At 69.0% G+C, this 57671-nt stretch carries 44 protein-coding genes and 2 pseudogenes (1 of these 46 running past the window's edge); 18 read left to right on the plus strand and 28 right to left on the minus strand.

What is annotated here, in order from left to right:
• The 16 genes and pseudogenes from AB0E94_RS30715 to AB0E94_RS30790 all read right to left on the minus strand — a co-directional run.
• Positions 1–959 (minus strand): IS701 family transposase (locus tag AB0E94_RS30715; protein ID WP_360333452.1); only part of this gene is annotated, 959 nt, incomplete at its 3' end.
• A 356-nt stretch (positions 960–1315) separates the two neighbouring features.
• Positions 1316–1531 (minus strand): annotated as a pseudogene (locus tag AB0E94_RS30720) (cobalamin biosynthesis protein CobW); the annotation flags it as partial.
• Positions 1532–1548: 17 nt separating this feature from the next.
• The gene (locus AB0E94_RS30725; protein ID WP_360333199.1) at positions 1549–3642 is read right to left on the minus strand and encodes a beta-galactosidase; all 2094 of its coding nucleotides are present in this window, start codon (positions 3640–3642) and stop codon (positions 1549–1551) included.
• 18 nt (positions 3643–3660) lie between these two features.
• Positions 3661–4476, minus strand: a complete 816-nt coding sequence (locus tag AB0E94_RS30730; protein WP_360333202.1) for a carbohydrate ABC transporter permease — start codon at positions 4474–4476, stop codon at positions 3661–3663.
• 113 nt (positions 4477–4589) lie between these two features.
• Positions 4590–5471, minus strand: coding sequence for a sugar ABC transporter permease (locus AB0E94_RS30735; protein WP_360333205.1), 882 nt, complete (start codon positions 5469–5471; stop codon positions 4590–4592).
• 58 nt (positions 5472–5529) lie between these two features.
• Complete coding sequence (locus AB0E94_RS30740; RefSeq protein WP_360333208.1) at positions 5530–6897, minus strand: extracellular solute-binding protein; 1368 nt, start codon at positions 6895–6897, stop codon at positions 5530–5532.
• Between the two features lie 92 nt (positions 6898–6989).
• Entirely contained in the window at positions 6990–7985 is a 996-nt protein-coding gene (locus AB0E94_RS30745; RefSeq protein WP_360333211.1) for a LacI family DNA-binding transcriptional regulator, read from the minus strand.
• A gap of 200 nt (positions 7986–8185) precedes the next feature.
• Positions 8186–9076: a fumarylacetoacetate hydrolase family protein gene (locus AB0E94_RS30750; RefSeq protein WP_360333214.1), complete on the minus strand. Its 891-nt coding sequence runs from the start codon at positions 9074–9076 to the stop codon at positions 8186–8188.
• Complete coding sequence (locus tag AB0E94_RS30755; RefSeq protein WP_360333217.1) at positions 9073–10248, minus strand: FAD-dependent monooxygenase; 1176 nt, start codon at positions 10246–10248, stop codon at positions 9073–9075. Before AB0E94_RS30755 ends, AB0E94_RS30750 begins: the two co-directional genes overlap by 4 nt.
• Positions 10245–11294 (minus strand): cupin domain-containing protein, encoded by a 1050-nt coding sequence (locus tag AB0E94_RS30760; protein ID WP_360333220.1) that lies wholly within the window; start codon positions 11292–11294, stop codon positions 10245–10247. The genes AB0E94_RS30755 and AB0E94_RS30760 overlap by 4 nt, the downstream gene beginning before the upstream one ends.
• 113 nt (positions 11295–11407) lie before the next feature.
• Entirely contained in the window at positions 11408–12307 is a 900-nt protein-coding gene (locus AB0E94_RS30765; protein WP_360333223.1) for a MarR family winged helix-turn-helix transcriptional regulator, read from the minus strand.
• 269 nt (positions 12308–12576) lie between these two features.
• Positions 12577–13371: an IclR family transcriptional regulator gene (locus tag AB0E94_RS30770; protein ID WP_360333226.1), complete on the minus strand. Its 795-nt coding sequence runs from the start codon at positions 13369–13371 to the stop codon at positions 12577–12579.
• 24 nt (positions 13372–13395) lie between these two features.
• Positions 13396–15021 carry a bifunctional 3-(3-hydroxy-phenyl)propionate/3-hydroxycinnamic acid hydroxylase gene (locus AB0E94_RS30775; protein WP_360333229.1) on the minus strand — a complete coding sequence of 542 codons (1626 nt, stop codon included), beginning with the start codon at positions 15019–15021 and terminating at the stop codon, positions 13396–13398.
• Position 15022: 1 nt separating this feature from the next.
• On the minus strand, positions 15023–15517 hold the full coding sequence (locus AB0E94_RS30780; RefSeq protein ID WP_360333231.1) for a VOC family protein: 495 nt from the start codon (positions 15515–15517) through the stop codon (positions 15023–15025).
• 15 nt (positions 15518–15532) lie between these two features.
• Positions 15533–16120 carry a hypothetical protein gene (locus AB0E94_RS30785; protein WP_360333234.1) on the minus strand — a complete coding sequence of 196 codons (588 nt, stop codon included), beginning with the start codon at positions 16118–16120 and terminating at the stop codon, positions 15533–15535.
• Positions 16121–16139: 19 nt separating this feature from the next.
• A complete protein-coding gene (locus AB0E94_RS30790; RefSeq protein ID WP_360333237.1) occupies positions 16140–16886 on the minus strand; it encodes an SDR family NAD(P)-dependent oxidoreductase in 747 nt (248 codons plus the stop codon).
• Between the two features lie 103 nt (positions 16887–16989).
• Here AB0E94_RS30790 and AB0E94_RS30795 point away from each other — a divergent pair, with 103 nt between their 5' ends.
• The 8 genes from AB0E94_RS30795 to AB0E94_RS30830 are packed head-to-tail and all read left to right on the plus strand — an operon-like array spanning position 16990 to position 26239.
• Positions 16990–18564: an ATP-binding cassette domain-containing protein gene (locus tag AB0E94_RS30795; RefSeq protein ID WP_360333240.1), complete on the plus strand. Its 1575-nt coding sequence runs from the start codon at positions 16990–16992 to the stop codon at positions 18562–18564.
• Between the two features lie 35 nt (positions 18565–18599).
• Positions 18600–19736, plus strand: coding sequence for an ABC transporter substrate-binding protein (locus AB0E94_RS30800; RefSeq protein WP_360333243.1), 1137 nt, complete (start codon positions 18600–18602; stop codon positions 19734–19736).
• A gap of 12 nt (positions 19737–19748) precedes the next feature.
• The gene (locus AB0E94_RS30805; protein WP_360333245.1) at positions 19749–20612 is read left to right on the plus strand and encodes a branched-chain amino acid ABC transporter permease; all 864 of its coding nucleotides are present in this window, start codon (positions 19749–19751) and stop codon (positions 20610–20612) included.
• Positions 20609–21610: a branched-chain amino acid ABC transporter permease gene (locus AB0E94_RS30810; protein ID WP_360333248.1), complete on the plus strand. Its 1002-nt coding sequence runs from the start codon at positions 20609–20611 to the stop codon at positions 21608–21610. The genes AB0E94_RS30805 and AB0E94_RS30810 overlap by 4 nt, the downstream gene beginning before the upstream one ends.
• Positions 21607–22404, plus strand: a complete 798-nt coding sequence (locus AB0E94_RS30815; RefSeq protein WP_360333251.1) for an SDR family oxidoreductase — start codon at positions 21607–21609, stop codon at positions 22402–22404. Before AB0E94_RS30810 ends, AB0E94_RS30815 begins: the two co-directional genes overlap by 4 nt.
• A gap of 10 nt (positions 22405–22414) precedes the next feature.
• Positions 22415–23254: a fumarylacetoacetate hydrolase family protein gene (locus AB0E94_RS30820; protein WP_360333254.1), complete on the plus strand. Its 840-nt coding sequence runs from the start codon at positions 22415–22417 to the stop codon at positions 23252–23254.
• A complete protein-coding gene (locus AB0E94_RS30825) occupies positions 23251–24714 on the plus strand; it encodes an aldehyde dehydrogenase family protein (protein ID WP_360333257.1) in 1464 nt (487 codons plus the stop codon). Before AB0E94_RS30820 ends, AB0E94_RS30825 begins: the two co-directional genes overlap by 4 nt.
• Positions 24715–24739: 25 nt before the next feature.
• Positions 24740–26239, plus strand: coding sequence for a carotenoid oxygenase family protein (locus AB0E94_RS30830; protein WP_360333260.1), 1500 nt, complete (start codon positions 24740–24742; stop codon positions 26237–26239).
• 276 nt (positions 26240–26515) lie between these two features.
• On the opposite strand, the gene AB0E94_RS30835 is transcribed toward AB0E94_RS30830, so the two are convergent.
• Positions 26516–27223 carry a DsbA family protein gene (locus tag AB0E94_RS30835; protein WP_360333263.1) on the minus strand — a complete coding sequence of 236 codons (708 nt, stop codon included), beginning with the start codon at positions 27221–27223 and terminating at the stop codon, positions 26516–26518.
• A 49-nt stretch (positions 27224–27272) separates the two neighbouring features.
• Positions 27273–28211 (minus strand): cyclase family protein, encoded by a 939-nt coding sequence (locus AB0E94_RS30840; protein ID WP_360333265.1) that lies wholly within the window; start codon positions 28209–28211, stop codon positions 27273–27275.
• A 210-nt stretch (positions 28212–28421) separates the two neighbouring features.
• Between AB0E94_RS30840 and AB0E94_RS30845 the strand changes: the two genes are divergently transcribed.
• Entirely contained in the window at positions 28422–29000 is a 579-nt protein-coding gene (locus tag AB0E94_RS30845; RefSeq protein WP_360333268.1) for a TetR/AcrR family transcriptional regulator, read from the plus strand.
• A gap of 194 nt (positions 29001–29194) precedes the next feature.
• Here AB0E94_RS30845 and AB0E94_RS30850 read toward each other — a convergent pair whose 3' ends face one another.
• From AB0E94_RS30850 to AB0E94_RS30885, 8 genes are all read right to left on the minus strand, one after another.
• A complete protein-coding gene (locus tag AB0E94_RS30850) occupies positions 29195–31066 on the minus strand; it encodes a beta-L-arabinofuranosidase domain-containing protein (protein ID WP_360333271.1) in 1872 nt (623 codons plus the stop codon).
• A gap of 68 nt (positions 31067–31134) precedes the next feature.
• The gene (locus AB0E94_RS30855) at positions 31135–33234 is read right to left on the minus strand and encodes an alpha-galactosidase (RefSeq protein ID WP_360333274.1); all 2100 of its coding nucleotides are present in this window, start codon (positions 33232–33234) and stop codon (positions 31135–31137) included.
• Complete coding sequence (locus AB0E94_RS30860; protein ID WP_360333276.1) at positions 33231–33890, minus strand: ThuA domain-containing protein; 660 nt, start codon at positions 33888–33890, stop codon at positions 33231–33233. Before AB0E94_RS30860 ends, AB0E94_RS30855 begins: the two co-directional genes overlap by 4 nt.
• Positions 33887–35374: a glycoside hydrolase family 43 protein gene (locus tag AB0E94_RS30865; RefSeq protein ID WP_360333279.1), complete on the minus strand. Its 1488-nt coding sequence runs from the start codon at positions 35372–35374 to the stop codon at positions 33887–33889. The genes AB0E94_RS30860 and AB0E94_RS30865 overlap by 4 nt, the downstream gene beginning before the upstream one ends.
• Positions 35371–36369, minus strand: coding sequence for a hydroxyacid dehydrogenase (locus AB0E94_RS30870; RefSeq protein WP_360333282.1), 999 nt, complete (start codon positions 36367–36369; stop codon positions 35371–35373). Before AB0E94_RS30870 ends, AB0E94_RS30865 begins: the two co-directional genes overlap by 4 nt.
• Positions 36366–37211: a carbohydrate ABC transporter permease gene (locus AB0E94_RS30875; RefSeq protein ID WP_360333285.1), complete on the minus strand. Its 846-nt coding sequence runs from the start codon at positions 37209–37211 to the stop codon at positions 36366–36368. Before AB0E94_RS30875 ends, AB0E94_RS30870 begins: the two co-directional genes overlap by 4 nt.
• Entirely contained in the window at positions 37208–38161 is a 954-nt protein-coding gene (locus AB0E94_RS30880; RefSeq protein ID WP_360333288.1) for a sugar ABC transporter permease, read from the minus strand. Before AB0E94_RS30880 ends, AB0E94_RS30875 begins: the two co-directional genes overlap by 4 nt.
• Positions 38158–39501, minus strand: a complete 1344-nt coding sequence (locus tag AB0E94_RS30885; RefSeq protein ID WP_360333291.1) for a hypothetical protein — start codon at positions 39499–39501, stop codon at positions 38158–38160. The genes AB0E94_RS30880 and AB0E94_RS30885 overlap by 4 nt, the downstream gene beginning before the upstream one ends.
• 216 nt (positions 39502–39717) lie before the next feature.
• On the opposite strand from AB0E94_RS30885, the gene AB0E94_RS30890 reads away from it, so the two are divergent.
• A complete protein-coding gene (locus AB0E94_RS30890; protein ID WP_360333294.1) occupies positions 39718–40764 on the plus strand; it encodes a LacI family DNA-binding transcriptional regulator in 1047 nt (348 codons plus the stop codon).
• On the opposite strand, the gene AB0E94_RS30895 is transcribed toward AB0E94_RS30890, so the two are convergent.
• The gene (locus AB0E94_RS30895) at positions 40733–41797 is read right to left on the minus strand and encodes a LacI family DNA-binding transcriptional regulator (protein ID WP_360333296.1); all 1065 of its coding nucleotides are present in this window, start codon (positions 41795–41797) and stop codon (positions 40733–40735) included. The genes AB0E94_RS30890 and AB0E94_RS30895 overlap by 32 nt on opposite strands.
• Positions 41798–41938: 141 nt before the next feature.
• On the opposite strand from AB0E94_RS30895, the gene AB0E94_RS30900 reads away from it, so the two are divergent.
• Positions 41939–44752: a hypothetical protein gene (locus AB0E94_RS30900; RefSeq protein ID WP_360333299.1), complete on the plus strand. Its 2814-nt coding sequence runs from the start codon at positions 41939–41941 to the stop codon at positions 44750–44752.
• 788 nt (positions 44753–45540) lie between these two features.
• On the opposite strand, the pseudogene AB0E94_RS30905 reads toward AB0E94_RS30900, so the two are convergent.
• Positions 45541–45780: pseudogene (locus AB0E94_RS30905) on the minus strand (ISKra4 family transposase); the annotation flags it as partial.
• A gap of 396 nt (positions 45781–46176) precedes the next feature.
• Here AB0E94_RS30905 and AB0E94_RS30910 point away from each other — a divergent pair.
• The 7 genes from AB0E94_RS30910 to AB0E94_RS30940 all read left to right on the plus strand — a co-directional run.
• Positions 46177–47730, plus strand: coding sequence for an alginate lyase family protein (locus AB0E94_RS30910; protein ID WP_360333301.1), 1554 nt, complete (start codon positions 46177–46179; stop codon positions 47728–47730).
• A 57-nt stretch (positions 47731–47787) separates the two neighbouring features.
• On the plus strand, positions 47788–47961 hold the full coding sequence (locus AB0E94_RS30915) for a hypothetical protein (protein WP_360333304.1): 174 nt from the start codon (positions 47788–47790) through the stop codon (positions 47959–47961).
• A gap of 125 nt (positions 47962–48086) precedes the next feature.
• A complete protein-coding gene (locus tag AB0E94_RS30920; protein ID WP_360333306.1) occupies positions 48087–49805 on the plus strand; it encodes a sigma-70 family RNA polymerase sigma factor in 1719 nt (572 codons plus the stop codon).
• Between the two features lie 51 nt (positions 49806–49856).
• Positions 49857–51293, plus strand: a complete 1437-nt coding sequence (locus AB0E94_RS30925) for a leucine-rich repeat protein (protein WP_360333309.1) — start codon at positions 49857–49859, stop codon at positions 51291–51293.
• A 135-nt stretch (positions 51294–51428) separates the two neighbouring features.
• The gene (locus AB0E94_RS30930) at positions 51429–53831 is read left to right on the plus strand and encodes a glycoside hydrolase family 3 C-terminal domain-containing protein (protein WP_360333312.1); all 2403 of its coding nucleotides are present in this window, start codon (positions 51429–51431) and stop codon (positions 53829–53831) included.
• A gap of 260 nt (positions 53832–54091) precedes the next feature.
• Positions 54092–55384, plus strand: a complete 1293-nt coding sequence (locus AB0E94_RS30935) for an MFS transporter (RefSeq protein WP_360333315.1) — start codon at positions 54092–54094, stop codon at positions 55382–55384.
• Positions 55385–55398: 14 nt separating this feature from the next.
• On the plus strand, positions 55399–57671 hold the 5' portion of the coding sequence (locus AB0E94_RS30940) for a glycoside hydrolase family 78 protein (RefSeq protein WP_360333318.1). 208 nt of this gene lie beyond the right edge of the window; the window shows 2273 of its 2481 coding nt (coding positions 1–2273); its start codon is at positions 55399–55401; the stop codon falls past the right edge of the window.

The raw sequence follows: 57671 nt of genomic DNA on the forward strand, positions 1-57671 counted from the left end.
ACCTCGTTCTTTGCGGTCTGGAAGCACTCCTCGATTGCCCAGCGAGTGCCGGCGACCCGGATGAGCTGCTCGTCTGTGGTGTCGGCGGGGCCGTAACACAGGTAGTAGGCCAGTTCGGTGGGGTCGGTGATGCTGCGACGGATCAGTAACCACCGGGCGAAGCCGTGTTCAGCGGTGCCGGTGTCGGGCAGGGTGGCGACGGCCCAGTCGTAGAGCCGGGGACCTTTGACTCCGTCACCGCAGCTGCGGCGTTTCCATGCCGGGTCTGGCGCTCGGGCAGCAAGGACATCGGCGCGGGAGCTTCCGGCAGTGGTAGGGATCTTCTGGTTACAGGCGACAGCGAGGACGTAGCCAACGTGGCGGCGTTGGAGGGCGGCGCGGAACTTGCTGTCCTTGCCGTATGCCTCGTCCGCGGTGACCCAGTGCGCTGGAATGCCGGCGTCCAAGGCGCGGTTCAGCATGGCCAGGCCCTGGGCGGGCTTGGTCAGGAACTTCACCTTCTCGTCGATGCCAGCCTCGGCACGCCGTGCAGGACTATCGATCCAGCGTTGGGGCAGGTAGAGCTCCCGGTCGATCAGGGCTCGTCCTTTGCTGCTTGCGTAGGCGAGGAACACGCCGAGCTGGCAGTTCTCGATTCGTCCGGCGGTGCCAGAGTACTGCCGCTGGACCCCGGCGGACTTGACGCCCTTCTTCAGGAATCCGGTCTCGTCGACGATCAACACGCCGCCGTCGTCGCTGAGGTGTTCGGTTACGTAGTCGCGCAGATCATCGCGGACGGCGTCGGCGTCCCAATCGGCGCGGTTGAGCAGGCGCTGCATGCCGTCGGGGGTTGCGTCGCCGGCGGCTTCGGCGATCGTCCAGCCATTCTTGTCGGCCAGCGGCGACAGCAGGCCGAGCAGGTAACTCCGTGCCCGACGGCGTGGCTCGACGCGTCCGAACCTTCTTGCGAGGCGGGCCATTACGTCGTCCAGGCCTGCCAACCAACCCGAGACAAGATCCACTGACACAAGTCGCGGAGTCTACATAGTACGATCGGCGTCGAGGCGGCGCCGCCATCAATACCGGGCGCGAACCAGCCACTACCTGCGCAGACTCCGGACCTGAAAGTGCGGCTGGAGTACTAGGGCACCGCACGGTAGGGGCCGTGCCGGTGTTCCGGGACGGCAGGGATGAGCCCGGCGGCCTGGCCGGCGGGCCCGATCAACAGCCGCCTGAGCCGCCGATGAGCACGACGGTCTGCCCCGGGTCGACGGCCAGGTTCACGTCGTCGACGATCAGCCGGGCACCCAGCTGTATCGACAGACCCGGCCCGCCGGAACGGGTCCGGCAGTCCCCGCCAGTGCTGCTCGCCTCGCGACAGTTCGTCGTCGGTGAGCAGGCACCCGTCGAGAATGCGGTGCAGGCGCACGGGGTCCACGTCGATGCCGGTGAACGACAGGTGGTGGTGCCGGTCGCCGTAGTACGGGTCCCAGTCCAGGGCCGCGGCGAGCCGGCGTTCGGCGTCGACCTCATACCATTGCTCATCAGGCAGCTGATCCAGCCTGCGGCTCAGCTCTGTGCCACCAGGACGCGTACGTCCCACGGCCCCAGCGTGACGGCCTCGCCCAAGCTCAGGGACTCGCCCGAGAGTACGTCGTCCAGGTCGGCGGGCGCCGGGATGCTCACCCGCTCCCACGACCAGTTGTGGATGAAGTGCAGCCTGCGCCCGCCGGCGGAGGTACCGGTGTGCACCGTCACCGTCGCGGGCAGGCCGGCCCAGCCGTGCCGGGGTTGCGGGGCGAGCCAGGCGGCCAGTGCCTGCGCGAGCGCGCGATTGGGCACCGTTCCGACGGTGGTGACCCTGCCCTGGCCGTGCGCCGCTGTGGTGATCGCCGGCCAGCGGCCGAAGTGCGGGTGGTCGTACTCGGCCAGGACATCGGCCCCGGCGGCGGTCAGCCCGTCCACCCAGCGGGTGCCGGCGGCCGACGGCGGAATGTCGAACGGGCTGTCCGGCCGGCCGGTGATCCCGACCTGTGCGATGAGATTGCTGAACTCGTCATACCAGACGCCGGCCGCAGCGGTCAGGCGCGCGGGCGCCCGTTCCGCCCGGGCCCGCGCCTCGTGGTCGGCGTAGCCGGTGCGGGGCCCGAGCACCAGATGACCGCCTTGCGCGGCGTATTCGCCGAGCCAGTCGAGCATCGCGTCGTCGGTCAGGTAAAGGCCTGGTACGACCAGGACCGGGTGTTCGGCGGCGGCCGTCGCCGGCGCCATTGCGGCCAGCCGGTGGGCGTGACTGATCCGCACCTGGCGGCGGGCGTCGACCGCGCCGCGATAGAACGGGTCGACCATCCCGTGGTACGCCCGCTCGTCGGGGCCGCCGTCCGGGCCGGCCAGCGGTGGGTACTTCTGCATCAGCCATTTGCTCGGCATCGAGTACACCAGGGTGAGGTCCGCATCCGGAGTCACGCCGGCGACGAGGTCACCGGCCCGTTCGAGCTCCGCCCCGAGGCGGGCGATCTCGGCGTACGCGCGGCCCGGTTCGCCGCTGTGCGGCAGCACGCCACCCCAGTAGGTCTCGGCGCCGAACAGCAGGGTGTGCCACTGCCAGTACTCGACCATGCGGGCGCCCCGGGACACCAGGGCCCAGGCGGCCTGGCGCCACTGGCCGTCGTACGCGGGCCGGCTGTCCCAGGGGAAGCCGATGTGCGTTGCGTTGGTCTCGGTGACCAGGAACGGTTCCTGCCGGGACGAGTACATCCGGTCTGCGCTGTGCAGGAGCGCCCACGTGCCGTTCGTGGTCCAGGACTGCGGCAAGTCCCGATCGTCGGGAAAGCGTAGCCCGTCCTGCATCGTGTAGTACGGGTTGCCCGCGGTGATGTCGAGCTGATCGGTGAGCTGGTCGTCGTCGACGGCCGGGCGCTCGTATGAGAGGCAGGTGGTCACGAACTGATCGGGTCGCGCGTATTCCCGGACGATGCCGGCCTGCCACCCGATGAACTCTGCGGTCAGTGTGGCCTGGAACCGCCGCCACGCCACGTCGTACTGCGGCTGGACGTTGCCGTCCGGGGTCCACAGGTCGGCCCAGGTGGACAACCGGTGTGACCAGTAGACCAGGCCCCACTCGCGGTTGAGGGTATCGACGTCGCCGTACGTGGCCCGCAGGTGATCGACGAACCGCTGGAAGGTGCCGTGGTTGTGCAGCAGTTCGTTGCCGGGCTCGTTGTCCACCTGGAAGCCGATGATCGCGGGATGCCCGGCGTACCGCGAGACGATCCGCCGGATGACACGTTCGGCATGGAACCGGAAGCCGGGATGGGTGAAGTCCACCTCCTGCCGGGCGCCCCAGGGAATGCGCTGCCCGGTGCGGCGTTCGCCGGCGATCTCCGGATGGAGCCGGGCCAGCCACGGCGGCACGGCGTACGTCGGCGTGCCCAGGATGACGCCGATGCCGCGCGCGTGGGCGCCGTCCAGCACCGGAAGCAACCACTCCAGGTCGAACCGGCCGTCCTCCGGCTCCCAGGTGGACCAGACCGACTCACCGACGCGGATCACGCTGAAGTGGGCGGCGACCATGAGGTCGAGGTCGGCCTCGAGGCGGTCGGCCGGCTGATACTCGTGGTAGTACGCCGCTCCGAAGAGCACCCGGGCCGGCAGCTGTGGCATGGACACGTGACTCCTTTGCTATTCCTTGACGCCGCCGGCGGTCAGGCCGGACTGCCAGTACCGCTGCAACAGGACGAAGGCCGCGATCAGCGGGATTACCGACAGCAGCGATCCGGTGACCACCAGTGCGAGTAGCTGGCCGGTCGAGCCGCTGCCGCCGACCGACTGCGACGACCAGGCCGACAGCCCGACGGTGATCGGATACAGGCTCGGATCGTTCAGCATGATCAGCGGCAGGAAGTAGTTGTTCCAGGTGGCGACGAGCGTGAACAGTAGAACGGTCACCAGCCCGGGCGCGAGCAGGCGGAGCACCACCTGGAAGAAGATCCGTAGTTCACCCGCGCCGTCCAAGCGGGCGGTCTCCAGGATGCTGTCGTGGATGGAGCTTTCCGCGTACACCCGCATCAGGTAGAGCCCGAACGGGCTGACGATCGACGGGAGGATGATCGCCCACGGCGTGTTCACCAGGCCGACCTTGCTGAACAGCAGGTACGTCGGAATCGCCAGCGCCGTGGTCGGCACCATGATCGACCCGAGTACGAGGTTGAACAGCGCGCCATTGCCCCGGAAGCGGAACTTCGCGAACCCGTATCCCCCCATGGCGCAGAGCAGGGCCGCCACGCCGGCGCTGACGAGGGAGTAGACCAGCGTGTTCACCAGCCACCGTGCATAGACGCCGTCGTCGTACGTGAAGGTCTCGTGGATGTTGGTGAGCAGGTTGAAGTCCCCGCCGAGCCAGAGCCCGAACGTGGCGAACAGGTCGCCGGTGGACTTGGTGGCGGCGATGACGAGCCAGAACAGTGGCAGGAGGAAGTACACCAGCAGGGCGATCATGCCTAGTGTGAGCAGGTTGCTGCGGCGGGCGTCGAGCGATACCGGCCGGCGCGCCGGCGATCGCCGCCCGGCGCCGGGCGTTGCGGGTCCGGGACGGTTTGCAGTGCCGATGCTCATGGCTGAGGTCTCCTGCGGCTGGTGAGGAAGAGGACCGTGTACGAGGTCACGACGATGACCAGCCCGAGCAGGAACGACACGGCGGCGGCATAGTTGATCTCCTGGCCGGTGAAGGCGAGCGTGTAGGCGTAGAGGTTCGGCGTGTAGGCGCTGTCGATCACGCTGGGTGCCAGGCGCTGTAGCAGTTGCGGCTCGGCGAAGAGCTGGAAGCTGCCGATCACCGAGAAGATCAGGCAGAGCAGGAGCGCCGGCCTGATCGCCGGGATCTTGATGCTCCAGGCGGTACGGAACGCGCCGGCACCGTCGACCGCCGCCGCCTCGTACAGGTCCTTCGGTACGGCACGGAGCGCCGCGTACAGAATGATCATGTTGTAGCCGGTGAATTCCCAGGTGACGACGTTGGCCATCGACCCGAGGATGACGCCGGGGCTGAGGAAGTCCGGCACGGAGGTGCCGAGCTCACCGGCGAGCTGAGCGAACGGGCCGAACTCGCGGCCGTACAGGTAACCCCACATCAGGGTCGCGACCACACTGGGCACGGCGTACGGGACGAAGATTCCCAGCCGGAAGACCTTGGCCGCGCGTAGCAGCCCGCTGTCGATGGCCAGCGCCGCGATCAGCGCGATGCCGAGCATGATCGGTACCTGGAACGCGAAGAACACGCCGACCCGGACGATGCCGGCGACCAGCCGGTCGTCGGCGAGGGCGCGGACGTAGTTGTCGAGGCCGACGAAGGTGACACCGCCGACGAGTTGCTCCCGGAACAGGCTGAGGTACGCAGCGTAGGCGAGCGGCACCAGGAACAGGGCGAGGAAGATGAGCAGGAACGGGGTGACGAAGAGGTACCCGGCAGTCCCGCGAAGGCGTGTGCTGGTCATGGGGGTCCTTTCGGCCGGTCCGGTCCCGGGGAGGGGCCGCCCGGGACCGGACGGGTCTCTACTGGGTGGCGACCTGGAAGCCCTGGTTCTTGGCGTAATCGGTGACGCGCTGCTGCCAGGCGTCGAGTGAGGCGCCCACGTCCGTCTTGTCGGCGAAGGATTTGCCCACGGTCTCGTCCCAGTCGGTGACGGCCTGGTCGAGGAAGGGCGGCCACTCGAACTGCGGGTTCACCGTGGCGTTGATGTCGGCGAACACCTTGTTCACGTCCTGCCCGCCGTAGAAAGCCGGCTTCTGCCCGGTGAACGACGGGTCGGCGAGCAGCGCCTTGGTCGCGGGGAAGAAGAACTGCTCGGTGGTGAACATCTTCGTCGACTCGGCGTCGGTGTTGAGGAACTCGGCGAACTTCGCCGCGGCGATGGGATTCGCAGTGCCCTTGACCACGGCGCTGGTCGACCCGCCCCAGTTGCCGGAAGCCGGCTTGGTGGCATCCCACTGCGGCAGCGGAGCGGCCCGCCATTTGCCCGCGGTGCTCGCCGCGCTGCCGGTCAGGAACACCGGTCCCCAACCGGCGGTCAGCCAGGTGGCGTATTTGCCGCGGGCGAGACCCTGGAACCAGCCGTCGGTGAAGTCCGGGTCGGTGGAGACGGCGCCGTCCTGGATGAGCTTCTGCCAGTAGGCGCCGACCTTCTTGGAGGTCGCGTCGTTCACTGAAACGGTGACGGCGTCCGGCGCGGTGACCGTGAACGGTTTGGCACCGGCCTGCCAGAGCAGGCCCATCCAGACCCCGTTCTGGTTGGACGCCAGGTTGGTCAGGTAGACGTCTGGATCGGCGGCGTGCAGCTTCGCGGCGGCCGCGGCGAACTCGTCCCAGGTCTTCGGCGGTGTTATGCCGTGCTCGTCGAAGATGTCCTGTCGGTAGAGCATCCCCATCGGCCCGGTGTCCTGCGGGTAGGCCCAGATCTGGCCCTGCGCGCCGGTGACCTGTTTCCAAGTCCAGTCGACGAAGGTGCCGGCGTGCTGCTCGGCGCCGTACGGGCGCAGGTCGACCAGGCTCTCGGTGATCGCGAAGGTCGGGATGTACTGGAACTCGATCTGGGCCACGTCGGGTGCGCCGGTGCCCGCCTTGAGCGCCGTCCGGAGCTTGGTGTACTCCGGTTCTCCCTGGCCGGCGTTGACCACCTTGACGTCGATGGCCGGGTACTTCTTCTCGAACAGCGCCACCTCCTTCTCGATGTCCGGCACCCACGTCCAGAAGGTGAGCTCGGTCGGCTTGGTCATCGCGGCGTCGATCTCGGCCTGGGACACGGCCTTGACCGGTTCGGCCGAATCGGCCGGGTCGTTGCCCGCGCAGGCGGTGAGAGCCAGGCCGGTGGTCAGTACGCAGGCGGCCGCGAGCAGTCGGCGGCGGGCAGAGGGCAGGGTCATGTGACTCCCCTTTCGGGCAGTTTAGTGAGATATTTCGGGCATGGCTGACCCGCGCGCCGACCGGCGCGCCGTGGGTCAGCTGCGGCCCTGGATCAGGACCGCGGCGGTGCGGTGGATTCGCGAACGACGATCCCGCCGAACTGGACGTCGTTCATCAGGGGTGTCTCACCGGGGCGTTCGATGCCGCGGACCAGAGCGGCGAGCGCGGTGGCGGCGAGAGAGTCGAAGGACTGGCTGATCGTCGTGAGCGGGGGATTGACGTAGGCGGCGACCGGGATGTCGTCGAAGCCGATGACGCTGATGTCAGCCGGGACCGTGCGGCCCGCCCGTGCCATCGCGCGGATCACGCCGATGGCCATGTCGTCGTTGCCGGCGAAGACCGCGGTGACCGACGGATCGGCAGCGAGACGCTGCCCGGCGGCATGACCGGACGCTGCCGTCCAATCTCCTTCGACCATCTCCGGTGGGGTGATGCCGGCGTTCAGCAGGGTGGTGCGCCAGCCGGCGGCGCGCTCCCTCGCGGAGTACCAGCGTTGCGGCCCGGCGACGTGGTGCACTGTGCGGTGCCCGAGGCCGAGCAGATATTCGGTGGCCATGCGGGCCGGGACGTCGGCTGTGCTGCCCGCCGTGATGACCAGGGGAGCGGTGACCCCGGGCAGTTGGCCGAGGGAGAGGACCGGGACGTCGCTCACCAGCCGTATCGGTCCCAGATCGATCGGCTCGGACAGCACGATCCCGTCGACGCCCTGGTTGAGCAGCGTTTCGACAGCGCCGACGATCCCGTCGGCGTCGCCCTCGGCGGTGTTCACGACGCTCAGCGCGTAACCCAGCGCACGGGCTGCCCGCTCGATCCCGACCAGAAGTGAGGCCGGGCCGTACAAAGCCGTGCCGAGGGAGACGACGCCGAGGCGGTGACTGCGGCCGGAGGTCAGTTGCCGGGCTGCGTTGTTGCGGCGATATCCCAGTTCGCGAGCGGCGCTGATCACTCGTTGCCGGATCTCGTCCGAGACGTACGGCTCGTCGTTGAACACACGCGAGACGGTCTTCTGCGAGACGCCGGCCAGCTTGGCGACCTCGGAGCTCGGCACTGGCCGACGGCGCGCCGCGCCACTGCCGGGTGCCGTGTCTCCTGTGCCGCCCACCGGAACTCCCACTGTCGCCGTCAACCGCGCGGCCTTCTGACTGCGCAGTCATATCAAGGTGATGTCGTCTGTCTACGCAGTCAGACGATGCCGGTCAAGGGTGTGTTACGTAACCGTTACATGCGCCTAATGGGCCCGGTCGCCGGTCACGGAGGTCTCGAGGCCGGCGGTGCGGTACGGACGGGCGTCACCGTCGGTGGGGGTACGGGGCCTCGCCGGGCTCCCCGGGTCGGGCAGGCGACGGCGTCCCGCGCGCTGACCGTGGCCTCCAGGCGGCCGACGCGTTCGATCTCGACGACGACCCGGTCGCCGTCGGCGAGGGTGCCGACACCGGCCGGCGTACCGGTGGTGATGATGTCGCCGGTGCGCAGGGTCATAACCGAGGAGGCGTAGGCGATCAGCCGTGGCACGCTCCAGATGAGGTCCTTGATGTCGGCGTCCTGGCGTAGTTCGTCGCCGACCCAGGTGCGCAGTGTCAGGGCCTCCGGAGGGCCGACCTCGTCCGGGGTGACCAGATAGGGCCCGACCGGGGTGAACGTGTCGAAGGACTTGCGGGTGGAGCGGTCCTCACCGCCGCGCATGGTGATGTCGAGCAGGCAGGTGTATCCGGCGACGTGCCGCAGCGCCTGTGCGACCGGGATGTCGCGTCCGGGGCGGCCGATGACGAGCGCCAGCTCGCCCTCCTGGTCGAAACGCCGATCGGTGTACGGCAGGCGGATCGTGCCGCGGTGCGCGAGGACCGACGAGGGTGCCTTGAGGAAGATGCCGAGGGCGTCGATGTGGTACGCCTCGTTCATCTCCGCCTGGTGGTCGCGGTAATTGACCGGCGCGGCGATGATCTTCGAGGGACCGGGGACGATCGGCTGGATGGTGACCTCCGCGAGGGGGAAGACAGCCGCGCCGGGCGGCGTCTTCCCCGGTGCGGGATCAGCCAGCAGTGACCGCAGCGGACGGCCAAGGTCGACGACGCGGTCGCCGGCGTCGAGCCGCCCGGCCGTGGCGGTGCCGTCGGGTCTGACGAAGCTGAGCAGTTTCATGCGGCGTCCTTGGCGGGGTCGGCGTAGAGCCAGTCGAGATCGGTGTAGTCGTCGGGCCTGCGTAGCCGGAATACCCGGTTACGCAGGGCGAGCAGGGTCGCATCCTGGGTATGCCACAGGTCGCCCCATGGGCGTGCCACGGTCTGGCAGCGCGACGCTCGGGCGACGCGACGTTGTTCGTACTGCCTCCGTGCCCGGTCCTGGCAGTGCGGCTGACTCGAGACGGCGTCGGCCAGGGCGACCGCGTCCTCCAGTGCTTGGCAGGCACCCTGCCCGAGATACTGCAGCATGGCGTGGGCGGCGTCGCCGAGCAGCACCGCGTGCGCCGTCGTCCAGCTGGGTAGCGGGTCTCGGTCATGGACCGGCCAGTCCCGGTGCGGATCGAGCAGCGCGACAGACTCGCGGACCTTACGGTGGGCGATGGAGAAGGCGGCGTGGAACTCTTCCGCATCGCCCCGCGGCTCCCGCTCGCTGGCGGGGCGCTCGTAAACGGCGACCTGGTTGTACAGCTCGCCACGGCGCACCGGATATTGCATGAGGTGGATGCCGGGGCCGATCCACAGGGTCACGTCGTCGGGGGGCGGGTCCACGACCAACTGCGAGGGTGTGATCGTGCCGCGGTACGCGACGTGACCACTGAATCTGGGCGGACTCCGGTCGATGAGCCGGCGTACCTGCGACCGGATGCCGTCGGCGCCGACCAGCAGCCCCGCCGTCAGGACTTCGCCGTCGGCGAAGGTGACCTCGGCGTGCTCGTCGCGCTCCTGGACGTCGATCGCGGTGCGGCCGGTGCGCAGTTCGAGGCCAGGCTCGGCGGAACAGGCGTCGAGCAGGGCGGACAGCACGTCATGACGGTGCGCGACGACGTACGGGTAGCCGTACCGGGCACGGAACGGACGGCCCAGGTCGAGCACGGTGAGCTCGCCGCCGGTGACTGCGTCGCGGATAACCGCACGGGCCGGCAGGACGGCTGCGTCGATGACGGCTGCATGAACGCCGAGCCGGTCGAAGGCACGCATCGCGTTCGGGCCGAGCTGGAGGCCGGCGCCGATCTCGGCGAACTGCGGGGCCTGTTCGGCCACCATGACTTGGCGCCCGGCGCGGGTCAGCGCCAGCGCTGCTGCGAGCCCGCCGATGCCGCCGCCGACGACGAGCGTGTCGTGCCCGCTCACGGGTCCACCTGCTCGCTGCGATGCAGGCCCAGAGCCTCCAGCACGGGACTGTCGCTGGTGGTGAACACGTCGAACCGGGTCCGGGCGTGCAGCTGATGCGTGCACCACGACGGCACCACGAAAACGTCACCGGGAGCCAGGTCGAACGACTCGTCGCCGAGCTGCGCGGTGCCGGAGCCGTCCAGCACCGCGCAGATGCGGGTGCCGGTCTGCCGGTCACGGCGGGTCGTCGTGCCAGGAAGTAAGCGCCGCATCTCGCAGCGCATCGTCGGCATGATGTCGCGGTCGCGGCTCGGGTCCCGAAACCGGACCGTGGCGTCCGGCGTGCCGTCGACCTCCAGCAGGGCGTCCAGCGCGGCGTCGGTGTCGGTCCAGCGGTACACCAGCAGCGGGGAGTAAGGAGACAGGGCACGCGCCTCGGCGGGCGTGAGACCTGCGCCGGCGCCCCAGCGCCGCTCGGTGGCCGACCGCGCGGGACGGCCCGCAGTCACCTCGGGACCGGTGGCCGGCTCGAAGAAGACCGCGCCGAGCGCCGCGACTATCGGAAGGTCGAGCACGTCGAGCCACGTCATCGGCACGTCGCCGGGATTGTGGTGTTCGTGGAAGGTCCACGACGGAGTCAGCACCAGATCCCCTCGGGCCATAGTGATCGGATCGCCGTCCACGCGGGTGTATACGCCGTCGCCCTGCAGGACGAACCGCAGTGCCGCGGGGGTGTGCCGGTGGGCGGGCGCAGCCTCGTTCGGCTGGAGGTATTGCACGGCGGCCCACAGGGTGGATGAGACGAACGGTGCGCCGTCCAGGCCCGGGTTGGACATAGCCAGGACCCGCCGGTCGCCGCCGCGGTCGATCGGGACCAGCTCGCCGGCTCGGCGACCCAGTTTGGTCAGGTCGTCCGCACGCCAACGATAGGGAACGGCCCGCACCCGCGGCGTCGGGGTGAGCAGCCCGCGCAACTCCCACAGGGGCTGCAAATAATGGCTGGAAAGGTCGTCGTAGAGCGCGTCGAGTGCGGGTTCGCTCGATCTGAACCGGGAAGTCGCCATCGCACACCTCAATTATCTTCCGTACACGGACTATCAGCATGATGTGACGAGTCGATGGTGTCAACGTTCGTGCTCGCCTCTCCGTCCGCACACGGAGCGAAGCGGCGCGGAGGTTATTCCGCCAGCGCTACCAGCTGAAGGTGGCCGAGGAACACGGCATGCTCGTCCAGGCCGAGCGGGGCCAGCAGCTCGAACTGCACGGCTTCCACCGGCATCACGAGCGCCCGCAGCGCGGCCCTCGCGGGGGCGGTGAGCCGAACCTGGACCCGTCGCCGGTCGTCTGCCGCGGTCTGCTTGGCGAGCCATCCGTGGGCGCTGAGCCGGGCGACGATGTCGGCCGTGCTCGACGAGTCCAGGGAGGCGGCTTCGCCGATGCGGGACTGGTCGGCGGTGCCGAGGTGGGCGACCGCGGCGAGTACGGCGTACTGCGGCCCGGTCACCTCCGCGACGGTGGCCGTCCACAGCGTGGTGTGCACCTGCTGCGCGCGGCGGATCAGATAGCCGGGTGTTACCCGCATGAGCAGCATGCCGCCCTCGTGCTGCTGCTCCGCGACGTCGGCTTCCTCGATGCGGGCGATCCGGCCGAGTTGCTCGACGAATTCCTTGCGGTCCGCCGGTCGCAACGGTGCCAGCAGGTCGCGCTGAACCGAGCGGGCGACCTCGGTCACGCCGGCCAGTCGCTCTCGTGATCCGCTCGTAAGAGTCAGCAGACGGCGGCGGCCGTCCTGCGGATCGCGGACGCGCCGCACCCATCCCTTGTCGACGAGCCGGCGTACCACGTCGGCGACGGTTGACTTGTCCAGCGACGCGAGCTGACCTGCTCGCCGCTGGTCAACGTCGTCCCAGCCCGCGATCGCCACCAGTGCCGCGTACTGCGGCCCGGTGAGACCGTCGACCCGAGCGTTCCACAAGTCGGTGTGCACCTGCTGTGCCCGGCGCAGCAGGTGCCCCGGCGCCGACACCGGCGCCACGATGGGCGCCGGCTCGACCGGCCGACGAAGAGCACCTCCCACGCCGCGGAGCTTAGCCGTCTGCACCACCGCCGGCGACGTCGGCACCAGCGCCGACGGCATCGAGGTCATTGGCCCCGGCGCCGACCACGACCTGGGGCGTGACTTGACCGTCGGCGGACATGGCGTCAGTGGTCCGATGGCGGCCTACGGCGCATTTCAAGCGCTGCGCACAGGGTTGGGGGACGCTGGGTCCGTCCGGTCGCAGCGTCGGTGTGGAGGAGTTCGGCAAAGTCGGTTACGACCATGGCATTCGGGCTGGTCCGGTCGACTCACCCGGCAACCATTGCCAGCTTGTCGCTGATCCGCCCAGCGGTGTCGAGCACTTGCGTGATGATCTGTGGCTCGGCCTCGGCGTTCACCCGGGAGGCGAGAGCGGCCACGCTGACTGCCGCGACGACCTGGCCACTGCCGTCACGGATGGGCGCGGAGATGCCGAGGACGTCGGGGTCGAGCTCGGCGCGGGTGACGGCGTAGCCGGTCTCGCGGATCTCGACCAGCCGCTTCATGATGGCGTCGACGCTGGTCAGCGTTTCCGGGGTGAATTTCTGCAGGTCAGTGCTGGCCAACAGGCTGCGGACCTCGGACGCGGGGCTCCAGGCGAGCAGGACGAGCGCGGCGGCACCGGCGTTGAGTGGCAGCGAACTGCCGCGTTCGTACGATATGCGCACTGCCCGAGTTCTCGCCTCCACCCGGTCGACACACACCACGAGGTCGCCCGCGCGGCGGGTCAGTAGGACGGTCTCCCGCGCCTGCTCCGAGAGAACGGTCATTGCCGGAAGCGCGATCTCGGACAGGCCGTAGCTCCGCCGGGCCAGGCGCGCGATCTCGAGGATCCGCAGGCCCAGCCGGAAGCCACCGCCGGGTGCCTCCTCGAGGAACCGGGTGTTGACCAGGCTCTGTAGGTAGCGGTAGGCGGTGGAGCGGGCCACGCCGAGCCGTTCGGCGACGGCGTTCCCGGAGATCACCGGCTGGTCGTCGGTGAACATCATCAGGATGTCCAAGGCCCGGTCGGCGGTCGAGTTGCGTTCGCGGTAGCCGCTTGCGGGAGACGTTGTTCCTGACATACGACACAACCTAGCGGACACTGTTCATGCGACGTGGGTGCGGCCGGAGGAACCGGCGGCTGCACCGATTCCCCGATACTGCCGGATTTCCGCGCCTACACGTTCGATATCGGCGGGCCGGAACACGGCTGCGACGATCCGGTCGGGTCGAAGGAGCACGAAGCGGCCGGCCAACCCGCTGAACAGGGCTTCGAGCCGGCCGTCGGCGTCGGCGACGGCCATGCGCCCGCCTCGGCTGCGGGGTACGCGATCGTCCAGCATGACCTCGACATAAGTAGATGCCGGCAGCCCGGCCTGGCCGGCCTGTTCCCACGCCGGGGCGTCGACGCCGATGCCGAGCAGGCTCCAGCCCTGGCCGAGGACATCGTCCAGACGGCCGGTCCGATGATCGTCGCCCTGCAGGACACGCGGTTGCGGCAGCAGGGTGCCGACCAGCGGCTGCCTGTGGACGTCGCGATATACGACAGCGCCGGTTCGGAGGCGCAAGCGTGGCCGGTAGCGCATCTCGGTCAGATACTCGCGACCCCAACCGGTGCGCATCGCGGCGCGCACGAGCTGATCCCGCAGCCAGGCCTGGCAGCGACTGGTGGTCATGACGATCCGGCCCAGACGCACCGACAGGTCGATGGTGGCCCTCGCGTGCGGGCGCCGCTCGATCTCATACGTGTCGAGCAGCGCGTCCCCGGCCCGCCCGGCTGCCACCTCCGCGATCTTCCAACATAGGTTGGCGGCGTCACGGATGCCGGAGTTAAGGCCCTGGCCGGCGAACGGGGGCATCATGTGGGCGGCGTCGCCGAGCAGGAAGCAGCGGCCGTCGCGCAGCCGGTCGGCCAGCAGCGCGTGGAACCGGTAGGAGACGGCCCGCTCCACCTGTTCCTCGGTGATGTCCCGATACGGCGCGAGCAGCCGGCGGATCAGCGCGAACGGCGGCTGGATGCCGGGCTCGCACTCTCCCTGCTGGAGCAGGAACTCGTACCGGCATCGCCCGTCCCGGCCGGCGACGATGACGTGCGGGCGGGCCGGGTCGCCGTGGTGCATGCCGTATCGCTGGTCGTGGGGGTCGTCGAGGGTGTCGGCGACGAGCCAGACATCGGGGAAGCTGTCCCCGTTCATAGGGATCGAGCAGAGCTCCCGTATCGTGCTGCGGCCACCGTCGCAACCCAGGACCCAGCCGACGTCGAGCCGTTCGACCCCGGTGTCGGAGTCGAGATCCACCCGCACACTGTCGTCGGACTGTTCCAGTGCGGTCAGCCGGGTGCCGAATCTGACCTGCACGTTCGGCCATCGGTTCAGCTCTTCACGCAGGACCCGTTCGAGGTCGGGCTGTGCGAACGAGTTCTTGAACGGGTGGCCGTGACGGAAGGCGGTGCCGCCGCGAGCGTGAAACAGCGGTCTGCCGTCGCGACCGAAGTACCGAGTTCCGGTGCCGGGCATGATGATCGGGTAGACCGCCTGGTCAACGCCGGCGGACTGTAGGGTGCGCAGCGACTCGTCGTCGAGGCTGATCGCCTTGGCATCGTCGCTGGTGGTCGCGTTGCATTCGACCAGCAGCACCGGAACACCCATCGAGCCGAGCAGGCTGGCCGCGGTCAGGCCGGTGGGGCCGGCACCGACGATGAGCACGGTGCCGGCCGGGGACGGCTGGGTCATGTCACTGGACCGGCTGGTAGGCGGGGGTGCCGTCGGACAGCAGCCGGTCTACCTCGGCGAGAACCTCGGCCGGTTCCTGGTCGAGGTTGATGCTCTTGCGGAAGGGCTGCCGTACGTCGTGTTCCAGCCGCAGGTAGACCTCGTTGCGGTTGCCTTCAGGGTCGAAGAAGTAGATCCCGATGGCGTTGCCGTGGCTGACCTCCTGCTGGACCTCGATGCCTTCGGCGCGGAAGCGGCGGTGGAACTCGAGAATTGTCTCGATCGAATCGACCCGCCAGGACACCTGGTGGGTGAGCTGGGTGCCGCGCGGCGCGGTGCGGCCGCGTTGCAGGACGAATTCATGGTGTTCCAGGTCGGGGCGTGCGGAGAAGAAGACGATGCCCTTCTCCTCGTCCTCGTCGGTGACGGTCAGTCCCAGCAGACGGTTGTAGAAGTCGCGCATGGTCGCGAGGTCGTCAACCCAGAAGCCGGTGTGGCCCAATCCGGTGATCGGCATTGTCGTTCTCCTTGGTCAGTCGTCGAGCGTGGCGAGGTCGATGAGCGGGTTGAGCAGCGCGGTGGCCTGCGCCGGGGTCACCACCTCGGAGGGCTCCAGCTTGTGGATGGTGCGGCTGGCGGTGTCCTCGTAGATGTGTTCGCCGATCAGCCGGCAGTCGTCGTCGTAAGGCCAGAACGAGGCCATGTAGTGAGTGAGCTGGTAGTAGGCGTCCGGGTCGTCGACGTCCTCACCTTGCTCGGCGAGGACATGACCGGGGACGTAGTTGCCGAACAGCGACTCGATCGCGAGGCCCCGGTCCGAGACGAAGACCTGGTCCTCGATGGGTCCAAACACGTTCAGCCCGCGGTCGGTGATCTCCTGGTAGAACTTGCCGATCGGCTCGAAGCCGGACAGGTGGACGGAGCGGCCGTTCTCGTTGATCCGGTAGACAGGGTGGTCGACCATCATCCGGGGGGTGAGGATCTCCCGCCACCGGCCGGCGACCTCGAGCAGGGCGTGCCGCCGGAAGTTGCGCAGGATGGCCCGGTGCCGGGGATTCTCGGTGCGGGCGAGCAGTTCGTCGGGTGCCTTGACGACGTCGCGTACGTCGAACGTCTTCATGGGTGTTCCTCTCCATCGGTTAGGGGTTGACCGGATCGGCGGCGTCGATGCCGCCGTCGATGACCATGACGGCGCCGGTGATGAAGGCTGCCTCGTCACTGAGTAGGAAGGCGACCAGCGCAGCCACGTCGTCGGGGCTGCCCATGCGGCCCAGTGGGGTGCGGGCATGGAGAGCCTCGACATCGCCCCTTTGCATGGGGGTATCGATGAGGCCGGGGGCGATGACGTTGACCCGGACACCGCTCGGCGCGCCCTCGATGGCAGCGCTGCGAGCCAGGCCGATCGCGGCGTGTTTGGCCGCGACGTACGGCACGATGGTGGCGCTGGCGTGCAGCCCGGCCAGCGATGACGTGACGACGATCGAGCCGCCGCCGGCCTGCGCGGCGAACCGGGCCAGGGCTGCCTTGAGGCCGAGGAAGACGCTGCGCTGGTTGACCTCGATGGTGCGGTCGTAGGCGGCCACGTCGACGTCGGCGAAGCGCGCGAGCGGGCCGGAGATCCCCGCGTTGAGGTGGACCGCGTCGACCCGGCCGAAGCGCTCGACTGCCTGCCGCATCAGTGACTCGACGTCCGACTGCCGGGAGACGTCGGCGGCCACGGTCAACGTCTCCCCACCGGTGCTCGTGGCGACCGTGTTGGCCGAGTCGGCGTCGAGGTCGGCGAGCACCACCCGCATCCCTTCTGCGACCAGCCGGCGGACCGTCGCGGCGCCGATGCCGCTGCTGGCTCCGGTGACCACGGCTACTCGCCCGGTCAGACCCCGCATGCCCATATGACTCCTGAAAAGTAGGACTGGCGTCGCGTAATAGAGGACTGTACGCTGCTGCGAAACACGCCGTCAACGCCATGGAAACCCTGTGGAGGCCGCAATGGCACAGGTCGAAAGCGCACTGTCGGAAGCACCGGTGCCGGCCGCCGACGCGGCACCAGAGTTGGCGATCCGGGGCGTTCACAAGCGATTCGGTGGCGTCCAGGCGCTCAAAGGAGTGAGCCTTACCGTCCCCGCTGGATCAGCCCTGGCGGTCATCGGCCCCAATGGAGCGGGCAAGAGCACCCTGCTCAAGGCCGTGTCTGGAGTGCACCGCCCCGATCGTGGAGAAGTCTGGCTCGGCCGAACCAGGCTCGACCGGTTGCCGCCGCACCGGATCACCCACGCGGGCATCGCCCTGGCTCATCAGGTGCCGCGGCCCTTTCCCGAATTGAGCGTCCACGACAACGTCCGGGTCGCGGCTGTGTCCCGCTCCGCCCGGGCTGCGCCGGTGACAGTCGAGGAAGTCCTCCATCTATGCGAGCTGGATACCAAAGCGCAGCGGCCGGCCGGTTCGCTGGCCGTGCTCGATCTCAAGCGCCTGGAGGTGGCGCGGGCGCTGGCCACCGACCCGACCGTGCTGATGCTCGACGAGGTCGCCGCAGGGCTGGTCGGCCGGCAACTAGACGAGGCGATCGCACTGATCCGCCGGGTACACGCGACCGGCCGTACGGTGCTGCTGGTCGAACACGTCGAGCGGGTCGTGCGTGAGGTCGTCGACCGCGTGCTGGTGCTCGACTGGGGGGAGGCCATCGCCGAAGGCACGCCCGAGGAGATCGCCCGCGACCCCAAGGTCCGCGAGGTGTACCTCGGCGACGGGCAGACGGCCAAGGCAGCAGACCGCCGGCCCATACCCGCCACCGGCCGCCCGGTGCTATCCGTGCGAGGGCTGACCGCCGCGTACGGCGGCATGGTGGCCCTGCGCGAGGTCTCGCTGGAGGTGGCACCGGGCGAGATCGTCGCGGTGCTGGGCGCGAACGGGGCCGGCAAGTCGACACTGTGCGGCGCCATCATGGGCGCGGTCAAAATCCGCGAGGGCATCGTGCGGATCGGCGGCGACGACGTCACCCGCACGCCCTCCCACCAGCGGGCCCGGTCCGGTGTCGCGTACTGCCCCGAAGGCCGTCGGGTCTTCGCCGAGCTCACCGTGAGGGAGAACCTCCTACTCGGTGCGCCGTTGCGTAGCTCCGCTGGTGTGCTCGACCAGCGGCTCGCCGTGGTGTATGACGCCTTCCCCGTTCTGAGGGAACGCTCCGCGCAGCTCGGTGGGACGCTGTCGGGCGGGCAGCAGCAGATGCTTGCCGTCGGGCGGGCGCTGATGGCCGAGCCGCGGCTGCTCATCTGTGACGAGATCTCCCTCGGGCTCTCGCCCGTCGCCGTCGACACGCTGTACGAGGCGCTGGCCCGGGTGAACCAGAGCGGCGTGGCGATCCTGCTCGTCGAGCAGAACGTCCACCGCTGCCTCACCCTGGCCGACCGGGCCGTCGTGCTGTCGCGGGGCCGCCTGTCCTATACCGGCGCTGCCGACGACCTGTTACGCGGCACACGACTCGACGACGCCTACTTCGGTAGCGGCGATCCCGCCGGCATCGACACCACCAGGGTTTCCACAGCGGATACAAGGAGAACAACGTGATACGAAAGTCGCTTGCCGCGGCCCTCGTGGCCGTCGTGGCCACAGCCGCCTGCGGAAACAACAGCAACAGTGACTCCGCAGCCCAGGAGATCGTCCTCGGGGCGAGCATGATGCTCAGTGGCCAGGTCAACCTCGAGACCATCCGCGACGGCTACCAGTGGGCAGTCGACGAGGCCAACGCGGCCGGCGGCATCGATGTCGGCGGCGCGAAGCGCACGGTGACGCTGAAGATCCTGGACAACCGCGGCGACACCAGCACGATGGTGCAGCAGGTTCGCACCCTCACACTGACCGACAAAGCGACCGCCTTGCTGGGCTCCTGTTGCCAGCAGAACATCGACGTGCAGGCCCAGGCCGACTCGCTGAAGATCCCGCTGGTGATGGGTGCCCTGCCGATCGAGTTGCTGCCCGAGGGCAAGGGGTACGTCTGGGACTCGTTCCAGTCGCTCGGTGACGGCGCCAAAGGCTTTCTCGAAGTGGCGAGCACCGCCGCGACGAACAAGAACGTCGTCATCATCACGACCAACGACGCTCAGGGCGAGTCCACCGCCGAGCAGTGGAAGACCGCGGCAACACAGGCCGGGTTCACCGTCGCGGTCAAGGCCTCGGAGCCGGCCGGCACGACCGACTACGCCAACATCATCACGCAGGCCAAGTCAGCCGACGCGCAGGTGCTCATCGCGGCGATGACTCCGCCGGACTGCTTTGCGATGTGGAAGCAGATGAAGGCCCTGGCGTACGCCCCGAACCTGGCTATCGGCATCCAGTGTGCCCAGACACCCGGGTGGACATCGCTGGGCGCGCTCGGCGCAGGAACGCTGCTGCAGATGAACTGGACCCGCACCTCAGGCCTGCCACAGGCCGACACCATTGTGGCGAAGTTCGGCACCAAGTACACCAACGACAACGACCTCGCCTCCGTCGCGATCGGTTACCACGAGGCCAGCATCCTTCTTTCGGCCATTACCAAGGCAGGCTCCACCGACCACGAGAAGATCAACTCAGCGCTCGCGGCCACCGACATGAGCTCCACGCTCGGCCCAGTGAAGTTCACCGCTAACAAGAGCGCCACGCCGAGCTTCATCGGCCAGTGGAACGCCGACGGCACCATCTCCCAGGTCTGGCCGGCCCAGGGCGCATCGCCGCTGAAACCGCTGTCCGGGCTCTCCTGAGAGAGGTGCGGTATGTCCGCTGACGTCATGGTCGCCGGAGTCCTCGCGGGAGGCTTGTACGCCCTCATCGGGCTGGGTATCTCCCTGGTCTTCGGCGTCCTGAAGATGATGAACCTGATGCACGGCGAGTTGGTCATCGGCGGCGCGTACCTCGCCTCCCTCCTGGTCGGCTACGCGGGATTCGATCCGCTGCTGGCGCTGCCCTTCGCCATGCTGGGGATGGCCGCGCTGGCCTACCCGGTGCAGCGGTACCTGCTGACTGGGCTGCTGCGGGCGAGCCCCAACGCGCCGCTGGTGGCCACGTTCGGCCTGTCGCTGGTGGCGCAGGCGGTGCTACAGGCCGTGTTCGGCACACATCCGAAGGCGCTCAATGCGCCGTACGCCGACGCCGGATTCACCCTGGCGGGCGTACGGATCCAAGCGGTCTACGCCATCTCGTTCGCCCTGACCATCGTGCTGTGCGGCGCCACCCACCTGATCCTCACCCGCACCCGAGCCGGCAGCGCCGTGCGGGCGTCGGCCGCAGACCCGATGACCGCCTCGATGCTCGGCCTCAACGTCGGGCGCATCTACGCCCTGACGATGGCAGGTGCGGCGGCGTTGGCCGCGGCCGGTGGGGTGATGACCGGAGTCGCGCAGAGTTTCACCCCGACCAGTGGCCTGCCCCTGCTGCTGACCGGGTTCGCCGTCATGGCGCTGGCCGGCATCGGCAGCGTCGGCGGGGTTCTGCTTGGCGGCATCACCCTCGGCGTTCTCCAGTCGATCAGCACAGACCTGTTCGGCGGGGGATGGCGCAACTTCGTCGTCTACACCGTCTTCTTCCTCACCCTGTCGTTCCGCCCCAGCGGACTGTTCCGAAGGGCGGTACCCGCGTGAAGCAGAAAACCGGTGCGGCCGTAGCGCTGCTGTCCGCCACCACGGTCGCGCTCCTGCTCGGGCCGCGGCTCGACCCCGGCACCCAGGACCTGGCAACCACCCTGCTGGTCTACCTGGCCATTGCCCAGGCTTGGAACATCCTGTCCGGGTTCGCCGGCCAGGTGTCGCTGGGCGCGGCCACCTTCGTTGCCGCAGGTGGTTATGCCGCAGGCCTCGCCCTTGCACACACGCCCGTCGACTGGCCCGCCGGCGTGGCACTGGCGGTCCTGGTCAGCTGCGCGATCGGAGCGGCGCTCGCCGTGCCGCTACTACGACTGCGCGGCGACTACTTCGCGATCGGCACGCTGGCCGCTTCCATCGCCGTGCAAGCCCTGCTGACCAACTGGAACTGGGCCGGCGGGGCGGCCGGCGTGACCCTGCCGATCGACCGGATCCCGACCGGGACCGTGCTGTTCGAGCTCGCGGCGTTCGTGGCCGCCACCGCGATGGCCCTTGCGGTGTACGTACGGTATAGCGCGTTCGGCCTGCGGCTGACCGCCATCCGCGACAACGAACCGGCCGCTGCCGGCCTCGGCGTCGCTGTCTACCGGCACCGGTTCGCCGCCCTCGTGCTGTCTAGCGCCTTGACCGGGATGGCCGGCGCCGTCACCGCATACCAATATGTCGCGGTCTCGCCAGGCGGCATGGCCAGCGTCAACTGGAGCCTCAACGCTGTGCTCATGGCCCTGGTCGGCGGTGCCGGGAGCGTCCTGGGGCCGGTCCTCGGCGTCGTCGTCGTCTACTACGGGCTCACCCGCCAGCTGGAGGACTTCCAGGTCGTCTCCCTCGTCGTCGAGGGCGTCCTGCTGGTCCTGATTGTGAAGTTCGCCCCCGCGGGCATCTGGTCGTTGCTCACCCGGGCGGGCCGTGCCATCCGGGGCCGCCTATTGGGGGCGCCCGGCTCCGCCCCGGCGACACCCGAAGCGGAGCCGACAGCCAGGGAGATCGAAGTCGTATGAGCGGCGAGTTCGAGGGAAGGGTCGCCCTGGTCACCGGGGGCGGCAGCGGAATCGGGGAGGCCACCACCGAACTGCTGCGCCGATCAGGCGCCGAGGTGGTCATTCTTGGACCAGACGCCGACAGGATCGAGGCGGTAGCCGGGCGGACCGGAGCGGTACCGGTGATCGGCGATGCGAGCGTCGCCGGAGACTGTGCGGCGGCGATCGCAACCGTGGGAGAACGCTGGGGAAGGCTGGACGCCCTCGTCGGCTGCGCCGGGATCGGCACCTTCGGTTCTGTTCTGGACACCGCCGAAGCCGAGTGGCGCCGGGTCCTGGCAGCCAATCTCGACAGCGGGTACGCGGCGGCACGCGCCTGCCTGCCGCTGCTGACCGCAAGCAAGGGCACGGTCGTACTGGTCTCCTCCCTGGCCGGCACGCTGGCCGTGCCCAGCGCGGCGGCGTACGTCACCGCCAAACACGCGCTGATCGGGCTGGTCCGCTCGCTCGCCGTCGACTTCGGCGCCGCCGGAGTCCGCGCCAACGCCGTCTGCCCGGGCCTGGTTCGTACCCCGATGGCGGACCTGGTGATGGACACACTCGGTGCCCCGGCAGGTCTCGATCGGGCGAGCGCCTACCACCGCGCCACCAGCCTCATCCCGCTACGCCGGGCCGCCGAGCCGCAGGAGGTCGCCGAGGTGATCGCGTTCCTCGCCGGTCCCCGATCGGCGATCGTCACCGGCGCGGTGCTGATGGCCGACTGCGGCGCATCCACAGCGGACCTCAGCCTCAGCGCGCTGAGCACACCCGAATAACGGAGGACGTATGCGACTGACGACCGTCATCGTCGACGGCACCACCCGGGCTGCCCGGCTGGAGCAGGACGACCTGGTGCTTTTGCCAGCGCCGGACGTCGGCGCGCTGCTGCGCCACGACAACTGGCAGAGCCTCGCCGCACAACCGTCCGGCCCACGGATCCCCGCGGCCGGCACGGAGCTGGGCCTGCTCTTCCCGGAACCGAACAAGATCATCTGCGTGGGCCTGAACTACCTCAGCCACATCCACGAGATGGGACGTGACGTACCGAAGCACCCGACCCTGTTCGCCAAGTTCAGCGGCGCGTTGCTCGCACCGCACGCGTCCATCGCTGTGCCCCCGGTCTCCGACCAGCTGGACTGGGAAGCCGAACTCGTGGTCGTGGTCGGGCGCACGGCGCGGTACGTGTCGGCGAAGAAGGCCCTCGAGCACATAGCGGGTTATACGGTGGGTAACGACATCACCGTACGCGACTATCAGCACCGCACCCGTGAGTTCCTGTCCGGCAAGACGTTCGAGGCGACCACCCCGATTGGGCCGGTGCTCGTCACCCCCGACGAGTTGCCGGAAGGGGGCCTCGGCCTGGGCCTCACGTGCCGGGTCGACGGCGAGATCCGGCAGTCCTCCAACACCGTGGACCTGCTGTTCGGCCCAGAGGACCTGATCGCGTACGTCAGCGAGATCGTAACCCTGCTCCCCGGCGACCTGATCATGACTGGTACCCCCGGAGGCGTCGGCGCCGGCCGCGATCCCAAGCTCTGGCTGCGCCCGGGGCAGCTGCTGACCACCGAGATCGAGGGCATCGGCACATTGCGTAACCACATCACGAAAGCGGAGGCGAGGCCATGACCCTACTGGACGGCGGCACCTGGGCTGGGCGGATCTTCCTGGGCGAGTGGACGCCCGGATCCGGCGGTGAGTACGAGGCGTTCGAACCTGCCACCGGGGCCGTACTCGGCTCGGTCGGCTGCGCCACGGCCGCCGACGTGCACAAGGCCGCCGAGCACGCCGCGCAGGCCCAGAGGGACTGGGCCGCGCGACCCTACAGCGAGCGGGCTGCAGTGCTGCGGCGAGCCGGTCGGCTGTTCGAGGAACACCGCAATGAGATCGAGACCTGGCTCATGCGCGAATCCGGCGCGATCCGCCCGTTCGCCGCACTGCAGGTCGACAGTGGCGGTGCCGAGGAGTGTTACGAGGCGGCCGCGCTGGCCGGCGCCCCATACGGCGAAATGCTGCGCTCCGGGCAGCAGCGGCTGTCCTTCTCACGCAGGCTCCCGGTTGGCGTAGTGGGCGTTATCGCGCCATTCAACGTTCCGGTCATTCTGTCCATGCGAGCAGTCGCGCCCGCGCTGGCGCTGGGCAATGCAGTGATCCTCAAACCCGACCCGCGCACCGCGATCAGCGGCGGTGTCGTCCTCGCCCGTATCTTCGAGGAGGCCGGCCTGCCTGCCGGTCTGCTGCATGTGCTGCCCGGTGGCCCGGTCGCGGGCGCAGCCGTCGTCGAGGACCCGCTGATCCCGGTCATCGCCTTCACCGGCTCCACCCGCGCCGGGCGGGCCATCGCGGCCGCTGCCGCGCCCCACCTCAAGCGTGTCCATCTGGAACTCGGCGGCAACTCAGCGCTGATCGTCCTCAACGACGTCGACGTCGAGAAGGCAGTGTCGGTCGGTGCCTTCGGGGCGTTCGTCCATGCCGGGCAGATCTGCATGGCCAGCAGCCGCCACCTGGTGCACGCCTCGATCGCGGAGGACTACGTGGCTGCCCTGGCTGAGCACGCCAACGCGCTGCCGGTCGGCGACCCGACCAGCGAGACCGTCGCGCTCGGCCCGGTCATCGACGCCGGTCAGCGCGACACCGTACACCGAGTCGTCACCGCCAGCCTCGCTGCCGGCGCCCGCCTGGCCGCTGGCGGCACCTACGATCGGTTGTTCTACCGGCCGACGGTCCTCGCCGACGTCCCCCTGACCGCCCCCGCGTATGCGGACGAGATCTTCGGACCGGTCGCTCCGGTGGTCACTTTCCGTGACCTCGATGAGGCCGCCCGTCTGGCCACAAGCACGCCGTACGGGTTGTCGCTGGGCATCCTCACCCGCGACGTGATGAAAGGCCTCGCCTTGGCCGAACGCGTCCCCAGCGGGCTGATCCACATCAACGACCAGACCGTCAACGACGAGGCGGTCATCCCGTTCGGCGGGGTCGGGGACTCAGGCAACGGTTCCCGCCACGGCGGCACCGCCGCCAACCTTGACGCCTTCACCGAACAGCAATGGGTCACGCTCCGGGGCGACCTTCCCGCATACCCGTTCTGAAATCCACGTCCTCTGGAGGATTGCGATGATCCCGAACCCGACGACCTTGGTGCCGCGCGCCGCCCGCGGATCCTGGCCCACCGGCAACAAGTTCCTCAACGGCCCGTTCACGCCCTGGGCCGACGAGACCGAGGCGTTCGACCTGGAGGTGGTTGGCGAATTGCCCGCCGACCTCGCCGGTGCGCTGCTACGGACCTCGTCCAACCCGCGCTTCGAGCCCCGCAACACCGACCGCTACCACTGGTGGGAGGGCGACGGCATGGTCTGCGCGGTGTTCGTGCGCGACGGCCGGGCCACCTACCGCAGCCGCTGGGTCCAGACACCGTCGATGAAGGTCGAGGTGACCGCCGGCGAGGCGATCTACAGCGGTTTCGTCAACGGTGGCACACCCGGGCGCCTGCCCGACGGCGCGCCACCGGCCAAGAACGTGGCCAACACCAACGTAGGCCTGTTCGACGACCACCTGCTCGTCTACTTCGAGGGCGGCCTGCCGCACAAGCTGCATCCCGAGAGCCTGGAGACGCTCGGCGGCTACGACTTCCACGGCGGCGTCGACGTGCTGTGCACCGCACACTTCAAGACCGACCCGGCCACCGGTGACCTGCTGTTCTTCGCTGCGACCGGCCCGGTGATCACGTGGTACCGCGCCGACGTGAAGACCGGGCAGATCATCGACTCGCACTCGTTCGACATCGGGATTCCGGTGCTCATGCACGACTTCGCGGTCACTGCCAACCATGCGATCTTCTTCGTCACCCCGGCGCTGTTCCGCCTCGACCTGGTCGCCCAGGGCCGACCCGGCGTGGTCTGGGACGAGAAGGCTGTACCGCACGGGGTGCGGATCGCGGTGATGAACCAGAAGACCCATGAGGTCACCTGGCACGAGGTCGGAGGGTTGTTCGCCAACACTCACTTCTTCAACGCGTACGAACAAGGAGACGAACTGGTCATCGACGGGCACCGGATCACCCGCCTCGGCACCCCGGCCGAGCGTCTCGACACCCCTGTCGGCTCGCACGAGTGGTTCCCGCCGGCGCTGCCCCACCAGTGGCGGATCGATCTGCGGACCGGGCGGACCACCGAGAAACAGATCAGCGGGATCGCCGGCGAGTTCCCCCGGATCAACGACGCGTACAGCGGCATCGAGAACCGTTACGGATATTTCGTCACCACCCGCGGCTTGGCCGGAGACACCATGACCGACGGTTTGGCCCGCCACGACTACCTGCTCGACTCCACGACCGTGGTCGAAGGGCCGGACGGCCTGACCAGTCCCAGCGAACCCGTCTTCGTGCCACGTGCGAACGCCCGTGCCGAGGACGACGGCTATCTGCTGACGGTCTGGTGGAACCGAGCCACCGGGCTGAGTGAGATGCTTGTTCACGACGCCGCAGACCTGCGCCGCACCCCGTTGACCCGGGTGAAGCTGCCGGCCCGCATCCCGTTCGGCTTTCACGGCAACTGGGCCGATGCCGCAGCCCTCGACCAGGCCATCGCCGGGCATTCGTCGTCGGCAGACTGTTGAGGAGGCTGTCCGGTGCGCCCACGTCGCGGCCGTGCGACGTGCGGGCCCCCTTTCGCTGTCACGCGGGGGCCAGGCGGTGCCGCTGCCGACCTCGTCATGGAGCGGGCCGAGGACGATTTCGGCGGTCGTGCCGGGCGGTGCGGTCGCGGTGAGGTCGACGGTGAGATAGTCGACCGCGGAATCCACGTCGGGTCCCGCCCGGGCGGGGCGAAGGCGACGGCCGCGAGCCCGACGCCGTATATGGCGGCCGGCACGAGGACGAACAGGCCCGGCCCGTTAACCGTTGAGCTGATCCCATGCCTGGTCGATGGCTGCGGTGTATTGGCGGACGGTCGCCGCGCCGGGGATGCCGAGGCGCCGGCCGAGGACGGTGAAGGGCACCCCGCTGGCCCCGGAGGCCACCGCTGCGGCGTGGTCGGCTCGTACGGCCGCGCTGTAGCGGTCGGTGGTGAGCACGTCGCGGATCTCCTCGGCAGGCAGGCCGAGTCGCTCGCCGAGGACGGTCAGCGTGCCGTGGCCGAACGCGTCGGGGTTCCCGCCGTACAGTTCCGCCTGCATCGCCCGCATGTACTGCCAGCCGACGCCGTGCTCGTTGCCGAGATGCACCAGCCGCAGCATAGCAAAGGTGTTGCTCACGGGCCGGTCGAGAGTGTAAGGGAGGCCCTCGGCGGCGGCCTGCCCGGCGACGCCCGTCTCCATTGCTCGGGCCTGGATACGGGTGATCCCGTACTTCACGGTCCGGTAGTCCAGGGTCGGCTGAACCGTTGCCGGAACGGCCGGGTCGAGCTCGAAGGTGTGGATGGTCAGGTCTATGTCGTTCGCGTGTGGGGATTGTGCGATCGCCCTGGCGAGGCGGTGCTCGCCGATGTAGCACCAGGGGCAGAGCACATCCGCCCACACGTCGATCGTCAGCCGGGTTGTTGCCATGTCGGGTGCCGCCTTCTGGATTGCCGGAACAAGGTGAGCTCGTGCCCGCGCGGCCACGCACGTTGCATGGCAGGAGGACGAGTGACCGCGCGAGCCGGGCCGGGGTCTACTTGAGCGCGATGGGGGTGATGGGGGTGCCGACCGAGCCGGTGACCTTGAGGCCCGGGGCGCAGAGGCAGAACTCCCAGATGTTGTCCTGAGCGCAATCGGCGGCGAGGTCCTCGAAGTCGAACATCTCGCCCAGGGTGAGTCCGAGATCGCGGATGGCGACCTGATGGAATGGGGCGTAGGCGCCAGAGATCGGCGACGGGTAGACCTCGACGGCCCAGTTGTCCAACGCCACTGCGGCGACGTCGCGCTCACGTAGCCAGCGCAGGGTGTCGAGGCCGAGGCCGGCCTCGGCCTCGGCCATGTAGTGGTCCCGATCGCCGTCCAGGTACCACCGGTGCCATCCGGTGCGGACGCAGAGGGCGTCGCCGGATTCGACGCGTACGCTCTGACGATCTTCGGCGGCCAGCAGATCGGCTGCGGTGATCTCGTATGAGTCCGGCAGACGGTCGACGCCCTTGAGCGCGGCGATGTCCAGTAGCACTCCGCGAGTGATCAGGTGCCCCGCCGCCTTGTCGAAGGAGTTTTTGGCGGCGCCGGTGAAGTTGTTCACCGCGTCGGCGGGCACGTTGTTATAGAACAGCCCGCCGTATCCCATGTGGGCGAGGCCGTCCCATTGGGTAGCGGCCTGAAGACTCATCACCACCATGTCGTCCGAGCCGATCATCCCGTCGGGGGCACCGGCGGTGTCTGACGGCAGCACGGTCATCACATGCTGGGGATTGGACCGGAACGAGCTCGGCACGGCGGGGCCCTGCTTGCCGAACGGCATCCCGAGGTCGAAGCGCTTCCCGGTCCGGACCAGCTGTGCTGCGGCGACGCGTTTGGCGTTGGTGATCAGGTTGAGCGTGCCGATCTCGTCGTCGGCTCCCCATCGTCCCCAGTTGCTCAGCGCCTTGCCCAATGCGTGGTGCGGCCAGGTGCCGGTGTCGGTCATGGTGTCTCCTCGGTGTCGTGCTGGATGTCAGAGCCGGCCGTGGCCACGTCGATGACGTGGGGTTGACCGCTGAGTTCCGGTCGCTGGTTCGCCGCTCACTTCGTACGGCGGCTTGCGCCGTTTGCTGTAGTGATCGCTAAAGCTGCGATCAACTAGACTGTAGCGACCGCTAAAGCAGTCGTGCAACCGGCACGGCAGGAATGGGGGACCATGGCAAGGGGAGGCAGGCGCGCGTTCGATGAGCAGGCCGCGCTGGACGTGGCCGTCGAGATGTTCTGGCGCAAGGGCTACGAGGGCACCTCGATCGCCGAGCTGACCGAGGCGATGAACATTCGGCCGCCCAGTCTGTATGCGGCTTTCGGCAATAAAAAGCAGCTCTTCGAGAAGGTTCTCGACCGCTACACGGAGATGCGCTGCGGACTGCCCGGCGAAGCGCTCGCACAGCCCACCGCCCGGGAGGTCACGGTACGGTTTCTGACCGGTCTGGTCGAGGCCTACACTGCTCCCGGACGTCCGCGTGGATGCCTGATGGTGCAGGCCGGACTCGCTTCTCGCGAGATCGCGGAGCTTCTCGAGGTTCGGCGTGAGCAGGTTCGCCGGGCGGTGCGCCACCGCTTCGAGGAAGCGGTGGCGGCCGGAGACCTGCCGGCACACACCGACTGTGCAATTCTTGCCCGGTACGTCCTGGTAACGGCCGAAGGGCTCGCCGTCCATGCCGCCACCGGAGCGCCACGGGAGGAGTTGCTGGCTACCGCCGGCCTTGCCGCAGAGGTGGTGCCTGCGGGCTGACCAGCTCTGGCCAGGATCGCGATCGGCTCTTCCCTGTTGATCTTGATGCCCTTGCGCCTGTCAGAGGTCGTCGGTACCGCCGAAGCCCAACGGTTGACGGACCGGGCCTGTTCGTCATCGGTGAGCCGGCCGGGAGGAGTGGCGGTTCGGCACCCGGCCGCAACGGCTCCGGCGGCGATCACGCCGAATGAGGTCTACTCCGTCGGAGCGCTGGAGACCGGGAAGTAGACGGTGTATTCCTGCTGCGTGACGTCGTAGAGAGGGATGAACCGGATGCCACGGTTCTGGCCGTGAGTGCGGTATGTTCCGGCGTTCCACCAACTGTGATGACGCTCCCGGTCGGGGCGCAGCAGGGCGGCGGCGTCGGCCGGGTCGCCGCGCAGCGTGCGTTCCTCTCCCACCAGGCCGGCGAGGACGATCGGACCGTCGGTAAAGGCAACGTGGCCAGGTTCGTCGGGCAGCGGATGAGCGGTCACCTCGGTGGCAAGGGTGATGTCGACGAGTTCGTCGGACCAGGCTCTGTCGAGGACGATGAATCCGTTGACCACTTCTACATCGATGGATCCTCCGTTCACCGTCACCGTGGTGGCGCTCGCCCATTGCGGCACGCGCAGACGTACCGTGAAAAGCGCCGGCACCGCACAACAGATCCGGATCCGGAAGGTCATGGAACGGGGGCGCCGCCATGGCACACCCGGCGTGTGAACGAGCTGGATACTCTCGTACCCCTCGATCGAATGGTGCCGGCCGGGCACTACCCCGTGGCGGACGTCGGGAGTCACCTCGATCTCGACCGTGCCGGCCAGCGGATGATCGAGCCGGAGCGTGCTAGGCGTGTACTGACCGATTCTGATCCCCTGGCCGTCGAGGTGAGCGGCAGATGCGGGATAGAGCGTGTGCGCCTGTAGCAGGGTGCCATGGCAGCACCAGAAGTCCCGGGTGGGATGGCCCCAGACTTTGGTGCTTCCCGCTTCGAGAGGCAAGAAGTAGGCGACCATGCCGGTTTCCGGGTGCTGTTGGGCGAGGACACCGTTGATCAGGTTGCTTTCCCAGTATGCGGCGTAGCCGGCCTCGCCGGTCCAGCGGTAGAGGTAGTCGGCCAACCGCATCATGTTCGTCACGACGCAGTGTTCCTGCACGTCGTGAAGGCGGGCCGCCTGCTCGCCGGGCGGTTGCCAGATCTCGCCGCTGCTGCTGCCACCGGTGACGTAGGTGCCGCGGCCGGTGACCGCCTGGTGCCAGAAAGCCTCCACGATGTCGCGCCACCGGGGATCCCCGGTCACCTCGTAGGCGCGGGCGCAGCCGAGGATCTCGGCGACCTGGGTGTTGGCGTGTTTGTTGGTGAGGACGTCGTCTCCGGCCAGGAGCCGGTCGAAGAAGCGGCCGCGGCGGTAGCGGAGGACCAGTTCCTGATGTTCCAGGTCGCCGGTGAGCTGGAACAGGCTGGCCCAGACTTCGAGCATTCCGCCGGTCTCGACGTCGAGGATGTCGTCGAGTTGCTCCCGGCTCATCGGCGCGGTCCACCGGGAGAACCACTTCGCGGCGCGGGTCAGGATCTCCAGCGCCTGGGTGTTGTGCCCGCTCACGGCCATGTCGAGCAGACCGGCAAGGAGCTTATGCAGCACGTACTGGGGTGCCCAGGCCGTCTGCCCGGCGGCGATACGCTCCAGATGTTTCTCCGGGAACGGCGCGATCCACTCGCCGCCGTTGGCCTGCTGGCAGCGGGCGAGTTCGGCGACGAGGTGATCTGCGGTGGCGCCGATCCGGGGCGAGGCGTGCCGTAGGTGGGCTGCTGCTGACAGCCAGTGGCCGAGGATGTGGCCGCGTAGCTGGGAGGTGGGAGCCTCCCATCCCCAGTGCCAGGTGTCCGGGCCGTCGGCGACGGTGGCACCGATCGTGGTGCCGGCGGTGCCGCACCAGCTCCACAGTCCGGCCTCGAACTGGTAGGGGCGCAGCAGATTCTCCGGGGTCAGGCTGGTCATGTAGGTGAGGTTGCGTTCGAACCGGTCTTTGAGCAGGCCCGGTCCGAGTTCGGCGTTTGCCGGGGTGGCCGCGACGAGAGTCATTTCCGCAATCCGTTGTCGAAGTGGACGACAGTCGGTCCTGGTGAAAGCCCGAGACGAGGGGTGGGCGGTCACGGCGCTCCCTTCACCAGCAGAAGACGGGCGGTGTACGGCTGCGGCAACCGGATCTCGTCACCGCTCAGCGTTTCCTCGCCCCACCGTGGGAAGAGCACTTCGGCGGGACCGGGAAGCCGTAGGGTTTCGGCGCCGCCCCGGCGCCAGACCGCGAGGTAGAGGTCAGTGCCGTCTTGGGCGCCGAGCGCGATCCAGTCGTCACGCCAGCCGGGCAGCCCGAGCGGCCACACCGGAACCGACCGTGCGACCGCCGCACGGATCGACCGGTACACGTCCAGCCCGTCGCGCACGACAGCGCGCTGCCCGGCATCCAGGGTGTCGATGCGCCCGGCCAGGTGGATTCGGCCCAGCATAGCTGTGACCAGTGAGAACGCTAGTTCCTCGGGAGTCATCGTGCCGTCCACCGAGGCCCACGTCCCGGCCTGTTCCGCGGTGATGGCCAGGGGCGCCGCGGCGGCGATGGGTGGCATCGCCCGGAAATTCTGCTGGTCGGTCAGCGACTGGATCGGGAAGACCATGCCACTGGCCGCGTCGATCCGTGACCCTCCCGCGGCGCAGCCCTCGACGACGAGGCCGGGATGCCGGTCCAGGACGGCGCCGACCCAGTCGAGCAGCGCCCGCCCGTGCCCGAGCAGCCCTTCACCGGCGCTCTCACCGGCGCCGTCGGTGCCCGCGCCGGTGTCGACGTTGTAGTCCAGCTTCAGATAGCCCAACTCGAATCGCTCGACCAGGCGGTCCACCGTCAAGTCCAGGTGCGCACGCGCCGCCGGGTGCCGCAGGTCGAGTTGATGCCGGCCCCACTCGGCGACCCGTACCCCGTCACGTTGGAAGAACGCGGCCGCCGGCAGTGCCGCGGCGATCGGGCTGCGAACGCCGACGACCTCCGGCTCCAGCCACAGGCCTGGGTCCATGCCGGCGCCGCGGATCCGGTCGATCACCGCGTCCAGGCCGCCGCCGGGGAAACGGTTGACCGACGGCTGCCACTCGCCGACCGAGTCCCACCAGCCGCCGCCCTCGTCGTCGTACCACCCGGCGTCGATCACGAACGTTTCCACACCCAGGTCGGCGGCAGCCTCGATGAGCGGCAGCTCGCGTTCGGTGGTCGGGTCCGCCATCAGCGCGTTGAGGAAGTCGTTGTAGACGACCGGCAGTGCCACATGGTCGGGGTGTGGGCGTCGGGCGCGGCGCCGGTGGGCGGTGAGCGCGGCGGCGATCTCCTCGAGGCCGGACCCCAGAGCGAGGACGACGGCGATGGTACGAACGTTGCGCCCCGCCCCCACCCGCCCGGTCCACTGGTGTTCCAGCGCGGTGGGGCCGAACACGGCCAGGTACACGTCGCCGTAGCGGTCACCGAGTTCGGCGTGCCATGTGGTGTTGGACTCGGCCAGCCACGCCAGCATCCGCCCGCTGCGCAGATCCTCGACGATCCCCATCGGCAGGTGCTCGGAGGTCGACCAGGCCCCGGTGGAGGTCAGGCTGATCCGGTTCTTCGAGCCGACCTGGCCGTGGGCGGCCATACCCACGTCGTACAGCCCGCGCCCGGAAAGCGTCTCGCGCTGCCAGCGGAACTCGCCGCTCCACGGGTTCGCCGCGGTCCACATCGCGAGGTCGTCCTCCCAGGCGATGCCGTGGCCGAGTCCGGAGACCGCACCGCTGGTGACGTGCTCGATCCGCAGTTCGGTGTCGGCGGTCAGTTCGGCCCAGGTCCGCAACGCCGTGGTGTCGTCGGCGAGTTCGTAGTGGACGGTGGCGCGCAGGCCGCTCTGCTCATCGGCCAGGCCCAGCCGGAGCCGGGCCATCCCGCTGTCACGTTCGGCGTGGGTGCCGGTGAGCCGCATTCGCTGGCCGGCGGCGCCGTCGACGTGCCGCTTGCCGGAGGTCCCGGCGCGGCCCTCGCCGGCGAGGGCGACCTCGAGGACGGGAAGAGCCGAGCGGCGCAGCGCGGCCAGGTTGGGGCGTGGGGTGTCGGTGTGCCAGATGGTGATCAGGCGGGGCGCGTCCTGCCAGCTGTGGCTGATCACCAGGCGAAGCCGGCTGTTTCCCCAGTCGAGGTATTGTTCGGCGCCTTCGGCGCGGCCGGGCAGAAGGACCGTCATGAGGATGCCTGCTCTCGTCCGGCCGCCCAGAGCAGGCCACGTTCGGTGAGGGTGCGGACCTGGGGGACCTGGAGGTCTGCGGGGGAGTGGCCGAGGGTGGAGACGAACACCCGGCCGGCGCCGAAGCGGCGGGTCCACACGACCGGCATCACGACGCCGGCGGTCTCCGGCGCTTCCTGGTGGCCGGCGAAGGTGGTGGTGGCGTGGATCTCGAGCGTCGGGTCGACGTGCAGGTAGTACTGTTCGGAGCGGAGGGGGAACGACGCCAGGTCGGCGACGACCGGATGGTCGCTGACGATGTCGACGGTGTGGTCGATGATGCCGCCCGGGTGGAAGATGAACCGGCCGCCGATCAGGTACTGGTAGCGGGACGCCTCGTAGCCGGTGGCGAGGACGCCACCGTGCCAGCCGGCGAGACCGGCTCCATCGTGCACCCGCCGGGTCAGGCACTGCTCCTGCTCGGCGGTGAGCCGGTCGCCGGTCCAGCACGGGATGATCAGGTCGATGGTCGCAAGCAGGTCACGGTCGGTGTAGACGTCCCGGTCCTCGGCCGTCAGCACATCGAAGCCGTGTTGTGCGAGGAATCCGCGGAACAGTTCGGTGCAGGCTACCGGTTCGTGGCCGTCCCAACCGCCGCGGACCATCAGCGCCCTCATGCGACGTCCAGCGTGAAGTCGCTGAAGTCGGCGGTCAGCCGCCGACGGGACAGGTCCTGGGCGCAGACGCCGATCGCGGTGCCGGTGAAGCGCAACGGCGGGCCGATCTCGTCGGAGAGGAACTCCAGGTCCAGTGCGGGGCCGACGGTTTTCCAGACGCCGTCTGTGGCGGCGTACGAAAACCGTACCCGCATGCCGTCCAGCTCGGTTCGCAGGCGCACGGGCCCGTCGGGGATCGGTTGCCGACCGTGTTCGACGGTGGCGCCCGGGCGTTTGCTGATCACGACGATGACCTTTTCGTGCTGCTCGTGGTGGGTGACCGCGAGATAGTGGTAGCCGGTGGTGTTGTAGTAGAGGACCAGCCCGGCGAGTTCGGTGAAGTGGCGTGGCTCGACGTCGACGGTCACCTCGGCGGTACCGTGCAGGCCGGGCAGCCGCCGGGCCAGCAGTGACTGGTCGAACAGCGAGTCCAGGCTTTCTCGGCCTCGCAACCGCACCCGGCCCGGTTCGAGTTCGGCCCAGCCGGGGGTGGCGGGGGCCCGCAGACTCATCCACTCCGGCCCGTCGAACGGCTGGTCGGCGGGGTGCTCCGAGGCCGGTACCGGTTTGTCGAGCAGTCTCAGCCATCCGTCGGGGGTCCATACGACGTGCTGCAGGAACGTCTCCCGGCCCAGTGGGCTGCGCAGTCCGTCGCGCCCCATCCGGGGCCGGGCGCCTAGGTGGACGATGACCTGTTCGCCGTCCGGGGTGGTGAGCAGCTGTCCGTGGCCGGCCTTCTGCACGGCGGCCTGGGGGTCGTGCCTGGCGGTGAGCAGAGGCTCCGAGTCGACCTGGTACGGGCCTCGCAGGTCCCGTGACCGGGCGAGCCGGATGCCGTGGTGGTAGCCGGTGCCGCCCTCGGCAAGCATCAGGTAGAACCAGCCGTCACGTTCGAACAGGTGCGAGCCCTCCATCAGCTCGTCGCTGGCGAAGATCACCTTCGGGTCGCCGACCAGGGATCGTCGGTCGTGGTCGTACTCCTGCAGCAGCACCCCGCCGAAGGAGAACCGGCCGGGCCGGTGATCCCAGTTCACGTTGATCAGATAGCGGCGGCCGTCGGCGGCGTGGAACAGCGACGGGTCGAAGCCTGACGAGTTCAGATAGATCGGCTCGCTCCACGGCCCGGCCGGGTCGGGCGCGGTGACCAGGTAGTTGTCAAGGTCCTTGTACGCGCCGGTCATAGTCCGTACCACCGTGTAGACCAGCCAGAAAAGGCCGTCGTGGTGGCTGATCGTGGGCGCCCAGATCCCGGCCGAGTCAGGCACTCCGCGCAGGTCGAGGTTCAGGGCGCCGCCGATCGGCTGCCAGCGCCTCAGGTCGGTGGAGGTGTGCAGGGCTATCCCGGGTGACCATTCGAAGGTGCTGGTTGCGAGGACGTACCGGGTGCCGGCGCGAACCGCCGACGGGTCGGGGTGGAAGCCGCGCAGGATGGGATGTTCGTTCACGACACCTTGCTTTCGGAGTACGCGAAGGGCGCGCCCTGCCGGAACCGGGCGAGCTCGTCGATCACGTGCCGCCCGAGTCGGCGCAGTTCGGAGCCGGTGGCCCCGGCGATGTGCGGGGTCAGCGTCACGTTGGGCAGCGACCACAGCTCGTGGTCGGCCGGTAGGGGATCGGGGGTCGTCACGTCGAGGACTGCGGAGATCCGGCCGGTGCGCAGCTCGGCGACCAGGGCGTCCTGGTCGACGATGGCGCCGCGTGCGGTGTTGATCAGGGTGGCGCCGTCCGGCATCCGGCCCAGCATCGCCGCGTCGATCATGCCGGTGGTCTCGGCGGTGACCGGCGGGTGCAGCGACACGACGTCCGACGCGGTCATCAGTTCCGGCAGGCTGCAGAGCCGAACGCTGAGGTTGACGGCGTCCGGTACGGGTAGGTACGGGTCGTAGAGCAGCACGTCCAGGTCGGTCTGGGCGAGTAGCCGGGCCACCCGCCGACCGATCCGGGACGCGCCGACCAGGCCGACGGTGCGCCGGTAGTTGCCGGTGTCACGCAGTTCCACCTCCCGGTCGACGTAGTCGCGGCGCTGCCGGTAGAGCCGTTCGGCCGCGCGGGCACGTTTGCCGGAGAGCAGGATGGCGGCGAACGTGTACTCGGCGACCGGCACTGCGTTGGCCTCGCCCGCGTTGGAGAGGGCCAGGCCACGCTCTGCGGCGGTGGCCAGGTCCAGTACAGCGGCGGCTGAGCCGCCGGCGTGCACCACGGCTCGCAGTCTCGGAGCCCGGTCGAGCACGGCGCCGGTCAGTGGCGGGCAACCCCAGCCGGTGACCAGGACATCGGCGTCAGCGAGCAGGTCGTGCCCCAGAGGGTCGTCGAACTTCTCCAGAATGTGGGGCGAGGCGTCGACGAGACCCGTCAGGCCGGCACAGGCAGGGCCGAACAGATCCTCAGCCAGGGTGGCCGGGCGCATCGCCAGCACCGCTTTGGGAAGAGCGTCGGTCACTTGAGCGCTCCCAGGGCCACGCCGGTGCGCCAGAACCGCTGCAGCGCGATCATCACCGCGGCCAGCGGGATCACCGAGAGCAGCGAGCCGGTGATCACGATGCTGGTGAAGTCGATCGTGCCCGCGTTGCTGACCTGGCTCTGCCGCAGCCAGTTGTACAGCCCGAGCGTCATGGTCCAGTTCTCCGGGCTGCGCAGCATGGTCATCGGGAGGAAGAAGCCGTTCCAGGAGGCGACGAAACCGAGAAGGAAGATGGTCGCGCCTGCGGTGGTGAGCATCCGCAACACGATCCGGAAGAAGATCTGCACCTCGCCGGCGCCGTCGATGCGGGCCGCCTCGAGCAGTTCAGGCGGGATCGCGCCCTCGACGTACACCTTGGCCAGGTAGACGCTGAACGGGTTGATGAACGTCGGGATCAGCACCGCCCATGCCGTGTCGGTCAGCCCGATCCGGGAGAACAGCAGGTAGAGCGGCAGGGTCAGCATCGAGTAGGGGATCAGGAACGACGCGATCACCAGGCCCATCGACAGTGACCGGCCGGGGTAGGAGAACCGGGCGAGCCCGTACCCCGCGGCCAGGGCGACCAGGGTTCCGACCGCGGCGCCGCCCACGGCGTAGAGCAGCGAGTTCGCGGTCCAGCGCAGGAAGATGCCGTCTTGGTATTCGCTGATCTGCCGTAGGTTGCCGCCCAGGTTGAGGTCGGCGAACCAGAGGCCGTTGGTCAGCAGCAGGTCACGGGAGTTCTTGGTGGCGTTGACGAGCAGCCACCACACGGGCGCCACCGAGTAGAGCAGGAATAGCACAAGCCCGGCGAAGACCAGGCCACGCGAGGTACGGCTCACGGGGTTCCCCTGTTCGTGAGGCGGTAGAAGACGGCGGAGGTGGCGCCGACGAGTACCGCGAGGATCACCGACAGAGCGGCCGCGTAGTGGTAGTTGCTCTGCGTGAACGCAAGGTTGTAGATCATCATGATCGGCGTGAAGCTCGCGGTGACCGTCTCCGGCGAGGTCACCCGGAAGACCAGCGGCTCGGCGAAGATCTGCAACATGTGGATGATCGCCAGCATGCCGGTGAGCACCAGCGAGCTGCGGACGTACGGAATCTTCACCGACCAGGCGATTCGGATCTCGCCGGCACCGTCCAGGCGGGCCGCTTCGAACAGCTCGCGCGGCACCGACCGCAGCGCCCCATAGATGATCAGCATGTTGTAGCCCAGACCGGCCCAGGTGAGCAGGTTGCCGATGCTGAACCAGAGCAGGTCGGGGGAGAACATGTCGACGTCGGCACCGAGTGCGGCGGCCGCCTTGGTGACCGGGCCGAGCTGCGGAGAATAGAGGTAGAGCCAGACCAGCGTGGCCACGATCGCCGGGATCATGTAGGGGATCAGCAGACCCAGCCGGAACACCTTGGCCGACCGTTTGACCGCCATGTCCAGCAGCAGTGCCGCGAGCAGGCTCAGGCCGAGCATGACCGGGATCTGGACGAGCGCGAAGACGGCCACCCGGCCGACTGCCGACCAGAACTGGGTGTCCTGCAGCCCGCGGGTGTAGTTGTCGAACCCGGCGAACGAGCGGACCGCCCCGCCCAGCCCCGCCCCGGACAGCCGCTTGGTGTATAGGCTCTCGACCAGCGCGTACCCGAACGGGATCACGAACACCAGAAGGAACCCGGCGAAGAACGGCACCGTGAACAGGAAGCCTTTGGCGCCGGTACGGGAGAGCCGGGCCGGAGCCCCGGCGTGCGGAGTGTCCGCACGCCGGGGCCCGGCTTTCGGCGCGAGGGTCTGGGTCATGCTCCCGCGACCCCGATGCCCTGCTGTTTGAGGTCGTCAACGATCCACTTCTGTAGCGCTGGAGCGATGTCGACGGCCTTCATCTGCCCGGCGACGGCCTTGCCCCACAGGTCCTGCAGTTGGCTGAACGCGCCGGCCCAGTTCGGGCCGTAAGTCCAGCCATCGGCCTGCTCGCTGACCGCCTGGGTCACCACAGGTTCCCAATCCTTGCCGTTGGCGCCGAGCAGCTTGTCGGGGAGGGACGAGGCGATGTACGGCTTCGGGTCGGCGACGGCCGGGAAGTACGACAGTCCGGTGACCGGGCTGCCCAGCGCGTTGATGGTGTCGGCGGTGCTGGACAGCGCGTGCGCGGCGAAGACGGCCGCGTCGGCGGCGTCGGACTTGCTGGTGGTGGTGAAGACCCGGGTGAAGGCAGCGTTCGTCGCCGGGTTGCCGTTCCATTTCAGGTTCGGCTCCGGATCCCACGAGCCCAGGCTGGTTTTGAGATTGGCCTGCATGCCCTTGGTCTGCCAGGTGGACAGCTGGCGGGCGGCGATCGCGCCAGAGTCGTACTGCTGCATCATGGCCGCGTACTCGGCGTACGAGATCTTGCTGAAGATGCCGTCGGCAAGGCCCTTGTCGAAGAACTCGGCCGAGCGCCGGGTCTGCTCGCTGTCGACGTTCACCGTCCACGCGTCACCGTCGAGCCGGTACCAGCGGGCGCCGGCCTCCCACGCCATGTAGATGTATGGCGTCGGGTCCTCACCGGCGACGTTCATGATGGAGACGTTCTTGGGCTTCAGCGCTTTGCCGGCCTCGAGCACTTCCTCGTACGTGGTGGGATACTTGACGCCGTTGGCCTGGAAGACTCTGCTGTTGTAGAGCATGAAGGTCGGAATCGACGCCGCCGGCACGGCCCATTGCCGGCCACCCGTCGTGACGGCCTCGTTGACGGTCTTCGCGTAGTCGGCGGCGATGCTCTGGTAATAGCGGCTGACGTCGGCAGCGATGCCCTCGGAGATGAACGAGGCCAGGTCTGCGGTCTGCGTGACGAACAGGTCCGGTGCGTTCCCCGCTGCGAACGCGTTGCGCACGGCCGTGTTGAGTTCGGTGGTCTCGGTGAACTTGATCTGGATTCCCTCGGCAGAGTGCGCCGCGTTGAACGCGTCGACCGCGGGCTGGATCGCCTTGTTGTCGTGCCACAGGTCGACCGTGACCGGCCCGCCGGTCCACTTGTTCCCGACCTGCACGGCCGTGGTGTCGCCGGCCTCGGTGGTGCCGTCCTCTCCGGAGCAGGCGGTCAGGGTCAGCATTGTCGCGACTGTGGTCACGGCGACCAACCGGCGCATGGGGGATTTCATCAGGTATCTCCCGGTTGAATGAGAGTTGTTTCTGCGGTTGGGCAGGGCTCCGCCTGCGACTGCGGTTCGCGTCGCACCCCTGTCATGCAGTGGAAACGTGATAGAAAAGCTTTACTACGGAGGGACGGTAAGCGGTCGCGGACCAGTCTGTCCAGAGGGCGGCCCCACTAAGCTGCGAGACGGCAAACTTTCAGTCGGAAGCCGAAGGGGGACGGGGTGAAGCGGACAGTCCGCGACAAACGAGGCGCGGGAGGCCCGGCCACCATTCACGACGTCGCCAATGCGGCTGGAGTCTCGATCGCCACGGTCTCCCGTGTCCTGGCCGGGAACTATCCGGTCGCCGAAGCCACCCGGGTACGGGTGCTCAAAGCGGTGACCAAACTCGACTACACGGCCAATGTGCACGCCCGCCGGCTGCTCGGGGTGGCACCCGGCCCGATCGCGGTGCTGCTCGGCGACATCACCGGGCCGTCGTTCGCGGCGCTGGCCCGGGGTGTGGAGCGGGAGGCGTACAACCGCGAGCGTCTCTGCCTGATCGGCACCACCGACGGCGACCCGGAACGTGAGCTTGCCCTGGTGGAGACGATGCGCCAGCAGCAGGCAGCCGCGGTGATCCTGCCCGGCGGCGCCTGGGACCTGGATGAGTATCCGCAACAGATGGCCCGCTACGCCCGCTCGTTGAGGGCGGTCGGCGGCCGGATAGTGCTCTGCGGGCGCCCGCCGCTCGACGAGCCGGCCCCCAACGCTATTTCGGTGCGCTACGACAACGAGGCGGGTGCGGCGGCCGTCGCCCGGGTACCCCTGCAAGCGGGGCACCGCCGGTTCCTGCTGCTGCCCGGTCCGGCCGGCCTTTCCACGGCCGAGGAGCGCCTCGCCGGCTACCGGAGTGCCCTGACCGGGGCTGAGGTGCTGGTCAGAAGGGCCGAATTCCATCGGGAGGCGGCACGCGAGGCGGTGCTGGCCGCGCTCGACGAGCATCCGACCGGCTTCACCGCGGTGCTGTGCGGGACCGACGTGATGGCCGCCGGAGCCCTCGAGGGCCTGCGCAGCCGAGGTCTGCGCTGCCCGGAGGACGTGTCGGTGACCGGGTACGACGACATCCCCGGCGCCCGTGACATGAACCCGGCGCTGACCACGGTGCGGGTGCCCTACGAGGAGATGGGCGCGCTCGCGGTCACCCTGGCCCTCGCCGAGTCCGCGCCCGCGACGCAGCTGCTGGAGACCCGGGTGGTCATCCGCGATTCGGTGGCGCCACCGGCCTGACCGACTCACGCACCACGATGTGAGTGCCGAGCACCACGTGCTGGCTCTCCGCCGGCCGCAGCGCCAGCCGGACCGCGGCCCGGCCCAGCTCCTCGGTCGGGATCCGCACCGTGGTCAGCGCCGGCACCACGTGGATCGCGAGGGGGATGTCGTCGTACCCGACCACCGACACGTCCTCTGGCACCCGCCGGCCGGCGGCGCGCAGCGTGCGCAGCACTCCGGCGGCCACCATGTCGGTGGCCGCGAAGATCGCGGTGAACGCGGTCCCGGCAGCCAACAGCTGCCGGGTGGCCCGCTCGCCGTACGCCTGGGTGAAGTCCCCGGGCACGATCAGCGCCGGATCGTGCTCCACGCCGAACAGTTCGTGGGCTCGAAGGTAACCCGCGATCCGCTCCCGGCTGGTGGTGTGGTTGTCGGCGACCTTACCCAGGTAGACGATCCGCCGATGCCCCTGCGACAGCAGGAAGCTGGTGATCGCGAACGCGCCGCCCTCATTGTCGTACTCCACGACGGTCGCTGGGACGTCTTCGCCGAGCGGCGGGCGCCCGCACAGCACCAGGCGTGAGCCGGCCTTGTCCAGAGCGCGTGCCAGCCGGATCATCCGCTGTCGGTACTCCTCCCCGACCAGACCACCGCCGACCAGGATCACCGCCTCGGCATGCTGCTCGCGCATGGCGTCGACCACGGCTAGCTCCCGCTCCGGGTCGCCGTGGGTGGTGCAGATGATGCAGAGCCGGCCCTCCTCGGTGGCCTGCTGCTCGACGCCCTTGGCCACGTAGGCGAACGACGGCCCGGTCACGTCGTCGAGGACGAACGCGATCATGCCGCTGCTGCCGCCCTTGAGCACCCGGGCCTGAGCGTTCGCGACGTAGTCGAGCTCGCGGATGGCCCGCTGCACCCGCGCCTTGGTGCCCGTGGCGACTGGATAGTCACCGGCCAGCACCCGCGAGACGGTCGCGGGGGAAACCCCGGCGGCCACGGCCACGTCCTTCACGGTGGCACGGCGGCGCCCGTTCACGTCCTCAGCTGACACACGTGGATCCTACGAGCTTGCCTCCAGGTGACGGACGGTAGAAATCGTTCTCTGTACGGAAACACTCTTGCAAACTCACGAAATTGAACCTAAGTTCAGCGAACGTTCTCTACGCGCTACTCCGTTCGAGGAGATTCGCTCATGACTTCGCTCTCCCGGCGCACCGTCCTCAAAGGCGCCGCACTGAGCTCCTTCGCCTGGACCGCGAGCCCCGCCCACGCGACGTCCGCGCCCACCACCGCACCGCTGGATACCGTCGTCTTCGGTGACACCGCGTCCGAGACCCGCCACGGCCTCACCACCGACCTTTCCACCAAGGTCACCGGGGGTCTCGGGCAGAGCGCCCGCACCCTAGACCCACGGACTCCGGCCGAGTGGTGGGGCGGCTCGGTCGGCTTCACCGTCGCCGTGGCGCCGACCGGAACCACGTACCTTTCCATCAAGCTCTTCGGTGAGGATTTCGCAGCACCTGAGAGTGAGTGGCGCCTGCAGGCCTTCATCGACGGGGCCGTGCTCGGCTGGTTCGAGCAGGGGCCCGTGGACAACCTCGACCTGATGAGCCAGCATCCTCGGCGGATCAACGGCTTCTTCCTACACACGCTGCCGTTGCCGGAAACGGTCACAGCCGAACGTCGCAGCGTGCGCATCGAGATTCGGGCGGTCGGGCGCATCTACGCCTACGGCACCACCGACGCGGCCTACTTCCGGCCGATGACCACCCCGTCGCGCGGCATCTACCGGGCCTACACGCACACCGAGCCCTACTTCCGGCCCGGCCCCCGCGACGACTTCGGAACCTCACCGGAACCCACACTGCGGCCGGCCGCCGATACGGCTGTGGTGGCCGATATCCGCCGGCGTGTGCTCGCCGACCAGACGGCCCTACTGCACACCGCCCGCGCCCACACGCTCGACGCATGGGGCTTCATCACGCTCGCCGAGGGCTACCACTGGGCCGACAGCCCCGCCTACCGGCAGCCGCGCGCGCTGTCGCGGGTCTGCCAGGCCATCGACGGCCGGTATCTCGCGTGGAAAGCCGACCCGGCGGTGCTGACCGCCTCGGATCAGCAGTGGCAGGGTTTCGGGCGCGTCGGCCTCGCCTTGTGCACGCTCTGGGAGGACATCCAGGATGAGCTGGACCGGCCGGTCAGCACCGGGCCGACGGACCTGCTGAATCCCGGTTTCGATGCAGGTCTCGGCGGCTGGAGCACCACCGTGTGGCGTGGCACCGGCACCGCGGCGGCCGTCGATGGCACCGTGGTCGTGACCGCGGCGGCCGGCTCACTCGCTGGCGTGACCAGCGCGAACAACCGCACGCTGATCGGTCAGGGCACCCACCGCTACACGGTCCGGGTCAAGACCGACGGCGCCGCCTATCTGGACGTGCTCTTCTACGACGCCGCGGGGAAGCTGGTCGGCACCGACAACAAGTTCGCCGCGACGCCGGGTGACTGGACCACGGCCGGCGGTGAGCTGCGCACCCCGGCGACCGCCGCACAGGTCCGCATCGACCTGCGGGTCGAGGGAGCCGGCACCGCCGCTTTCGACGACGTCCGCATCGAGGCGCTCGCCGACGCTCAGCCCCCCGGCAGCGGGGGCCAGCCGCTGCGACGGGACGCCTACCGGGAGATGCTGCTCGCCAGCCGCGAGTACTGGCGGCGTAACCAGCGGCACTACACCAACCAGGTGCAGATCCTGGCCATCGGCGTCTACCAGGCCAACCGGGGACTCCGGCTGCTGTCGCCCGACGACGCGTGGCCGGAAGCGCAGGCGCGGCGCTGGCTGTACGAGGCCGTCGGCCTGGAACCGCTCAGCTTCGACGGCGACTATCTGCTGGGACACGACTATCGGATCGCCACGCCCAAGGGGCTGACCAGGGAACTCGGGTACGTCGGCACCTACGGGGAGGTCACCGACTGGTTGGTGGCGATCTGGGAGTCACTCACCGTGGGGCCGGACGGCTCCGAGGACGCCGTACTCCGCGATCAGATTTTGAAGATCGTGAAGACCCGTGGCTGGTTCCGGTTCCCCGGCGTCGACGACGACGGCCACCGTGCCATGCGGCTGGAACAGGTCATCGGCTGGCGTAACGAGCACTACCCCGGCGACATGGTCTACGCCCAGCGCACAGCCTGGGACGGCCACCCGCTCGAAGCCGTCGCGACTTTCGGCGACCCGGAGCTGACCGGGTGGGCGCAGCAGATGATCGCTGACGGACAGTTCGCGCCACAGTTGAAGCTGCTGCTGACCAACACCAGCCGTCGGGTCGGCCTCAACGCGTTCCATCTGATCAGCCGCGACCTGGCTGCCTTCGAGAGGTTGCCAACGTCACCGCACCGGCTACCGGGTGGCTGGGACCGGCCCGACTTCGTTTTCACCGACGAGACGGCCGGTGCGGTCGCGATCAAACGGGGGCAGGAGATCCTCTACGCCTCCCTCTACTGGCGGGCCCGGCAAGCGATCAACAATTGGGGCCGGGTACACCTGATCACCCCACAGTCGGAACGCTCAGGCACGATCCGCCTCTGGACGAGAGGCGGCACGGACGGCACCTTCACGGTCGCCGACTGGACCACTACCGACTATGCGATCAACGACGGAGGCGGGACCTGCAGCTTTGCGGGCGGCGGCCGGACGCCGCCGGGAGAGCCACTGCGACAGGCATTCCTGGGATACGACCTGAGTACCGCACCCGTGCCCGAAGACATGGACCCGTACCTGGGCTGCCCCAGAGCCAGTGGCATCGAAGGCCTCGAAGTGGGCCGCGCCCCGTTCTATCAGCTCGAATACGGCGGCTACCTGATCGCCATGAACACCACCACCGACCGCACCTTCACGTTCCGTTCCGGTCGTTCCGGCACCGGCATCGACCTGCGCACCGGCCGGCGCGTCCCACTCAGCCGCCCGGTCCAGGTCGGGCCACAGTCCACGGTCGTCTACTTCGACCCCGCCTGACCCTCGTCCAATCGGCCGGACCAGTACCGTCGCGGGAGACCACGGTATCCCTCTCAACCGGGCCGGGCCCGCGGGTTCTTCCCGACGGGACAAGACCGATCCATCCGGGCACGCGGGAGGGGCGCCGGCGGCACGGTGTCATCGCCATCCATCGAGAAAAGGCTATGAGTTAGGGGCTAAAAGAAAGACCGAGGCTAATGGCGTGGCCGTCGCCGTGGCTTGCCCCGGCTGGGCCAGGAGCGCCGCGATCCGCAGTCGTTGGTCGGCGGTCAGCGATGGGCCGGCGCTGGCGAGTTGTTGTATCGGCTGCTCAACGTCTTCGTTGGCCACCTGCACACCGTAGCTTGGCGTAGGTCTATCTCCGGTCGGTGTCACCCGGGTAGTGAGCCGAGCGGTTCACCTGGTGGTGGCGGAGTCAACGGACGTCAGGTGACCGCGATAGCCACCAGACCGGCGAGGTCAGCATTGCTTCGGCCGACGCGCGAGCCGGTGACTGGCTGACACACGGAAGAAGAGGGCGCGACGTCGGGCCCCCTTCTTCCGTCGTCTGTCAGTCCTCGGCGAACAGCCTCCACACGAGACCTGCCGGGTTGCCGTTCGGGTCGTCGCCGCCGTAGTTCAGCGTGTCAGAGGTGAGCACGTTGGCGTCGGCCTTGAGCTGAACCACGGCCGAGACCGGCAAGTTGTAGCCCGCCTGCAGGTCCTCGGCCGGCTGCGCAACAGCCGGGGTGCGTTTCTCGCTGAGTGACTTGGGTGCGTTTCTTTCTGAGTGACTTTCTCGATCTCGGTCAGGCCGCCCGGTCGTATTGGTACTGGTCGCGGCTGGTATGGGTGCGTTGGTGTTCTTGCTGGAGGTGGAACTTCCAGTAGGCGTCGAACTCGCCGTTCGTGATCACGGCGCGGAGTAGGAGGACGGCTTCGGCGCCGGGCAGGCTGCAACGGGCGCCGGTGATCGCGAGGCGGTCTTTGACCAGGTAGCGGCAGGCGCCCTCGATCACTCCCGTCGCGATGGGCCAGCCCTTGGTCAGCGCGACCATGCCGGGCCGAGACCAGCCCGGACAACACCTCCCGCGTGATCGTCAGCCGTTCGATCTCCCGCCGACACTCCTCGATCAACCCCGCGATCTGCGCGGCCTCCTGCTCCAACCGCAACCACTCGGCCCGAGCCGCCGCTTCCCGCTCAGCCAGCAACCGCACGATCTGATCCCCATCCACCCGCCCACCTCCACCCGGAACCGGTCAACCAACCCATACCAACCGGTCAGCGAAGGCCACAACGGGTGGATATCGATGCTCATCGCGCAGCTCACTCAGGAAAAATCGCACCCCTGCCGGGATGAATGTCCCGGCCGGTTTTTTGTAATGCCGACGGCTGCCGCTCGGTCGTTCTTGATGACCGCATCCCCGTCGAGAGTCGAGTTTCGATGTCCCTCTCCCGCACCGTTACCCGTCGCCTGTTCCTCGGAGGGCTGGCTGTGACCGGCACGGCCGTCGCGTTGACGGTGGCTTCGCCTTCGTTCGCGGAGTCATTCAGGCCCGGCCTGCTGCATACCGACGCTGACTTCACGCGGATCCGGGCGAAGCTCGCCGCCGAGGACCCGGTCGTGACGGCCGGCTGGCTGCGGCTGACGGCCAACGGCCGCTCGCACGCGACCTGGCTGCCCCGGCCGCTCGCCACGGTGATTCGCGGCGGCCCCGGGCAGAACTACGCGCAGTTCTTCATCGACGTGCACGCCGCCTATCAGAACGCGCTGCGCTGGCGGATCAGCGGCGACGAGGCCCACGCCAAGGCCGCCGCGGGCATCCTTAACGCGTGGTCGGGCACGTTGACGCAGGTCACCGGCAACGCGGACCGGTTCCTGGCGGCTGGTATCTACGGATACCAGTTTGCGGTCGCCGCCGACCTGCTGCGCGATTACCCGGGCTTCGACCTGGCCGCAGCGCGACGCCTGCTGACGGGTGTCTTCTACCCGCTCAACGACCAGTTCCTGGTCGGGCACAACGACGCCTGCATCACCAACTACTGGGCCAACTGGGATCTGTGCACCCTGGCCTCGATGATGGCCATCGGTATCCTCTGCGGCGACCGCGCACTGTTCGACCGGGCTGTGGACTACCTCAAGAACGGCGACGGCAACGGCGCGATCCCCAAGGCCGTCCCCATCCTGCACGGCGACCTGGGCCAGTGGCAGGAAGCCGGCCGTGACCAGGGACATGCCGTGATGGGCGTCGGCCTGCTCGGCACGATTTGCGAGATGGCCTGGAACCAGGGCGTTGACCTGTACGGCTACGACGACAACCGGTTCCTCAAGGGCGCCGAGTACGTTGCCCGGTACAACGCGGGCAACGACGTTCCGTTCGCTGAATACCATTGGGGGACCGGCCAGAACTGTGCACCACGCACTCACACCGTGGTGTCGGACGCCGGCCGGGGTCACGTACGCCCGGTCTGGGAATCGATCTACAACCACTACGTCAATCGGCGCGGACTGAGCGCACCGAACGTGACCGTGATGGCCGCGTCGGTCCGCGCCGAAGGTGGTGGCGGCGACTACGGCTCGGCCAGTGGCGGCTTCGACCAGCTCGGCTTCGGCACTCTGATGTTCACCAGGGACCGGGCCGCCGAGACTGCCGCAGCGCAGAGCGCCCCGCCCGCCGGCGTCGTCACGTCGGCCGGCTCCTCCTCTGCCTCCGTCGTGCGCCGTTCCCGCGGCACGAGGACACCGGCCGCTGCCCCCATCCGCCCCTCCACCGCCGTGTCCTCGCCCGCCACCCCGCCGCGGGGCCTGGACCTGGCCAGGCAGCAGTCCAGCACCGACGACCCGGCGGGCGTGCTGGCTGGTGTCGCCGGTGTCGGCACGGCGGCCGCCGCGCTCGGCGGCGCCCTGCTGCTGCGTCTGCGGACCCGCCACCGCGGCGACCACCGCGAACCGACGGCTCCCGGCGGATCGAACCGGAAACCGGATCCGTCCGCCTGACGAGCCGGTCAAGCTCGACGCGCCGACGGCCCACCCCCATCGCGAAGGTGACCAGCCATGCGTCGTCCCCGGCACCGGCACCCACGCTCGGCCGACCTGTGGCGCTGCATCGACGCGTACCCCGTGGGTTCCTGGCCGTGGGAGACGCTGCCCGCCGGGCAGCCGCACGAACGGCTGTGGAGCTGCCGTCGCGGCTCGGCCACGGCCCGGCCACCCGGCAACCGTCGATAGGCGGCATTTCTGTAATTCCACCCGGGTGAAGTCCGTCTTCGTCCACGAAGCGGATGGTCCGTACTCGGCCCAGCGCCTGATCATGCAACGGCGCAGGTCCCGGAAGTAGGAGGTTGGTCGAAGGTATGCGCAGCCCGCAAGCGCACGTGCCGGTGGACCGGGTGGTCGCCGCGCAACGCGGTGACCGCGACGCGATGCAGCAGCTCATCACCGATCACCTGACGATGTTGTACAACGTCGCCGGGCGAGCCCTCAACGGGCACACCGACGCCGACGACGTGGTCCAGGAAACCCTGCTACGGGTGGTCGAGAACATCGGGTCGCTACGCGAACCGGCCCGGTTCTCCGGCTGGATTCTCGCCATCCTGCAACGGCAGATCGCGGAACGGCTGCGCCGGCGCCACACCGTCGCCACCCGCACCGACACCCTCGACACCGCCCCGCACGTCGCCGACCCGGACTCGGACTTCACCGACGTGGCGATCCTGCGGCTCGGGCTCTCCGGCCAGCGCCGGCAGGCCGCGCAGGCAACCCGGTGGCTCGACCCCGCTGACCGGCTGGTGCTCTCCCTGTGGTGGCTCGAAGTCGCCGGAACCATCACCCGGGCCGATCTGGTCACCGCGTTGTCCGCTACGCCCGGGCACGCCGCGGTGCGCGTCACACGTATGCGTGAGCAGTTCGAGCTGTCCCGCGCCATCGTCGCCGCCCTCGGCGCCGAACCCCGCTGCCCCCAGCTGGCCGAACTCGCGGACCCGTGGAATGGTGAACCCAGCTCGGTCTGGCGCAAACGACTGGGCCGGCACCTGCGCAAATGTGCGGCCTGCTCGGCGTACGGCCAGCGGCTGGCCCCTTCGCACGCACTGCTCGCCGGGATCGCCATGGTGCCGGTGCCCGCCTCGCTGACGACCGGCTCCCTCCAACTCGCCACACCTTCTGCCGTTGGCGTCGGCGGTGCGTACGCAGCCAGCTGGCTCAGCGGCTCCGCCCTGGCCAAGGTCGCCGCCGCCGGTGCCGCAGTCGTGATCTCCGGCGCGGCCCTGGTCGTGATCCGCGACGACTCCGGCACACCCCGGACAGCGGCTCCTCCCGCCGTGGCGACCGGCTCCGCCGCACCCGTCACCGGCGGCCCCACGCAGTCGCCGTCGCGGCCACCCGCGTCACCGGCGAACACGGCCACCAGCATCCCGGCAGCCCGCTACGGCAGCGTCGTCGACACCGCCGAACAAGCCCCGCCCAAGAACGCCGAACCCGGCGTGCTGCCGCAGCGCCCACAGACAACCGTCACCGTCGTATCCAGCAACGACGAGGACCCGCGTGCCGACGTCGTCTCCCTGATCCGCCGGGGACAGTCGGTCACCTACCGGGGGCGTGGCTACCTGCGCATCGAATGGGCCGTCGCCTACACGCAGCGCACCGGCACGGTGACCATGCCCTCCTGGACCGGCCTCGACGGCAAGATCTTCCACGTCGCGTCCGGCGGTGGCCGCCGTCTCGATGACCAGATCCCCGGCACCGCCGACGGCACCTCCGGCATGGGCGACCCCACCCACGGCACCTCCGTACTGCCCGGCGGAGCGCAGCAGATGTGGCTGTTCGAGTACTACTACCTGGACGGCGAAGTGACACTCACCTCCAATGAGCGCGGCGCCGACTACAACCTCTACCTTCAGCCGGCGACCCGAGCTCAGATCAACGACGACCTGCGCAACCCGCCTGGCCCCGAGGACCCGATCCGGTACGGGCTGCTCCGCGACGACGGCACCGATGCCACCCCGGTCCCGCAGTACGCGACCCGGGATGCCCCGGCCGACCCGGCCACCGTCGCCCAGCGCAGCAGACTCTGACCGGCACCGAGATTTCGGTAATCGAGCCGGCGGAACAGACGTCATTTCGGTATGGCTGGACATCACACACGCGCCGCGGTCAGCGGGCTCGTTCTGCTCGCGCTGAGTCTGGGCGCGGCGGCGTGCAGCGCCTCGGGTGCCCGCTCGGCACCCGGGGACGCGCCACCCTCCACCGTTCCCACCGGCGCGGCGACCCCGGCGGGTGCCGGCCCGGCTCCGGCGTCCGCCACGGCCACCGCCTCGGCACCTGCGTCGGCTCGGCCGCGCGGCAACCCGTACCGATCAAATATCGCTCTGGGTGACCCGACCGCGGATCCCGGCCCCGATCCGATTTTCGCCCGGGACGCCGACCTGCGCCGCACCGGAACCTACACGTACCGGTTCACCAAACCCGGCGACCACAAGCTCGCCAACGGCACATACACCCTCCAGTACGACGTCACGTCCCGGACCCTGAAAGCGGAACTCGCCGGACGGAGGGCGAAGATGACCTCGGCCACCGGCATCGCGCTGTACCTGACCGGCGGCACCGCCCTGGCCGACGCCGATCTGGCCGCCCTGCAGACCGCGGGCCGGGATCTCGAGCTGCCGAAACTGTCCCGCCTCTACGTCTACAACCTGAGGACCATTCAGGCCGGCCGCGAGTGCACGCCGGACTCCGGCCTGACCTGTGCCGGGGAGACCGCCCGCGGCGGCCTCTTCCCCTACCTGTGGCTCAACGGCTGGTGGGACACCTGGGTCGAGGACCTGATCCTGGACGACCTGATCGCCGTTCCGGACGGGGCGTTCAGCAACCACACGTTCGCCGGCGTCAGCATGCGCTCCGTGCGGTCGATCGGTGTGATGGGCTTCGGCCACGCACCGCGCGCCACGTGGAACGTGCTCTATCTGCCGAACGTCCGCACCGTCGCCCACGACGGATTCCGCCGCAATCAGGGATTCGTGAAAATCGTGCTGCCGCAGGTCATCACGATCGACGACTACGGGTTCGACGACGCGACCAGCCTGCGGTATTTCAACGCACCCCGGCTCAAGCGTCTGGGCCGCAACGCCCTGAACGACAGCGGTGCCCTCGTCTCGGTCAACTTCCCGAAACTCGAATACATGGGCATCAACAGCATCAACGGGGTGTGGACCGGGTTGCGGCTGCCCGCGCTGACCACCGTCGACAAGAGCGCCATCAGCAATTCCGGCACCCTGCGGTGGCTTTACGCGCCCCGGCTCACCGACCTGCGCGACGACGCCATCGTCAACAACGCGCAGTTGCGTGCGGTCTACCTGGGCAATGCCGCCCGGTTCAACACGCGTGCCCTGGCCGGGAACCCGCAACTACGTCAGATCGTCCTGGGCAGCCGCCCGCCGCAGCAGAAGGCTGACGTCTTTCTCGGCACCGGCCGGGCCACCATCTTCCACACCGGCAGTGCGGCGGCCTGGACGGGATTCACGCCGTCCGGCAACCCCTCGCTACCGGTGCGGGCCTGGTCCTGACGAGGATCATCCGGTCGGGACTGGTACCGGGATGCGGGCCGGGTGACCATTGCCGGCAGGTGTGTCGGCGTTTAATATGCCGAGAGACTAGCGCGCGCTAGTTTGATTCGCGAACGACTCGACGGAGTGCGCCACATGGCAGAACCCGCGGAGAGGGCGTCGTCTGCTCGCCTCTCCCTCAGTGACAAGGTCGAACTCGGGTCGGGGGCGTCGTTCTGGACGACCCGGCCCGTTCCGGCGTGCGATCTGCCTGCCATCACCCTGACCGACGGCCCGCACGGTCTGCGCGGACAGAGGAAGGACGGCGACCACCTCGGTCTCGGCGCCAGTGACACAGCGACCTGCTTCCCGACCGCGAGCGCGCTGGCTTCGTCGTGGGATCCCGCCCTGCTCGCCGAGGTGGGCGAGGCGATCGGCCGGGAGGCCGTCGACCAGGACGTCCATGTGGTGCTCGGCCCGGGCGTCAACATGAAGCGCAACCCGCTGTGCGGCCGCAACTTCGAGTACTTCAGCGAGGACCCCTATCTGTCCGGCAAGCTCGGCGCCGCCTGGATCCGTGGGATGCAGTCGACCGGCACCGGTACCTCCCTCAAGCACTTCGCCTTGAACAACCAGGAACTCAAGCGCATGTCCACCGACGTACGCGTCGATCGGCGGGCACTGCACGAGTACTACCTGCCGGCCTTCGAGATCGCCGTCAAGGAGGGCGATCCGACCACGGTCATGTGCGCCTACAACAAGGTCGAGGGGGTGTACTGCAGCGACAGCCGTTATCTGCTCACCGATGTCCTGCGCGACCGCTGGGGCTTCCGCGGCGCCGTCGTCACGGACTGGGGTGCGATGAACGACCGGGCCGCCGCCTACCGGGCCGGCACCGACCTTGAGATGCCTGGCAACGGCGGCATCACGGACCGCGAGGTCCACGACGCCCTGGCGTCGGGGCGGCTCGACGAGGCCACGATCGACGCCTCGGCACAGCGGGTGCTCGACCTCATCGCGCGCACCGCCCGGCGGGCCACGGTCCTTCCCGACGGCCTCTACGAACGTCACCATGAGCTAGCCCGGCGCGCGGCCGTGGCCGGCGGGGTGCTGCTCAAGAACGACGGCGCGGTGCTGCCGCTGGCCCGGACCGGCCGGGTCGCCGTCGTCGGCGCGCTCGCCGAGAAGCCCCGCTACCAGGGCAGCGGTTCGTCGCGGGTCAATCCGACCCGGGTGGTGAGCCTGCTCGATGGCGTGCAGGAGTATGCCGCCGTCGAGTACGTCCCGGGCTATCGGCTGACCGATGACCCCGATGACGCGCTGCTGGCCGAGGCGGTTCACGTGGCCGAGCAGGCTGACCGCGTGATCGTCTGCGTCGGGCTCACCGACATCTTCGAGAGCGAGGGTTTCGACCGCGAGCACCTGCGCGTGCCTGGCAACCAGGTCGCGGTGCTCGAGGCGATCGCGCACCTGTCCGAGCGGGTGGTCGTGGTCCTCGTCGGCGGCGGTGCGGTGGAGATGCCCTGGGAGCGTGCGGCCGCGGCGATCCTGCACATGCAGCTGTCCGGTCAGGCCGGCGGGACGGCCGCCGCCGACCTCCTCTTCGGTGCGGCCAACCCGTCGGGCAAGCTCGCCGAGAGCTATCCGGTCGTGTACGGCGATGTGGTGAACGCCGGGTACTTCGGTGTCGACCCGGAGCAGACTCCCTATCTGGAGAGCATGTACTGCGGGTACCGGTACTTCGATTCGGCGGGTAAGCCGGTGCGTTATCCGTTCGGTCATGGGCTGTCGTATACGACCTTCACCTATGCGGACCTGAGTACGGCTTGCGGTGCGGGGCACCAGGTCGACGTGACCTTCACCGTCACCAACGAAGGTGGGCGTGCCGGGGCCGAGATCGCGCAGCTCTACGTGGCGCCGCGTACCGGTGGCGCGTACCGTCCCGCTCAGGAGCTGAAGGCCTTTGCGAGGGTCGACCTCGCCGTCGGTGAGTCCCGCACCGTCACGCTCACCCTCGACCGGCGCAGCTTCGCGATCCACGACCCGGCGGCCGACGACTGGATCGTGGAAACGGGCGCGTACGAGATCCGGGTCGGCGCCAGTTCCCGCGACATCCGGCTGCGTGCGGTGCTGGAGCTCGACGGCGTGGCGCCACGGCGGGCCGGCGTCGCCGACTGGTATCACACCCTGGAGGGCGCCCCGACGATGGAGGACTTCCGCACCATCCACGCACCGTTCGAGCGGGTCACGGCGCCGAAGAAGGGCAGCTTCGACCTCAACAGTTCGATCCTGGAGATGAAGGACGACAGTCTGGCCTGCCGGGTGATGCTCCGTGTCGTGGAACGCACCGTCGCCAAGGGCTTCGGCGGGAAGGTCGACTACGGCGACGTACGTTTCAAGATGCTGATGGTCTCCGCCGCGGGCCTGCCGATGCGCGCGATGGTCCGGATGAGCGACGGCGCGATGCCGCCCCGGTTGGCGCAGTTCTTCGTCGATTCCGCCAACGGCCGGACCTTGCGTGGCCTGTGGGGGTTGGTGGGAGGCCGCCGGCAGCCGTGATGACGGAGACCTCGCCGTCCGCCTGACCGACGCGAGCCTCACCCATGACGACAGGCGGACCCGTTGCACAACGCGAGTTCCGCCTGTTCGTCGTGGACGTCGGCACGTGGTCTGCGGCGGGGCGTGGGTCAGCGAAAATCCTGGCGGATGTCTCCTTGCGCGCGCTAGTACAGGGCGCTTAACATCCTCGAAACTAGTGCGCGCTAGTGATGCGGGCGCACGTGTTCCTCGTCTTCTTCCCGTCTACGACGGAGGCCCTTATGACGCTCGCTGCCGACGACCAGCCGTTGCCGCCTGCACCCGATCCGACGAAACCGGCCGGCCCCGTGGAGAAAGTCGGCAACACATACATCTGGCTGTTGGTCGCCGCCCAATTCGGCGTCTTCGTCGCCTTCATCACCCCCATCGCCATCTCGCTGGCCATCCGGGTCGGGCAACTGGCACCCGGCCACGAGGAGTACCTCGGCTACATCACCGGCACCGGTGCACTGATCCCGCTGCTCACCGGCCCGCTCCTCGGCGTGCTCAGCGACCGCACCCGCAGCCGGTTCGGCCGCCGACGTCCCTGGATGGTCGCGGGCACCGTGGTCGGCATGATCTCGCTGCTGGTGATGGCGACGGCCCCCAGCATCCCGGTGCTCGGCGCCGGCTGGATCCTCGCCCAGCTCGGCTGGGGAAGCGCCCTTGGGAACCTGCAGATCTCGACGGCCGACCGCCTGCCCGAAGAACAGCGCGGCAAGGTCGCGGGACTGGCCGGGTTCGCCCAGCAGATCGGCCCGGTGCTCGGCGTGGCGCTCAGCGGCGGCCTGAGCGGCGACAACGTGCTGCTGTTCCTGATCCCCGGCGTGGTGGGCGCCCTACTCGTCATGGCCTTCGTGGTGTTCGTGACCGAACGCGACAGCCGGGACATGCCCCTCGGCCCGGCCCTGACCGCCGGGACCTTGGCCGCCAAGTACCTGTACGACCCGCGCCGGTACCCGGACTTCTCGTGGAACTGGCTCGGCCGGTTCCTGTTCTACTTCGGCCTGACCTTCAACACCACGTTCACCGCGTTCTTCTTCGCCGCCCGGCTGGACATGACCGTCGAAGAGGTCGCCGGGCTCATCGCAGTGCTCGGCGGCGTGGGGATCCTCGCCACCGCCACCGGGGCGATCGGCGGCGGGTTCCTCTCCGACCGGCTGCACCGCCGGCGTCCGTTCATACTCACCTCCGGTGCGGTGTTCGGCCTCGGCGCCGTCCTGATGGCCGTCGCTCCGGGAACGGCGCTGCTGTTCACCGGCTCTCTCATCTGCTCGCTGGGCATCGGCGCGTTCGCCGCCGTGGACCAGGCCCTGCTGCTGGACGTGCTGCCCGAGCGGGACACCGACGCCGGCCGGTTCATGGGTATCACCGGGTTCGCCACCTCGATCCCGCAGGCGGCCGGACCGTTCATCGCTCCACTGTTCCTCGCCGTCGGTGGTGGCGAGAAGAACTACACCCTGCTCTACGTCGTCGCGGCGGCCTGCACCGTGCTCGCCGGCGTCGTGGTCCTGCGCATCAAGTCCGTCAAGTAAGGAAAGGCTCCGTCGTGTCGTTCATCAGTGCCGCCCAGCCGGCGGCCGCGGGAGACCCCGCCACCTACTTCCGCCGGGAGTTCACGGTGGCGGACGGGCTTCAGCGGGCCACTCTGCACCTCACAGCCCTTGGCCTCGTCGAGCCGTACCTCAACGGCACCCGGGTCGGAGACGACGACGTGCTCACCCCCGGCTGGACCTCCTACACCCACCGGGTGGACGTGCGCGCCTACGACGTCACCGGGCTGGTGACATCCGGTGCCAACGCCCTCGGCGCGATCGTAGGTGAGGGCTGGGCGGTGGGCCGTCTGGGCTGGGAGAACAAGCGGGCCCACTACACCGACCGGCCGGCCCTGCACCTGCGTCTCGACCTCGAATACGGTGACCGTGTCGAGACCGTCGGCACGGACACCCAGTTCCGGACCGGCACCGGAGCGGTCCTGGCGAACAGCCTCTACGACGGCGAGACCTACGACGCCCGCCTCGAACCCGACGGCTGGAACCACCCAGGCTTCGACGACACCACCTGGCAGCCCGCCCAGCCGTTCGACTGGAACCTCGCCGCCCCCACCGAACCGATCGCCCCGCCGATCCGCCGGATCGAGGAACTCGCTCCGGCCGCCATCACGACCAGCCCCTCCGGCGCCACGATCGTTGACTTCGGGCAGAACATCTCCGGCTGGGTCCGGATCACCGTCACCGGCACCGCCGGGCAGACCGTCACCCTGCGCCACGCCGAACTGCTCACCCCCGCCGGAGAACTCGACGTCGAGACCAACCGGACAGCGCAGGCGACCGACCGATACACCCTGCGCGGTGAGGGCCAGGAGACGTGGGAGCCGCGCTTCACCTTCCACGGCTTCCGATACACCGAAGTGACCGGCTGGCCGGGCGACCTGACCGCCGACGCCGTCCGGGCGGTGGTGGTGCACAGCGACATGACCCGCACCGGCTGGTTCGAGACCTCCGACGAGCTGATCAACCGGCTGCACGCCAACACCGTCTGGTCGATGCGCGACAACTTCGTCGGCGTACCCACCGACTGCCCGCAACGCGACGAACGCCTCGGCTGGACCGGCGACCTCAACGCGTTCGCGCCCACCGCCACCTATCTCTACGACGTCCGCGGGGTGCTCGGCTCCTGGCTGGCCGACCTGGCCGCCGAACAGCGCGTCACCGGCAACGTCCCCTGGGTCGTCCCGGACGTGCTGTCCACCCCGTCCCCGCCGACCGCCCTGTGGAGCGACGTCGCGGTCAGCCTGCCCTGGCAGCTGTATCAGGAGTACGGCGACCCGCAGATCCTGGCCGGCAGCTACGACTCGATGACCGGCTTCATCCGACAGGTCGAGGCACTGCTCGACGAGCACGGCCTGTGGAGCAGCGGCTTCCAGTACGGCGACTGGCTCGACCCGGACGCGCCCGCCGACAACCCGGCCGGCGGCAAGACCGACCGGCACCTGGTGGCCTCGGCCTACCTGTGCCGGACCACCCGCGAGATGGCGCAGGCCGCGACGGTCCTCGGCAAACACGACGACGCCGCCCAGTTCACCGCGCTCGCCGACCGGGTCCGTGCGGCGTTCCGGCACGAGTACGTGTCCGGCTCCGGCCGTCTGGTCAACGAGTCCGCCACCGCCTACGCCCTGGCCATCACGTTCGGCATCCTCGACGCACAGCAGCAGGTCAAGGCGGGCAACCGGCTTGCCGAGCTCGTCGCCAAGTCCGGCTACCGGATCTCCACCGGGTTCGCCGGCACACCACTGCTGACCGACGCGCTGTCGTGCACCGGGCACCTGGCGGAGGCGTACCTGCTGCTCATGCAGAAGCAATGCCCGTCCTTCCTGTATCCGGTGACGATGGGCGCCACCACGATCTGGGAGCGCTGGGACGCGGTCCTGCCCGACGGCAGCCTCAACGCGACCGGCATGACCTCGCTCAACCACTACGCCCTCGGCGCCGTCACCGACTGGCTGCACCGTGTCGTCGGCGGTCTGCAACGCACCGAACCGGGATGGCGACGTTTCCGGGTCGCGCCTCAGCCCGGCGGCGGGCTCACCTTCGCCCAGGCCGCGCACGACACCGTCCTGGGCCGCGCCGAGGTGAGCTGGCGTATCGACGACGGCGAGATGACCGTCGAGGTCACCGTGCCCGACGGCGCCGAGGCCACCGTCGAACTTCCGCTGCACCCGGCCGACGCTGTCGAACAGGCCGGTCCCGGAACCCACACCTGGCGCTACCCGCTGCCGGACGGCTTCGGCAGGCGGCCGGAATACACCATGGACACGCCGCT

Source organism: Actinoplanes sp. NPDC026670 (assembly GCF_040638175.1).
Taxonomy (GTDB): Bacteria; Actinomycetota; Actinomycetes; order Mycobacteriales; family Micromonosporaceae; genus Actinoplanes.

Coding starts and splice junctions, on each gene's coding strand:
- AB0E94_RS30725 (WP_360333199.1), bottom strand. CDS start 3,642: ATGCCACAGCTGCCGGCCCGGGTGCTCTTCGGAGCGGCGTACTACCAC.
- AB0E94_RS30730 (WP_360333202.1), bottom strand. CDS start 4,476: ATGATCGCCCTGCTGGTGTACTTCCTCCTGCCACTGTTCTGGCTCGTC.
- AB0E94_RS30735 (WP_360333205.1), bottom strand. CDS start 5,471: ATGACCAGCACACGCCTTCGCGGGACTGCCGGGTACCTCTTCGTCACC.
- AB0E94_RS30740 (WP_360333208.1), bottom strand. CDS start 6,897: ATGACCCTGCCCTCTGCCCGCCGCCGACTGCTCGCGGCCGCCTGCGTA.
- AB0E94_RS30750 (WP_360333214.1), bottom strand. CDS start 9,076: ATGAAACTGCTCAGCTTCGTCAGACCCGACGGCACCGCCACGGCCGGG.
- AB0E94_RS30760 (WP_360333220.1), bottom strand. CDS start 11,294: ATGGCGACTTCCCGGTTCAGATCGAGCGAACCCGCACTCGACGCGCTC.
- AB0E94_RS30770 (WP_360333226.1), bottom strand. CDS start 13,371: ATGTCAGGAACAACGTCTCCCGCAAGCGGCTACCGCGAACGCAACTCG.
- AB0E94_RS30775 (WP_360333229.1), bottom strand. CDS start 15,021: ATGACCCAGCCGTCCCCGGCCGGCACCGTGCTCATCGTCGGTGCCGGC.
- AB0E94_RS30780 (WP_360333231.1), bottom strand. CDS start 15,517: ATGCCGATCACCGGATTGGGCCACACCGGCTTCTGGGTTGACGACCTC.
- AB0E94_RS30785 (WP_360333234.1), bottom strand. CDS start 16,120: ATGAAGACGTTCGACGTACGCGACGTCGTCAAGGCACCCGACGAACTG.
- AB0E94_RS30790 (WP_360333237.1), bottom strand. CDS start 16,886: ATGCGGGGTCTGACCGGGCGAGTAGCCGTGGTCACCGGAGCCAGCAGC.
- AB0E94_RS30795 (WP_360333240.1), top strand. CDS start 16,990: ATGGCACAGGTCGAAAGCGCACTGTCGGAAGCACCGGTGCCGGCCGCC.
- AB0E94_RS30805 (WP_360333245.1), top strand. CDS start 19,749: ATGTCCGCTGACGTCATGGTCGCCGGAGTCCTCGCGGGAGGCTTGTAC.
- AB0E94_RS30815 (WP_360333251.1), top strand. CDS start 21,607: ATGAGCGGCGAGTTCGAGGGAAGGGTCGCCCTGGTCACCGGGGGCGGC.
- AB0E94_RS30820 (WP_360333254.1), top strand. CDS start 22,415: ATGCGACTGACGACCGTCATCGTCGACGGCACCACCCGGGCTGCCCGG.
- AB0E94_RS30825 (WP_360333257.1), top strand. CDS start 23,251: ATGACCCTACTGGACGGCGGCACCTGGGCTGGGCGGATCTTCCTGGGC.
- AB0E94_RS30830 (WP_360333260.1), top strand. CDS start 24,740: ATGATCCCGAACCCGACGACCTTGGTGCCGCGCGCCGCCCGCGGATCC.
- AB0E94_RS30840 (WP_360333265.1), bottom strand. CDS start 28,211: ATGACCGACACCGGCACCTGGCCGCACCACGCATTGGGCAAGGCGCTG.
- AB0E94_RS30845 (WP_360333268.1), top strand. CDS start 28,422: ATGGCAAGGGGAGGCAGGCGCGCGTTCGATGAGCAGGCCGCGCTGGAC.
- AB0E94_RS30850 (WP_360333271.1), bottom strand. CDS start 31,066: ATGACTCTCGTCGCGGCCACCCCGGCAAACGCCGAACTCGGACCGGGC.
- AB0E94_RS30855 (WP_360333274.1), bottom strand. CDS start 33,234: ATGACGGTCCTTCTGCCCGGCCGCGCCGAAGGCGCCGAACAATACCTC.
- AB0E94_RS30860 (WP_360333276.1), bottom strand. CDS start 33,890: ATGAGGGCGCTGATGGTCCGCGGCGGTTGGGACGGCCACGAACCGGTA.
- AB0E94_RS30880 (WP_360333288.1), bottom strand. CDS start 38,161: ATGACCCAGACCCTCGCGCCGAAAGCCGGGCCCCGGCGTGCGGACACT.
- AB0E94_RS30885 (WP_360333291.1), bottom strand. CDS start 39,501: ATGAAATCCCCCATGCGCCGGTTGGTCGCCGTGACCACAGTCGCGACA.
- AB0E94_RS30900 (WP_360333299.1), top strand. CDS start 41,939: ATGACTTCGCTCTCCCGGCGCACCGTCCTCAAAGGCGCCGCACTGAGC.
- AB0E94_RS30910 (WP_360333301.1), top strand. CDS start 46,177: ATGTCCCTCTCCCGCACCGTTACCCGTCGCCTGTTCCTCGGAGGGCTG.
- AB0E94_RS30915 (WP_360333304.1), top strand. CDS start 47,788: ATGCGTCGTCCCCGGCACCGGCACCCACGCTCGGCCGACCTGTGGCGC.
- AB0E94_RS30920 (WP_360333306.1), top strand. CDS start 48,087: ATGCGCAGCCCGCAAGCGCACGTGCCGGTGGACCGGGTGGTCGCCGCG.
- AB0E94_RS30925 (WP_360333309.1), top strand. CDS start 49,857: ATGGCTGGACATCACACACGCGCCGCGGTCAGCGGGCTCGTTCTGCTC.
- AB0E94_RS30930 (WP_360333312.1), top strand. CDS start 51,429: ATGGCAGAACCCGCGGAGAGGGCGTCGTCTGCTCGCCTCTCCCTCAGT.
- AB0E94_RS30935 (WP_360333315.1), top strand. CDS start 54,092: ATGACGCTCGCTGCCGACGACCAGCCGTTGCCGCCTGCACCCGATCCG.